The 57,671-nt window shown below is 69.7% G+C and carries 46 protein-coding genes, 1 tRNA gene and 1 rRNA gene (1 of these 48 running past the window's edge); 30 read left to right on the forward strand and 18 right to left on the reverse strand.

Annotated elements, in window-relative coordinates; all coding sequences use genetic code 11:
* The 3 genes from rrf to ACWGDB_RS36805 all read left to right on the forward strand — a co-directional run.
* Nucleotides 1–87: ribosomal RNA gene (rrf, locus tag ACWGDB_RS36795) — 5S ribosomal RNA — on the forward strand; the annotation flags it as partial.
* A gap of 114 nt (nt 88–201) precedes the next feature.
* Nucleotides 202–864 carry a DegT/DnrJ/EryC1/StrS family aminotransferase gene (locus ACWGDB_RS36800; RefSeq protein WP_453826486.1) on the forward strand — a complete coding sequence of 221 codons (663 nt, stop codon included), beginning with the start codon at nt 202–204 and terminating at the stop codon, nt 862–864.
* Between the two features lie 77 nt (nt 865–941).
* Nucleotides 942–1,017, forward strand: a tRNA-Thr gene (locus ACWGDB_RS36805).
* 64 nt (nt 1,018–1,081) lie between these two features.
* Here ACWGDB_RS36805 and ACWGDB_RS36810 read toward each other — a convergent pair.
* Nucleotides 1,082–3,832, reverse strand: a complete 2,751-nt coding sequence (locus tag ACWGDB_RS36810; protein ID WP_453826445.1) for a SpoIIE family protein phosphatase — start codon at nt 3,830–3,832, stop codon at nt 1,082–1,084.
* A 378-nt stretch (nt 3,833–4,210) separates the two neighbouring features.
* On the opposite strand from ACWGDB_RS36810, the gene ACWGDB_RS36815 reads away from it, so the two are divergent.
* From ACWGDB_RS36815 to ACWGDB_RS36855, 9 genes are all read left to right on the forward strand, one after another.
* A complete protein-coding gene (locus ACWGDB_RS36815; RefSeq protein WP_453826446.1) occupies nt 4,211–9,685 on the forward strand; it encodes a HAMP domain-containing protein in 5,475 nt (1,824 codons plus the stop codon).
* Nucleotides 9,686–9,929: 244 nt separating this feature from the next.
* On the forward strand, nt 9,930–10,610 hold the full coding sequence (locus ACWGDB_RS36820) for a response regulator (protein ID WP_453826447.1): 681 nt from the start codon (nt 9,930–9,932) through the stop codon (nt 10,608–10,610).
* Between the two features lie 161 nt (nt 10,611–10,771).
* On the forward strand, nt 10,772–13,510 hold the full coding sequence (locus ACWGDB_RS36825; RefSeq protein ID WP_453826448.1) for a DNA translocase FtsK: 2,739 nt from the start codon (nt 10,772–10,774) through the stop codon (nt 13,508–13,510).
* Between the two features lie 279 nt (nt 13,511–13,789).
* Nucleotides 13,790–14,620 (forward strand): helix-turn-helix domain-containing protein, encoded by an 831-nt coding sequence (locus ACWGDB_RS36830; protein WP_453826449.1) that lies wholly within the window; start codon nt 13,790–13,792, stop codon nt 14,618–14,620.
* Between the two features lie 94 nt (nt 14,621–14,714).
* Complete coding sequence (gene rimO, locus ACWGDB_RS36835) at nt 14,715–16,193, forward strand: 30S ribosomal protein S12 methylthiotransferase RimO (RefSeq protein WP_453826450.1); 1,479 nt, start codon at nt 14,715–14,717, stop codon at nt 16,191–16,193.
* Entirely contained in the window at nt 16,190–16,969 is a 780-nt protein-coding gene (gene pgsA, locus ACWGDB_RS36840) for a CDP-diacylglycerol--glycerol-3-phosphate 3-phosphatidyltransferase (protein WP_453826451.1), read from the forward strand. Before rimO ends, pgsA begins: the two co-directional genes overlap by 4 nt.
* Nucleotides 16,966–17,511, forward strand: a complete 546-nt coding sequence (locus tag ACWGDB_RS36845; RefSeq protein ID WP_453826452.1) for a CinA family protein — start codon at nt 16,966–16,968, stop codon at nt 17,509–17,511. Before pgsA ends, ACWGDB_RS36845 begins: the two co-directional genes overlap by 4 nt.
* Nucleotides 17,512–17,620: 109 nt before the next feature.
* A complete protein-coding gene (locus tag ACWGDB_RS36850) occupies nt 17,621–18,001 on the forward strand; it encodes a helix-turn-helix domain-containing protein (protein WP_062700236.1) in 381 nt (126 codons plus the stop codon).
* 317 nt (nt 18,002–18,318) lie between these two features.
* Entirely contained in the window at nt 18,319–18,597 is a 279-nt protein-coding gene (locus tag ACWGDB_RS36855; protein ID WP_453826453.1) for a hypothetical protein, read from the forward strand.
* Here the strand turns inward: ACWGDB_RS36855 and ACWGDB_RS36860 are convergent.
* From ACWGDB_RS36860 to ACWGDB_RS36870, 3 genes are all read right to left on the reverse strand, one after another.
* On the reverse strand, nt 18,545–19,309 hold the full coding sequence (locus tag ACWGDB_RS36860) for an SDR family NAD(P)-dependent oxidoreductase (protein ID WP_453826454.1): 765 nt from the start codon (nt 19,307–19,309) through the stop codon (nt 18,545–18,547). The genes ACWGDB_RS36855 and ACWGDB_RS36860 overlap by 53 nt on opposite strands.
* 32 nt (nt 19,310–19,341) lie before the next feature.
* A complete protein-coding gene (locus ACWGDB_RS36865) occupies nt 19,342–20,235 on the reverse strand; it encodes an Fpg/Nei family DNA glycosylase (RefSeq protein ID WP_453826455.1) in 894 nt (297 codons plus the stop codon).
* A 192-nt stretch (nt 20,236–20,427) separates the two neighbouring features.
* The gene (locus ACWGDB_RS36870; RefSeq protein WP_453826456.1) at nt 20,428–25,413 is read right to left on the reverse strand and encodes an ATP-dependent helicase; all 4,986 of its coding nucleotides are present in this window, start codon (nt 25,411–25,413) and stop codon (nt 20,428–20,430) included.
* Between the two features lie 344 nt (nt 25,414–25,757).
* Here ACWGDB_RS36870 and ACWGDB_RS36875 point away from each other — a divergent pair, with 344 nt between their 5' ends.
* From ACWGDB_RS36875 to ACWGDB_RS36885, 3 genes are read left to right on the forward strand one after another with little or no spacing between them, the layout of a single operon-like run.
* On the forward strand, nt 25,758–26,609 hold the full coding sequence (locus ACWGDB_RS36875) for an AraC family transcriptional regulator (protein ID WP_453826457.1): 852 nt from the start codon (nt 25,758–25,760) through the stop codon (nt 26,607–26,609).
* Nucleotides 26,610–26,619: 10 nt separating this feature from the next.
* Entirely contained in the window at nt 26,620–27,351 is a 732-nt protein-coding gene (locus ACWGDB_RS36880; protein WP_453826458.1) for an AzlC family ABC transporter permease, read from the forward strand.
* Nucleotides 27,348–27,656, forward strand: coding sequence for an AzlD domain-containing protein (locus tag ACWGDB_RS36885; protein ID WP_453826459.1), 309 nt, complete (start codon nt 27,348–27,350; stop codon nt 27,654–27,656). The genes ACWGDB_RS36880 and ACWGDB_RS36885 overlap by 4 nt, the downstream gene beginning before the upstream one ends.
* Before the next feature lie 6 nt (nt 27,657–27,662).
* Here the strand turns inward: ACWGDB_RS36885 and ACWGDB_RS36890 are convergent, their stop codons facing one another.
* Nucleotides 27,663–28,607: a hypothetical protein gene (locus tag ACWGDB_RS36890; RefSeq protein ID WP_453826460.1), complete on the reverse strand. Its 945-nt coding sequence runs from the start codon at nt 28,605–28,607 to the stop codon at nt 27,663–27,665.
* Nucleotides 28,608–28,687: 80 nt separating this feature from the next.
* On the opposite strand from ACWGDB_RS36890, the gene ACWGDB_RS36895 reads away from it, so the two are divergent.
* From ACWGDB_RS36895 to recX, 4 genes are all read left to right on the forward strand, one after another.
* Entirely contained in the window at nt 28,688–28,882 is a 195-nt protein-coding gene (locus tag ACWGDB_RS36895; protein ID WP_427839609.1) for a DUF3046 domain-containing protein, read from the forward strand.
* 60 nt (nt 28,883–28,942) lie between these two features.
* Entirely contained in the window at nt 28,943–30,220 is a 1,278-nt protein-coding gene (locus ACWGDB_RS36900; RefSeq protein ID WP_453826461.1) for an AI-2E family transporter, read from the forward strand.
* Nucleotides 30,221–30,583: 363 nt separating this feature from the next.
* Complete coding sequence (gene recA / locus ACWGDB_RS36905; protein WP_453826462.1) at nt 30,584–31,711, forward strand: recombinase RecA; 1,128 nt, start codon at nt 30,584–30,586, stop codon at nt 31,709–31,711.
* An 8-nt stretch (nt 31,712–31,719) separates the two neighbouring features.
* Complete coding sequence (gene recX / locus ACWGDB_RS36910) at nt 31,720–32,655, forward strand: recombination regulator RecX (protein ID WP_453826463.1); 936 nt, start codon at nt 31,720–31,722, stop codon at nt 32,653–32,655.
* A 110-nt stretch (nt 32,656–32,765) separates the two neighbouring features.
* Here recX and ACWGDB_RS36915 read toward each other — a convergent pair whose 3' ends face one another.
* The 8 genes from ACWGDB_RS36915 to ACWGDB_RS36950 all read right to left on the reverse strand — a co-directional run bounded on the left by ACWGDB_RS36915 (nt 32,766) and on the right by ACWGDB_RS36950 (nt 39,479).
* On the reverse strand, nt 32,766–33,191 hold the full coding sequence (locus ACWGDB_RS36915; protein WP_453826487.1) for a rhodanese-like domain-containing protein: 426 nt from the start codon (nt 33,189–33,191) through the stop codon (nt 32,766–32,768).
* A gap of 140 nt (nt 33,192–33,331) precedes the next feature.
* Nucleotides 33,332–33,904, reverse strand: coding sequence for a cysteine dioxygenase (locus ACWGDB_RS36920; protein ID WP_453826464.1), 573 nt, complete (start codon nt 33,902–33,904; stop codon nt 33,332–33,334).
* Between the two features lie 91 nt (nt 33,905–33,995).
* A complete protein-coding gene (locus ACWGDB_RS36925; protein ID WP_313960178.1) occupies nt 33,996–34,082 on the reverse strand; it encodes a putative leader peptide in 87 nt (28 codons plus the stop codon).
* Between the two features lie 138 nt (nt 34,083–34,220).
* The gene (locus tag ACWGDB_RS36930) at nt 34,221–35,885 is read right to left on the reverse strand and encodes an FAD-dependent monooxygenase (RefSeq protein WP_453826465.1); all 1,665 of its coding nucleotides are present in this window, start codon (nt 35,883–35,885) and stop codon (nt 34,221–34,223) included.
* 206 nt (nt 35,886–36,091) lie between these two features.
* On the reverse strand, nt 36,092–37,000 hold the full coding sequence (locus ACWGDB_RS36935; RefSeq protein ID WP_453826466.1) for an amino acid ABC transporter permease: 909 nt from the start codon (nt 36,998–37,000) through the stop codon (nt 36,092–36,094).
* Nucleotides 36,997–37,671 carry an amino acid ABC transporter permease gene (locus ACWGDB_RS36940; RefSeq protein WP_369273816.1) on the reverse strand — a complete coding sequence of 225 codons (675 nt, stop codon included), beginning with the start codon at nt 37,669–37,671 and terminating at the stop codon, nt 36,997–36,999. Before ACWGDB_RS36940 ends, ACWGDB_RS36935 begins: the two co-directional genes overlap by 4 nt.
* Nucleotides 37,672–37,767: 96 nt before the next feature.
* Nucleotides 37,768–38,610, reverse strand: a complete 843-nt coding sequence (locus ACWGDB_RS36945) for a glutamate ABC transporter substrate-binding protein (protein WP_453826467.1) — start codon at nt 38,608–38,610, stop codon at nt 37,768–37,770.
* 92 nt (nt 38,611–38,702) lie between these two features.
* Entirely contained in the window at nt 38,703–39,479 is a 777-nt protein-coding gene (locus ACWGDB_RS36950) for an amino acid ABC transporter ATP-binding protein (protein ID WP_328422621.1), read from the reverse strand.
* Nucleotides 39,480–39,767: 288 nt separating this feature from the next.
* Here ACWGDB_RS36950 and ACWGDB_RS36955 point away from each other — a divergent pair, with 288 nt between their 5' ends.
* Both ACWGDB_RS36955 and ACWGDB_RS36960 read left to right on the forward strand, forming a co-directional pair.
* Entirely contained in the window at nt 39,768–40,454 is a 687-nt protein-coding gene (locus ACWGDB_RS36955) for a response regulator transcription factor (protein WP_453826468.1), read from the forward strand.
* Between the two features lie 9 nt (nt 40,455–40,463).
* Nucleotides 40,464–41,858, forward strand: coding sequence for an ATP-binding protein (locus tag ACWGDB_RS36960; protein WP_453826469.1), 1,395 nt, complete (start codon nt 40,464–40,466; stop codon nt 41,856–41,858).
* Between the two features lie 94 nt (nt 41,859–41,952).
* On the opposite strand, the gene ACWGDB_RS36965 is transcribed toward ACWGDB_RS36960, so the two are convergent.
* Nucleotides 41,953–42,948: a TAXI family TRAP transporter solute-binding subunit gene (locus ACWGDB_RS36965; RefSeq protein WP_383604830.1), complete on the reverse strand. Its 996-nt coding sequence runs from the start codon at nt 42,946–42,948 to the stop codon at nt 41,953–41,955.
* Between the two features lie 212 nt (nt 42,949–43,160).
* Here ACWGDB_RS36965 and ACWGDB_RS36970 point away from each other — a divergent pair, with 212 nt between their 5' ends.
* From ACWGDB_RS36970 to ACWGDB_RS36980, 3 genes are all read left to right on the forward strand, one after another.
* On the forward strand, nt 43,161–43,565 hold the full coding sequence (locus ACWGDB_RS36970; RefSeq protein WP_453826470.1) for a pyrophosphohydrolase domain-containing protein: 405 nt from the start codon (nt 43,161–43,163) through the stop codon (nt 43,563–43,565).
* 86 nt (nt 43,566–43,651) lie between these two features.
* Entirely contained in the window at nt 43,652–45,169 is a 1,518-nt protein-coding gene (gene miaB / locus ACWGDB_RS36975; protein WP_453826471.1) for a tRNA (N6-isopentenyl adenosine(37)-C2)-methylthiotransferase MiaB, read from the forward strand.
* Nucleotides 45,170–45,249: 80 nt separating this feature from the next.
* A complete protein-coding gene (locus ACWGDB_RS36980; RefSeq protein ID WP_453826472.1) occupies nt 45,250–45,963 on the forward strand; it encodes a class III extradiol dioxygenase subunit B-like domain-containing protein in 714 nt (237 codons plus the stop codon).
* 120 nt (nt 45,964–46,083) lie between these two features.
* Here ACWGDB_RS36980 and ACWGDB_RS36985 read toward each other — a convergent pair whose 3' ends face one another.
* Complete coding sequence (locus ACWGDB_RS36985) at nt 46,084–46,353, reverse strand: antitoxin (protein ID WP_453826473.1); 270 nt, start codon at nt 46,351–46,353, stop codon at nt 46,084–46,086.
* Between the two features lie 24 nt (nt 46,354–46,377).
* Nucleotides 46,378–46,650: a hypothetical protein gene (locus ACWGDB_RS36990; RefSeq protein ID WP_453826474.1), complete on the reverse strand. Its 273-nt coding sequence runs from the start codon at nt 46,648–46,650 to the stop codon at nt 46,378–46,380.
* A gap of 182 nt (nt 46,651–46,832) precedes the next feature.
* On the opposite strand from ACWGDB_RS36990, the gene miaA reads away from it, so the two are divergent.
* From miaA to hflX, 6 genes are all read left to right on the forward strand, one after another.
* Nucleotides 46,833–47,771 (forward strand): tRNA (adenosine(37)-N6)-dimethylallyltransferase MiaA, encoded by a 939-nt coding sequence (gene miaA, locus ACWGDB_RS36995; RefSeq protein WP_453826475.1) that lies wholly within the window; start codon nt 46,833–46,835, stop codon nt 47,769–47,771.
* A 108-nt stretch (nt 47,772–47,879) separates the two neighbouring features.
* Entirely contained in the window at nt 47,880–48,383 is a 504-nt protein-coding gene (locus ACWGDB_RS37000) for a hypothetical protein (protein WP_383631376.1), read from the forward strand.
* 60 nt (nt 48,384–48,443) lie between these two features.
* Nucleotides 48,444–49,313: a diaminopimelate epimerase gene (dapF, locus tag ACWGDB_RS37005; protein WP_453826476.1), complete on the forward strand. Its 870-nt coding sequence runs from the start codon at nt 48,444–48,446 to the stop codon at nt 49,311–49,313.
* Between the two features lie 300 nt (nt 49,314–49,613).
* On the forward strand, nt 49,614–51,797 hold the full coding sequence (locus ACWGDB_RS37010; protein ID WP_453826477.1) for a RelA/SpoT family protein: 2,184 nt from the start codon (nt 49,614–49,616) through the stop codon (nt 51,795–51,797).
* 187 nt (nt 51,798–51,984) lie between these two features.
* Complete coding sequence (locus ACWGDB_RS37015; protein WP_453826478.1) at nt 51,985–53,589, forward strand: M1 family metallopeptidase; 1,605 nt, start codon at nt 51,985–51,987, stop codon at nt 53,587–53,589.
* Between the two features lie 195 nt (nt 53,590–53,784).
* On the forward strand, nt 53,785–55,278 hold the full coding sequence (hflX, locus tag ACWGDB_RS37020) for a GTPase HflX (RefSeq protein WP_453826479.1): 1,494 nt from the start codon (nt 53,785–53,787) through the stop codon (nt 55,276–55,278).
* A gap of 120 nt (nt 55,279–55,398) precedes the next feature.
* Here the strand turns inward: hflX and ACWGDB_RS37025 are convergent, their stop codons facing one another.
* Nucleotides 55,399–56,619: a trypsin-like serine peptidase gene (locus ACWGDB_RS37025; protein WP_453826480.1), complete on the reverse strand. Its 1,221-nt coding sequence runs from the start codon at nt 56,617–56,619 to the stop codon at nt 55,399–55,401.
* Between the two features lie 234 nt (nt 56,620–56,853).
* Nucleotides 56,854–57,671, reverse strand: partial view of a trypsin-like serine peptidase gene (locus tag ACWGDB_RS37030; protein ID WP_453826481.1) — the 3' portion only. It continues 403 nt past the right edge of the window; only the last 818 of its 1,221 coding nucleotides appear in the window; its start codon lies beyond the right edge, outside the window; its stop codon occupies nt 56,854–56,856.

A 57,671-nucleotide genomic window follows, 5' to 3' on the forward strand; every position in this document is an offset into this window, starting at 1 on the left:
GGTTACATTCCGAACCCGGAAGCTAAGCCTTACAGCGCCGATGGTACTGCAGGGGGGACCCTGTGGGAGAGTAGGACGCCGCCGAACTCCTTTTAATAGGGTTGGACCCGGAACTTCGGTTCCGGGTCCAACCCTTTTTTGTTGTGCGTCACCTGAAGTTCACGTTTCGCAACCAACATCCCAGACATGGGTACTGCTGCAATGCTCAGGGCCGCCGGCGTCGGAGTCGGTGACGAGGTTGTCGTACCGGCCTTCGGGAACGTCGAAGTCGCCGAGGCCGTGATCCTGGCCGGGGCGCTGCCGGTGTTCGCCGACATAGATCCGGTGACCTACTGCCTGGACGCCGACGCTGTCGAGGCGGTCGTCACCTCGCGGACAGCGGCTGTCGTCGCCGTACATCGTTTCGGACGGTGGGCCGACATCGCGCGGTTGCACGAGATCGGGCAGCGGCATGAGCTGTTGGTGCTGGAGCAGGGCGAGTCCGAGGCTCCGTACGACGAGATCGCTCAGCGTCGGCAGCGGGCCGCTTACCTGGACGCGAAGTTGAGGGGCGTACAGACGCCCGATGGTGGCGACGGGCACACCTATCAGCAGTACGTCGTGCGCGTGCCGGGGAACGGGCGGCCGGATCGCGACGCATTCGCTCGGGCCGTGCGGGCCAGGGGAGTTGAGTGCCGGGTGCCGGTGAAGACGCCCGTGCACAGGCTGCCCGAGTTCCGGCGGTGTGTGTCCCTGCCGCAGACCGAGCGGGCGGCTGATGAAACGTTGGCCCTGCCCGTCGACGCGGCTCTGACCAAGAAGGACATGCAGCGGATCGTGTCCGCCTGCAATGCGCTGGGGGGACTTCTCCAGCCCGCGTTCTGAGCGGGTTTGGGAGCACGGGTGTGTTCGGGGTATGATCTATTCCGTTGCCGCGAGGGAAACCTCGCAAAAGGTGACAGGCCCCTATAGCTCAGTCGGTAGAGCGTCTCCATGGTAAGGAGAAGGTCAACGGTTCGATTCCGTTTGGGGGCTCCAGACTGAAGGCCCCGCCCAATTGGGCGGGGCCTTTTGCATGTCTTCCCCCGTGTCGTCCTCGGCCCTAGTCCTTGTGAAGGCCAGGGACGCGCATGGCCAGGATGGCCATGTCGTCGGACGGGGCGTCCGAGGCGAAGCGTTCGACCGCGCGCATGATGCGGGCCGCCACTGCGCCCGCCGTCAGTCCCGTGCAGGTGGTGAGGACGTCGGTGAGGCCGTCGTCGCCCAGCATGCGGCTGCCCTCGCGGCGTTCGGTGACGCCGTCCGTGACACAGAGGAGGACGTCACCGGGGTCGAGGGTGACCGTCTGCTCGTAGAGCTCCAGGTCCTCCATGACACCGAGGAGCGGCTGGGGTTCGGCTGCCGGTTCGACCGTGCCGTCCTGGCGCAGGCGGAGGGGCAGGGGGTGGCCGGCGCAGACCACCTTCAGCTCGGCGCTGCCGTCCTCCTGAGGCCTCAACTCGCCGTAGAGGAGTGTCAGGAAGCGGCTGCGGGCGCCCTCGTCGAGGATCGCGGAGTTGAGGCGCTCCAGCACCGCCGGGCCGCTGAGCCCCTCACGCGCGAGGAGCCGGAGTGCGTGCCGGGCGAGGCCCGTGACCGCTGCCGCGTTCGGGCCCGTACCGCAGACGTCGCCGATGGCGAAGCCGTAGGCACCGTCGCTGATCGGGAAGAGGTCGTAGAAGTCACCGCCGACCTCGTTGCCCTCGCCGGCCGCGCGGTAGATGACCTCGACCTCGACGCCGTCGATCAGGGGCAGCTCGGGCGGCAGGAGGCTGCGCTGGAGGGACTGGCTGATGGCGGTGCGCTCGGAGTACAGGCGGGCGTTGTCCAGGGCCAGGGCGGCCCTTCGTGAGAGGTCCTCCGCCAGCTCCAGGATCTCCTGGCGGAAGTGTTCGTCCGTCGGCTTGCCGAGCGTCAGCATGCCGATGACGCGGTTGCGGGCCACCAGTGGCAGTACGACCGTCTCGCCGCCTACCGCGGACGCCGTGGCCAGGGTGGGGCCGATGCCGATGCCCGAGCTGACCCGGTGCGGGGGCTCGCCGAGGCCCAGGCTGCGCATGGATGTGCGCAGGGCCGCCTGATGGGCCGCCTGGGCCGGGGCCGACCAGACGCGGGCGCCGGGAGTGGGGACGGGGTCGGGAGGAGAGATCTTCGACAGCAAGGACTTAATGCCGTCGATGAGTTCCTCGTCCTCGTGCAGTACGTACGACAGGTACGGGTCCGAGGCCTGGTCGGCGATCGTGTAGACGGCGCACCAGGTGGCAAGGGTCGGGACCGTCATCTGGGCCATCAGGGCCAGGGTCTGGTCGCGGTCCAGGGTTCCGGCGAGCAGGTCGGAGGCCTCGACCAGGAAGCTGAGCGAGCCCCGGCGCAGGCGTTCCAGTTCGCCCAGGCGGGCCGACTCCACGGCCAGCGCGATGCGGTCGGCCGCGAACTGGAGGCGCAGCGCCTCCTCGTTGGAGTATCTCGCGGGGGCCTCGGCAGCGACGCCGAGGGAGCCGGTGAGGCGGCCCTCGACCTTCAGGGGGACGGTGACGACCGAGCGCATGCCGGTGCCCCTGAGAAGCGGGACGGCGCCGGGGACCATCGTGAGGTCCTCGTGGACCGCCGGCATCCGGGCCGACCCGTAGCGGCCGGGGCCCGCCTCGACGGGCACGCGCGCGAAGCGCTGGCGGGCGGAGGGCAGGCCGGTGGAGGCGCGGACCTCCAACTCCGTCTCGTCGTCGGTCGCCAGGAGCAGGAACGCCGAGTCGCCGTCGAGCATGTCGCGGGCGCGTTCCACCGTGCGCTGGAGGAGGCCGTCGAGGTCGTCCGGGGCGGGTGAGCCGATGAACACCTCGAACGGGTCCGTGCTCTGGGCCTCGTTGGTGGTGTCGGAGGCCGGGATGCGCAACGGGGTCTGCAGAACAGCCCGTTCGTGGTCCCGGACCAGGAGGCAGACCGTTGACGGTTCGCCGCCCGTGTCACGGACGCGGAGGTGGGAGGCGTACACCGGTGTGACGCGGCCGTTGGCGCCCCTTATGCCGTAGCTGCCTTCCCAGCGCGAGAGTTGGAGTGCCTCGGCGATTCCCGTGCTTGTGCCCGGGGTGTGCGGCCAGGCGGCGAGGTCGGTGAGGGGCTTGCCGGTGACCTGCTCGGCCGCATAGCCGAAGAGGTCCTCCGCGTCCTCGTTCCAGGACGAGATGGCGCCCGAACGGTCGATCTGGACGACCGCGACGCGGACGCGGCCGTCGGCGAGGGGGAGGAGGTCGGAAGGCAGGGACGGGCCCGCCGCGCGGGTGCCCACCGGGCGCTCGGGGAGGTCCAGTTGGAACCAGACCTGCTTGTGCGTGGGTGTGTACTCGACGCCCCAGCGGCCGGCCAGGGCCGCGCACAGCTGGAGGCCGCGGCCGCCCTCGCGGTCGGGGCTGCCCATGTTGACGGGCGAGCCCTGGAGGGGGATCTCGCGCTCCGGATACCGGTCGGCCACCTCGACGCGTACACCGTCGTCACTGCGCAGACACAGAACGTCCGCGGAGGTACCCGCGTGCACGACGGCGTTCGTCACCAATTCACTGGTGAGGACTACGGCGTCGTCGACGATGTCGGCGAAGCCCCAGCCCTGGAGTGTGTCGCGGACGAAGGAGCGGGCGCTCGCGACCGATCGCCCGACGGGGTCGAAGCTGGCTGCCGCGCGCGCGGTGATCACAGAACTCCTCGTCCGGTTGTCGACGTGCAAGGCCCCGTGGCCGGCCAGCTCGCGCCGCTGGTGCGGCATCTGCGCGCCAGTCGGCCGCTCCGGGGATTGTCCCCCCGGGATCAGTCCGGTGGTCATGTCCGGCTGCCCCTCCGATGCCCGCTCGTTGCTCCTCCTGCCACCGCCCAGGCCGGACGGACCGGCGCGGCTGGACAGCCGCATGCAAGGTTACTTACCTTCGCCGTCCATGCGGATGCCGGTCTGCAGTGTTTCCGTCCAGAGGGTGTGCGGACGATGTGCGAAGCTGCCGAACTGTTATGGCCGGGTTCGGCGGGGGTGAAACACTGGGCAAGCTTCTTGTGAAGGTCCGGGCAGGCCGAGTGTCGTTCGCGTATCGCGGGCAGCAGCACGTGGTGTGGCCTGGTATATCCGGCAGGAATACCCATCAGTAACGGGTACGCCGAACAGTAGAACCCGAGCACAGCAGTAACGGTCGACCCCTGCGGGAGGGACACAGTGGAGTCTGGCGCAGCGACGCGGGGCACTAAGACGCGCGCGAAAGGCGGACAGTCCCTGAGGAACGAGCGCAAAACGCGAGGCGGGACCACTGCGGTGGACACGGCTGCCCTGAACAGGCTGCTGACGGCCCTTGTGTCGATGCGCGACGGGAACTTCCGGAAGCGGCTCACGGTGTCCGGGGACGGCGTGATGTCGGAGATCGCGGCCGTCTTCAACGAGGTGGCCGACCGCAATCTTCATCTGACGGGTGAGTTGGCGCGGGTGCGGCGCATGGTCGGCCGCGAGGGCAAACTCACGGAACGGCTGGAGACAGGTGCCTGTGAGGGCTCCTGGGCGGCCGCCGTGGACAACTCCAACGCCCTGGTCGACGACCTCGTACGGCCCGTCTCCGAGGTCGGCCGGGTGCTGTCCGCGGTGGCCGACGGTGATCTGTCGCCGCGCATGGAGCTGCGGACGCAGGCCCAGGACGGGACCGGGCATCCCCTGCGGGGGGAGTTCCTCAAGGTCGGGCGGACTGTAAACAACCTTGTCGATCAGCTGTCGACGTTCACCGACGAGGTCACGCGCGTGGCCAGCGAGGTGGGCACCGAGGGCAAGCTCGGCGGGCAGGCACGCGTGCGTGGCATGTCGGGTTCGTGGAAGGACCTCACGGACTCCGTCAACACCATGGCGTACCGGCTGACGGCGCAGGTGAGGGACATCGCGCTGGTGACCACCGCGGTTGCCAAGGGTGATCTGTCCCGGAAGGTCACGGTTCACGTGGCCGGCGAGATGCTGGAGCTGAAGAACACCGTCAACACGATGGTGGACCAGCTGTCGTCCTTCTCCTCAGAGGTGACGCGAGTCGCGCGCGAGGTGGGCACCGAGGGCGAGCTCGGCGGTCAGGCGCAGGTGCCCGGTGTGGCCGGCGTGTGGAAGGACCTCACCGATTCGGTGAACCTCATGGCCGGCAACCTGACCGCGCAGGTGCGAGGAATCGCACAGGTGACGACCGCGGTCGCCAACGGTGACCTGTCGCAGAAGGTCACCGTGTCGGCACGCGGCGAGGTCGCTCAGCTCGCGGACACGATCAACCAGATGACCGAGACGCTGCGGATCTTCGCGGACGAGGTCACGCGCGTGGCCAACGAGGTCGGTGCCGAGGGCCGGCTGGGCGGCCAGGCGAACGTGCCGGGCGCGGCGGGCACGTGGAAGGACCTCACGGACTCCGTCAACACGGTGTTCCGGAATCTGACCATTCAGGTGAGGGACATCGCGGCGGTCACCACGGCCGTGGCCAACGGTGACCTGTCGCAGAAGGTCACGGTCGACGTGGCCGGCGAGATGCTCGAGCTGAAGAACACCGTCAACGGCATGGTCGACCAGCTGTCGTCGTTCGGTTCCGAGGTCACGCGTGTCGCGCGTGAGGTCGGTGTGGAGGGTGAGCTCGGCGGTCAGGCGCAGGTGCCGGGGGCCGCGGGGACCTGGAAGGACCTGACGGACTCCGTCAACACTGCGTTCCGCAACCTCACCGGCCAGGTGAGGAACATCGCTCAGGTGACCACGGCGGTGGCCAACGGCGACTTGTCGCAAAAGGTCACCGTGGACGTCTCCGGCGAGATGCTCCAGCTGAAGAACACCGTGAACACGATGGTGGACCAGCTGTCGTCGTTCGCCGACCAGGTCACGCGCATGGCCCGGGACGTGGGCACCGAGGGCCGGCTGGGCGGGCAGGCGGTCGTACCGGGTGTGGCCGGTACGTGGAAGGAACTCACCGACTCCGTCAACGGCATGGCGGGAAACCTGACCGCCCAGGTGCGCAACATCGCCCAGGTGACCACGGCCGTGGCCCGGGGTGACCTGTCGCAGAAGATCGACGTCGACGCGCGCGGCGAGATCCTGGAGCTGAAGAACACCATCAACACGATGGTCGACCAGCTGTCGTCCTTCGCCGACCAGGTGACCCTGGTCGCGCGTGAGGTGGGTACCGAGGGCCGCCTGGGCGGACAGGCGCAGGTGCCCGGCGTCGCCGGTGTGTGGCGTGACCTGACCGACTCCGTGAACGGCATGGCCTCCAACCTGACCGGCCAGGTGCGCAACATCGCCCAGGTCGCCACGGCGGTGGCCCGGGGTGACCTGTCCCAGAAGATCACCGTGGACGCGCGCGGGGAGATCCTGGAGCTGAAGAACACCCTGAACACGATGGTGGACCAGCTGTCGTCCTTCGCCGAAGAGGTCACGCGCGTGGCCCGTGAGGTGGGCACGGAGGGCATCCTCGGCGGGCAGGCCGAGGTGCAGGGTGTCTCCGGCACCTGGAAGGACCTCACGCAGTCCGTGAACTTCATGGCGAACAACCTGACGATCCAGGTGCGCAACATCGCCGAGGTCACGACGGCGGTCGCCAAGGGTGACCTGTCGAAGAAGATCACCGTCGACGCGAAGGGCGAGATCCTCGAGCTCGTCACCACCGTGAACACGATGGTGGACCAGCTGTCGTCCTTCGCCGAGCAGGTGACCCGGGTGGCCCGTGAGGTGGGCACGGACGGCATCCTCGGCGGCCAGGCGCACGTGCCGGGCGCCACCGGCATCTGGAAGGACCTCAGCAACAACGTCAACCTGATGGCCAACAACCTGACCGTCCAGGTGCGGAACATCTCCCAGGTCGCGGCGGCGGTCGCCAACGGCGATCTGACGCGGACGGTGACCATCGAGGCGCGCGGCGAGGTCGCCCAGCTCGCGGACACCTTCAACACCATGGTGAAGACGCTGAGTTCGTTCGCGGACCAGGTCACCAAGGTGGCCCGTGAGGTGGGCACGGACGGCATCCTCGGTGGTCAGGCGCATGTGCCGGGTGTGGCCGGTACGTGGAAGGACCTCACCGAGTCCGTGAACCAGATGGCGTCCAACCTGACCGGTCAGGTGCGCAACATCGCCATGGTCACGACCGCCATCGCCAAGGGTGACCTGACCAAGAAGATCGACATTGATGCCCGGGGCGAGATCCTCGAGCTCAAGACGACGATCAACACGATGGTCGATCAGCTGTCGTCCTTCGCGGAGGAGGTCACCCGAGTCGCCCGCGAGGTGGGCACCGAAGGACAGCTCGGCGGCCAGGCACGCGTGCGTGACGTCGACGGCACCTGGCGGGACCTCACCGAGTCCGTGAACGAGATGGCGGGGAACCTCACTCGGCAGGTGCGTGCCATCGCGCGCGTGGCGACCGCGGTGACCCGCGGTGACCTGAACCTGAAGATCGACGTCGACGCGTCCGGCGAGATTCAGGAACTCCAGGACTACATCAACAAGATGATCGCCAACCTGCGCGACACCACGATCGCCAACAAGGAGCAGGACTGGCTCAAGGGCAACCTCGCCCGGATCTCGGCACTCATGCAGGGCCGCCGCGATCTGGCGGACGTCGCGTCGCTGATCATGAGCGAGCTGACGCCGGTGGTGACCGCGCAGCACGGCGCGTTCTTCGTCGCCATGCCGCTGCTCGACGGCAAGGACCTGGCGGCCGAGAACGACGACCAGTACGAGCTGCGGATGCTCGGGTCGTACGGCTACTCGATGGGTTCGATGCCGACGTCCTTCCGGCCGGGGGAGGCGCTCATCGGGACGGCCGCCGAGGAGAAGCGCACGATCCTGGTGGAGAACGCGCCCAGCGGCTATCTGAAGATCTCCTCCGGGCTCGGCGAGGCGCCGCCCGCGCAGGTGATCGTCCTTCCGGTGCTGTTCGAGGGCAAGGTGCTCGGCGTGATCGAGCTGGCTTCCTTCACGCCGTTCACGCAGATCCAGAAGGACTTCCTCAACCAGATCGCCGAGATGATCGCGACCAGCGTCAACACCATCTCCGTCAACACCAAGACCGAGGTGCTGCTGAAGCAGTCGCAGGAGCTGACCGAGCAGCTCCGTGAGCGGTCCGAAGAGCTGGAGAACCGGCAGAAGGCCCTCCAGGCGTCCAACGCCGAACTGGAGGAGAAGGCCGAGCTGCTGGCCCAGCAGAACCGCGACATCGAGGTGAAGAACACCGAGATCGAGGAAGCGCGGCAGGTCCTGGAGGAGCGTGCCGAGCAGCTCGCGGTCTCCATGCGCTACAAGAGCGAGTTCCTCGCCAACATGTCGCACGAGCTGCGTACGCCGCTCAACTCGCTGCTGATCCTGGCCAAGCTGCTCGCCGACAACGCGGAGGGCAACCTCTCGCCCAAGCAGGTCGAGTTCGCCGAGACCATCCACGGCGCCGGCTCCGACCTGCTCCAGCTGATCAACGACATCCTCGACCTGTCGAAGGTCGAGGCGGGCAAGATGGACGTCTCCCCGACGCGTATCGCGCTCGTGCAGCTCGTCGACTACGTGGAGGCCACTTTCCGGCCGCTGACCGCGGAGAAGGGTCTGGACCTGTCCGTACGGGTCTCGCCGGAGCTGCCCGCCACCTTGCACACCGACGAACAGCGACTGCTGCAGGTGCTGCGCAATCTGCTGTCCAACGCGGTGAAGTTCACCGACTCCGGGTCGGTCGAGCTGGTCATCCGTCCCGCAGGGATGGACGTGCCGCAGAAGATCCGCGAGCAGCTGCTGGAAACCGGCTCGCTGACCGAGGCGGACGCACCGCTGATCGCGTTCTCCGTGACCGACACCGGCATCGGGATCGCGGCCAGCAAGATGCGGGTGATCTTCGAGGCGTTCAAGCAGGCGGACGGCACGACCAGCCGTAAGTACGGCGGTACGGGGCTGGGGCTGTCGATCTCGCGGGAGATCGCTCAGTTGCTCGGCGGTGAGATTTACGCGCAGAGCGAGCCGGGACGCGGCTCGACGTTCACGCTGTATTTGCCGCTGCACCCGAGCGAACTGCCTCCGCACGGCTACCAGCAGCAGTTGCCGTCCCTCGACGCGGGCGACCTGGTGGCCTCGGCGGCCGAGCTGGCGGAGCTGGCCGACGTGGAGATCGAGACGCCGGCCGAGGTGCGGTCGTACCGGGAGACGCAGAACGGTGCCGCCGCGCTCTTCAGGCGCCGCCGCAGGGCCGCCCACGAGCTGGAACAGCGACCGGCGCAGCAGGAGCAGTGGTCGGCGCCCGAGCAGACCAGGGCGCCGAAGTCGCTCCGGGGCATCCGCTTCGGTGGCGAGAAGGTGCTGATCGTGGACGACGACATCCGCAACGTCTTCGCGCTGACCAGTGTCCTGGAGCAGCATGGCCTGTCCGTGCTGTACGCGGAGAACGGCCGTGAGGGCATCGAGGTCCTGGAACAGCACGACGACGTGGCGGTCGTCCTGATGGACATCATGATGCCCGAGATGGACGGATACGCGACGACCACGGCGATCCGCAGGATGCCGCAGTTCGCCGGACTCCCGATCATCGCGCTGACCGCCAAGGCGATGAAGGGCGACCGGGAGAAGGCGATCGAGTCGGGCGCCTCCGACTACGTGACCAAGCCGGTCGACCCCGATCATCTGCTGGCGGTGATGGATCAGTGGATGACCGAGCAGTGACGGCAGCTGACAGTGTTCACGCGGAGTTGCTGACTCAGTGTGCTCGAAGCCGTGTAGAAGTGCGGGATTCGGGGAACCTTCTGGTCTCCCGCTACGTTTCTGCTACGTGCACAGTGACATCGCGGTGACAGGGTGTGGCGACAGGCGGGGTGCGGCTACCATGACCGGCACGAGGGCGGGCGGCGTAACGGAGTCGTCCCCTGGGGCGGAGCCCGGTGCACTGCCGGGGCGAGGAGGGCGGGCCATGGTGCAGAAGGCCAAGATCCTCCTGGTCGATGACCGGCCGGAGAATCTGCTGGCGCTGGAGGCGATCCTCTCTGCGCTCGATCAGACCCTGGTGCGGGCATCGTCCGGGGAGGAAGCGCTCAAAGCACTGCTGACGGACGACTTCGCGGTCATTCTGCTGGACGTCCAGATGCCGGGAATGGACGGTTTCGAAACCGCGGCGCACATCAAGCGGCGAGAACGGACCCGCGACATCCCGATCATCTTCCTCACGGCGATCAACCACGGCCCGCATCACACCTTCCGCGGCTACGCGGCGGGTGCGGTGGACTACATCTCCAAGCCGTTCGACCCGTGGGTGCTGCGGGCGAAGGTCTCGGTGTTCGTCGAGCTGTACATGAAGAACTGCCAGCTGCGTGAGCAGGCGGCGCTGCTGCGGCTCCAGTTGGAGGGCGGCGACAAGGCCTCGGGTGCCGACTCGAAGGAGCCGGCGGGGCTGCTGGCCGAGCTGTCTGCGCGGCTGGCCGCCGTCGAGGAGCAGGCCGAGGCGCTGTCCAAGCAGCTTGACGACGACTCGGCCGATGCGGCAGCGGTGGCCACGGCGGCTCATCTCGAACGCAAACTCACCGGATTGCGGCGGGCGCTCGACGCGTTGGAGCCGGGCACCGGAAGCACGTCGTCGGTTCCCTCGCAGAACTGACGTCGTGGTGGCGCGTGTTGACGCGCGCACATATCCGGGCCGTCCGACGCGTGAGCGGCCCGTGAACCGGCGTCAGTTCACCGCCCCCGCAAGGGCGACACGAACGGGTGAAGCAGTGGGCACACGTGTCCGCTGTCTTCTCCACCGGTAACCTCACACCCATGGCCTCACGTCCCTCCGCAGCCAAGAAGCCGCCCGCAAAGAAGGCGGCCGCTTCGGCGAAGGCTCCGGCGAAGAAGGCCGCCGCCAAGAAAGCCCCCGCGAAGAAGGCGCCGGCCAAGAAGGCCGCGGCGAAGAAAGCCGCGCCCGCGCCCAAGCCGGCGCCCAACCCCACCGGGGGCATCTACCGCCTCGTACGCGCCGTCTGGCTCGGGCTCGCACACGCGGTCGGCGCGGTCTTCCGCGGCATAGGGCAGGGCGCGAAGAACCTCGACCCCGCCCATCGCAAGGACGGCATCGCGCTGTTGCTCCTCGGGCTCGCGCTGATCGTCGCCGCCGGCACCTGGTCCAATCTGCGCGGTCCCGTCGGTGACCTCGTCGAGATCATCGTGACCGGCGCCTTCGGCCGGCTCGACCTGCTCGTGCCGATACTGCTCGCCGTCGTCGCCGTACGGTTCATCCGGCACCCCGAGCAGCCCGAGGCCAACGGCCGTATCGTCATCGGCCTGTCCGCGCTCGTCATCGGCGTGCTCGGCCAGGTCCACGTCGCCGTCGGCTCGCCCGCCCGCAGCGACGGCATGCAGGCCATAAGGGACGCCGGCGGGCTGATCGGCTGGGGCGCGGCCACTCCGCTGACGTACGCCATGGGCGAGGTCCTCGCCGTACCGCTGCTCGTGCTGCTCACGATCTTCGGCCTGCTGGTCGTCACGGCCACGCCGGTCAACGCCATCCCGCAGCGGCTGCGGCTGCTCGGTGTGAAGCTCGGGATCCTGCCCGACCCCGAAGAGGACGACGAGTACACCGACGACGAGCGCTACGACGACCAGTGGCGCGAGTCGCTGCCCGCGGCCCGTGGTCGCAAGCGCCGTACGGCCCCCGAGGCGTACGACCCCGACAGCGCCGAGCAGGAGGCCCTCTCGCGGCGTCGCGGCCGTCCGAGGCGCTCGGCGGTGCCGCAGCCCGAGATGGAACGTCCCATGGACGCCGTGGACGTCGCCGCGGCCGCCGCTGCCGCGCTCGACGGCGCCGTCCTGCACGGGATGCCGCCCTCGCCGATCGTCGCCGACCTCACCCAGGGCGTGAGCGTGGGCGACCGCGCGGAGACCACTCCGGTGCCGACGCCGGTCCCGGCCGCGCGGCCCAAGCAGGAGAAGGTCCCCAAGTCCGAGGGGACCAACCTCGGCAAGGCCGAGGTCCCGGACCTCACCAAGGCCGCGCCCGACCAGATGCGCGACCTGCCCGCGCGCGCCGAACAGCTCCAGCTGTCCGGTGACATCACGTACTCGCTCCCGTCGCTCGACCTCCTCGAGCGCGGCGGCCCCGGCAAGTCGCGCAGCGCCGCCAACGACGCCATCGTCGAGTCGCTCACCACCGTCTTCACCGAGTTCAAGGTCGACGCCCGCGTCACCGGCTTCACGCGCGGGCCGACGGTCACGCGCTACGAGGTCGAGCTCGGGCCGGCCGTGAAGGTCGAGCGGATCACCGCGCTGACGAAGAACATCGCGTACGCGGTCGCCAGCCCGGACGTGCGGATCATCAGCCCGATCCCCGGCAAGTCCGCGGTCGGCATCGAGATCCCCAACACCGACCGCGAGATGGTCAACCTCGGTGACGTGCTGCGCCTCGCGGCCGCCGCCGAGGACGACCACCCGATGCTGGTCGCGCTCGGCAAGGACGTCGAGGGCGGCTACGTGATGGCCAACATCGCGAAGATGCCGCATGTGCTGGTTGCCGGCGCCACCGGTTCCGGTAAGTCCTCCTGCATTAACTGCTTGATCACTTCGGTGATGATGCGGGCGACCCCCGAGGACGTCCGCATGGTCCTGGTCGACCCCAAGCGAGTCGAGCTGACCGCGTACGAGGGCATCCCGCACCTGATCACGCCGATCATCACCAACCCGAAGCGCGCCGCCGAGGCGCTCCAGTGGGTCGTACGGGAGATGGACCTTCGGTACGACGACCTGGCTGCGTACGGCTACCGGCACATCGACGACTTCAACGAAGCCGTTCGCAACGGCAAGGTGAAGTCGCCGGAGGGGAGTGAGCGCGAGCTCCAGCCGTACCCGTACCTGCTGGTCATCGTGGACGAGCTCGCCGACCTGATGATGGTCGCGCCGCGTGACGTCGAGGACGCGATCGTGCGCATCACGCAGCTCGCGCGCGCGGCCGGCATCCACCTGGTGCTCGCCACGCAGCGGCCGTCGGTCGACGTCGTCACCGGTCTCATCAAGGCGAACGTCCCCTCACGGCTCGCGTTCGCCACGTCCTCGCTCGCGGACTCGCGCGTCATCCTCGACCAGCCCGGCGCCGAGAAGCTGATCGGCAAGGGCGACGGGCTGTTCCTGCCGATGGGTGCCAACAAGCCCACGCGTATGCAGGGTGCGTTCGTGACCGAGGAGGAGGTCGCGGTCGTCGTCCAGCACTGCAAGGACCAGATGGCGCCGGTCTTCCGGGACGACGTCGTCGTGGGGACGAAGCAGAAGAAGGAGATCGACGAGGACATCGGCGACGACCTCGATCTGCTGTGCCAGGCGGCCGAGCTGGTGGTCTCCACGCAGTTCGGTTCGACGTCGATGCTCCAGCGCAAGCTGCGGGTCGGGTTCGCCAAGGCGGGGCGGCTGATGGACCTCATGGAGTCCCGCAACATCGTCGGACCGAGCGAGGGCTCGAAGGCTCGTGACGTTCTTGTGAAACCTGATGAGCTGGACGGAGTGCTCGCCCTGATCCGCGGGGAGGCTTAAAAGAGTCCGGGGCGGAAAAGCGACACAGTGATGGCCCCCGACGGGTGGGTGATGAGTCGATGTCCGATCGTGACTCACCCGTAAGGGATCATTGAGCAACCGTTCCCCTTCGGCGTACGTCAAGTTGAAGGAAGCGCGACAATCCCGTACTCCCACCATCGGCATGTCCGGCCATACCGATGGCGTACAAAGTCCCACCGCCCGGTTGCCCCACCCTTTCGTACCCCCCCTAGACTGAACCTGCAGCACAGGTGGCTTAAACGCTCGAAAGGCGCCCCCGTGTCCATCGGCAACTCCCCTGAAGACGAGCGTCCGTTCGAAGACGTGTCCGAGGAAGCCCGCCCCTCGATCGGCCGTGCCCTCCAGCAGGCCCGTATCGATGCCGGGCTGACTGTCGACGACGTCACCAACGCCACCCGGGTCCGGATCGCCATCGTGCATGCCATCGAGGCGGACGACTTCGCCCCCTGTGGCGGCGACGTGTACGCCCGTGGTCACATCCGGACCCTGGCCAGAGCCGTCCACCTCGATCCTGCCCCGCTCCTCGCCCAGTACGACGACTCGCACGGCGGACGACCGGCGCCGACCCCGGCCGCCCCTCTGTTCGAGGCGGAGCGCATCCGCCCCGAGCGGCGCGGGCCCAACTGGACCGCGGCGATGGTCGCCGCCATCGTCGCCGTGATCGGGTTCGTCGGGTTCACCGCGTTCAAGGGCGAGGACGAGGGCGGCAAGTCGGCGGTCGCCGAGGGCGGCTCCACGCCGACGGCCGACAAGACCACGCCCACGCCGAAGACCGACAAGCCCAAGGACCCCAAGCCGTCGGACAGCGCCATCGCCGCCGTCCCCCAGGACAAGGTGACCGTCCAGGTCAGCGCCGCCGACGGAAGGAGCTGGGTCGCCATCAAGGACCACAACGGCCGGCTCCTCTTCGACGGCCTCCTCAAGCAGGGCGACTCCAAGACCTTCCAGGACAGCGAGAAGATCAATCTCGTCCTGGGTGACGCCGGCGCGATCGACCTCTACGTCAACGGCAAGAAGATCGAGGACGACTGGCAGCCGGGCGCCGTGGAGCGCCTCACGTACACGAAGGGCGACCCGCAGGCCGGATAAGTCTGGCTCAAGGGATTGGTTGTGGACGGGGTTGGCCAAGATCGGCCAACCCCGTCGACGTGGGCTGTCAGTGAGACAAAGTAGTCTTGAGCCCATGCCTGAACGCCGTACCGTCGCACTCGTCACTCTTGGCTGCGCCCGTAACGAGGTGGACTCGGAGGAGCTCGCAGGCCGCTTGGAGGCGGACGGCTGGGACCTCGTGGAGGACGCCGGGGACGCGGACGTCGCCGTCGTCAACACGTGTGGCTTCGTCGACGCCGCCAAGAAGGACTCCGTCGACGCCCTCCTGGAGGCCAACGACCTCAAGGGGCATGGGAGAACCCAGGCCGTCGTGGCGGTGGGCTGTATGGCCGAGCGGTACGGCAAGGAGCTCGCCGAGGCCCTCCCCGAGGCCGACGGCGTGCTCGGCTTCGACGACTACTCCAACATCTCGGACCGCCTGCAGACCATCCTGAACGGCGGCATCCACGCCGCACACACCCCGCGCGACCGGCGCAAGCTGCTGCCGATCAGCCCGGCCGAGCGGCAGGAGTCCGCGGCCGAGGTCGCGCTGCCCGGGCACGCGCCCGTCGATCTTCCGGAAGGGCTCGCTCCGGCCTCCGGTCCGCGCTCGCCGCTGCGCCGCCGTCTCGACGGCGCCCCGGTCGCCTCGGTGAAGCTCGCCTCCGGCTGCGACCGGCGCTGCTCCTTCTGCGCCATCCCGTCCTTCCGTGGCTCCTTCATCTCGCGCCGGCCCAGCGACGTGCTGAACGAGACGCGGTGGCTTGCCGAACAGGGCGTGAAGGAGATCATGCTGGTCTCCGAGAACAACACCTCGTACGGCAAGGACCTGGGCGACATCCGGCTGCTGGAGTCCCTCCTGCCGGAGCTCGCCGAGGTCGACGGCATTGACCGTGTCCGCGTCAGCTACCTCCAGCCGGCCGAGATGCGGCCCGGCCTCATCGACGTGCTGACCTCGACGCCGAAGATCGCCCCGTACTTCGACCTGTCCTTCCAGCACTCCGCGCCCGACGTGCTGCGCTCGATGCGCCGCTTCGGGGACACCGACCGCTTCCTCGAGCTGCTCGACACCATCCGCGGCAAGGCACCGCAGGCCGGTGTGCGCTCCAACTTCATCGTCGGCTTCCCCGGCGAGACCGAGGCCGACCTCGCCGAGCTGGAGCGATTCCTGAACGGCGCGCGGCTGGACGCCATCGGCGTCTTCGGCTACTCCGACGAGGACGGCACGGAGGCCGCGACCTACGAGAACAAGCTCGACGAGGACGTCGTCGCCGAGCGGTTGGCACGTGTCTCCCGGCTTGCGGAGGAGCTCGTCTCGCAGCGGGCCGAGGAGCGCCTCGGGGAGACGCTGCACGTGCTCGTCGAGTCGGTGGACTCCGAAGACGGGGACGGCACGTACGGCCGTGCGGCCCACCAGGCACCGGAGACGGACGGCCAGGTGCTGCTCACGAGCGGCGAGGGACTGAGCATCGGTCGTATGGTCGAGGCGAAGGTGGTCGGCACGGAAGGTGTCGACCTGGTGGCCGAGCCGCTCCAGGGCACGCTCGCGTGTAGTGAGGAGGCTGGCAGATGACCGGAGTTCCGGCGTCCGCCGCGGGTGGCGCCTCCCAAGCGGGTGCGGCAGGCAAAGCGAGTGCCGTGAGTTCGTCCAAGGCCGGTGGCTCGAAGGCGGGCGGCTCGAAGACGGGCGGCGCCGAAGCGGGCGTCCCGGGCGGTGCGAAGCCCGCGCGCGGCAAGAAGATCGCGGCCGCGGCCGTCAACCAGGCCAGCGTCTGGAACATCGCCAACCTGCTGACCATGCTCCGGCTGGTCCTCGTGCCCGCGTTCGTGGCGCTGATGCTGGCCGACGGCGGATACGACCCGGCGTGGCGCTCGCTGGCCTGGGCCGCCTTCGCCGTCGCCATGATCACCGACCTCTTCGACGGTCATCTGGCGCGGGCGTACGACCTGGTCACCGACTTCGGGAAGATCGCCGACCCCATCGCCGACAAGGCGATCATGGGGGCGGCGCTGATCTGTCTGTCCGCGCTGGGCGATCTGCCGTGGTGGGTGACCGGCGTCATCCTCGGCCGGGAACTCGGGATCACGCTGCTTCGTTTCATCGTCATCCGGTACGGCGTGATCCCGGCGAGCCGCGGCGGCAAGCTGAAGACCCTCACGCAGGGCGTTGCCGTCGGGATGTACATCCTGGCGTTGACCGGCTGGCTGGCCACCCTGCGCTGGTGGGTGATGGCCGCGGCGGTCGTGCTGACCGTGGTGACCGGGCTCGACTATGTGAGACAAGCCATTGTGCTGCGCCGGCAAGGAATCGCAGAGCGCAAGGCCGCGTTGGAGGAGACGGAAGCGTGAGTTCTCCGGCCGCCGACGTGGTGCGACTACTCGTAGTGAACGGTGAGACGCTCGCTGTCGCCGAGTCGCTGACCGGCGGACTGGTGGCGGCGGAAATCACAGCCGCCCCTGGGGCATCCAAGGCCTTCCGGGGATCGGTGACCGCCTACGCCACCGAGCTGAAGCATGAGCTGCTCGGCGTCGACGCCGCCCTGCTGGCACAGCATGGAGCAGTGAATCCGCAGGTCGCGGCCCAAATGGCGGCCGGGGTGCGCAAGGCCCTGGGAGCCGACTGGGGCGTTGCCACGACCGGCGTAGCGGGGCCGGATAAGCAGGACGGACAGCCCGTGGGGACTGTGTTCGTGGCCGTGGACGGACCCGTCGGCCGCGGTTCCGGTTCCGCCGGTGGCGGAAAAGTGGAGGCCCTGCGGTTGAACGGCGACCGCGCGGAAATTCGTATGGAGAGTGTACGGAGCGTACTCGCGCTCCTCCTGAAGGAGCTTGCGAGCGAACACAGTGGGAATGAGCGGGCACAGGATACGGAACAGAACGGGGGGTTTTGATGTTTGCAGCCCTGAGTGAACACGACATCGCTCCCCGCACGGCCGCGGCGCAAGGCGGTACGGTGGGGCGTGAAGGATGCGGCTACGCGGTCCGAGGAGGGAGCCACCGATGATTCTGCTCCGTCGCCTGCTGGGTGACGTGCTGCGTCGGCAGCGCCAGCGCCAGGGCCGTACTCTGCGCGAAGTCTCCTCGTCCGCCCGAGTCTCGCTCGGCTATCTCTCCGAGGTGGAGCGGGGGCAGAAGGAGGCTTCCTCCGAGCTGCTTTCCGCGATCTGCGACGCGCTTGACGTACGGATGTCCGAGCTCATGCGGGAAGTGAGCGACGAGCTCGCCCTCGCCGAGCTGGCCCAGTCTGCTGCGGCCACTCCGAGCGAACCTGTACCCACGTCGGTCCGCCCGATGCTGGGTTCCGTGTCGGTGACCGGTGTGCCACCGGAACGGGTGACCATCAAGGCGCCTTCCGAGGCCGTCGACGTGGTCGCCGCCTGACGGTGACCATCGGGCGCGTGGACTGACCATGCGCTGAGATGTGTGTGGGGCCCCGGCCGGGCCTTCTCCAGGGAGCCCTGGGGGAGTGCGGTCGGGGTTTCGTGCTGTTCGGGGACTTCTGTGCTGTGTGCGGGCCCTGGCCCGGCCACGTGGCGCCTTGCGTCCGTTTGCCGGTGTGGGGCCCGGCGGTCATGGTGGAGGGTGTGATCGGCGCCTGACGCGCTGTGATGGCGTTGGCCCGCGCTGCATCCGTGTGCCGCCGGTGCGCCCTCCCGGCGGGTGAACGGGCGGCCTAGCCTCGGGCTGGAGGTGAGCGGATGGCACGGCCGATAGCGCGCTGGGGGGTGATCCTCGGGTTCGGGGCGCTGTGGTGGTGGGCCGTGCTGCGGCTCGCGCTGACGCCCGACGCGGGGGTGCTGGAGGGCGCCGTCGCCGCGGGAGGGTGGGGGCTGAGCCTGTTGCCGGTGCACTGCGTGCCGAAGGGGCGGGCCGCGGGAGCCGTCGACTCGCGGCGGTGGGCTCGGGCCTGGCAGGTGGGGCGGGCTACCACGGCATCGCCACACCGCCGTTCGGACGCAGGATCTGCCCCGTCGTGAAGGACGAGGCGTCGGACGCCAGATGCAGCACCGCGTGCGCGATGTCCGCCGCTTCGCCGACCCGGCCCAGCGGCGACATACGGGCCATGAGTGCCTCGGTGTGTGTCTGGGCCGCGCTGTCGTGGCGGTCGGTCATGGGCGTGCGGATCCAGCCCGGGGCGACCGCGTTGACGCGGATGCCGTGCGGGCCCATCTCCGTCGCCAGCGTCTTGGTGAGCTGCACGACGGCCGCCTTGGCCGCGCCGTAGCAGAGCAGGCCCGGGCCGCCGGTGTCCACGGCGCCGGAGGCCATGGTGACGATGCTGCCTCTGACGTGCTGGGCGAGCATCGCGCGGGCCGCCTCCTGGCAGGCGTACAGCACTCCCTTGAAGTTGACGTTCAGTACCCGGTCGAGGTCCTCGTCGCGGGTCTCCAGGACCGGGCTGCTGTGCATGATCCCGGCGACCGCGGCCATCACGTCGAGTCGTTCGCAGGATGCGACGGCTTGCTGGAGCTGCTCGCGGTCGGTCACGTCGAGGTGATGGGTGCGGGCGGTGCCGTCGCTCGATTTGATCAGGGTCGCCGTGTCGTGCAGGCCCTGCGCATCACGGTCGGCGCAGTGCACGGTTGCGCCGGCCTCGGCGAGGAGGACGGCCGAGGCACGGCCGATGCCGCTGGCGGCGCCGGTGACGAATGCAGTGCGTCCGGTGAGGTCGTACGCCTTGACGGCCATGAAGGGACGGTACGAGCAATTCTGACGGATCGTCAATTAGTGGTACGGGGTGGAGTGCTGGGATTGTCCGGCGAGGAGGTCCCGTGGGCGGTGCGGGGAGTCCTGCGCGCGGCGGCGGTGCTCGGGGCCGGGCCCGCCTGGCAGTTCGGGCACCAGTAGGTGGGACGCTCGCGGGAGCCGTCGCCCTGGTCGGCCGCGCGGATGGGGGTGCCACAGCGCAGACAGGGGCGCTTGGCACGGCCGTACACGAAGAGGTCCTGCCCCCGGCGGCCCGTCGTACTGCGGATCGGGCGGTCGCGGTTGGCTTCCAGGAGCTTCTTGGCGAGTACGGGCAGTTGGGCTGCGTGCTCGGTCGGGAGTGCGCTGACGGGGAGCCAGGGGGTCACCCGGAGCAGGAAGCACAGCTCGCTCTTGTAGACATTGCCGATACCGGCGAGGTTGCGCTGGTCCAGCAGGGCCTCGCCGAGGGCGCGCGCGGGGTCGGCCAGGAGGTTGGCGAGGGCGCGGTCAGGCGCCCAGTCCGGGCCCAGGAGGTCGGGGCCGAGGTGGCCCACTGCTCGGTCTTCCTCGGTGGTACGCAGGAGGTCCAGGACGGGGAGGCGGTAGCCGACGGCCGTGCGGCCGGGACGGGCGTCTTCGGCGGCGAGGATCACACGGATCTGGTAGGAGGGGCCGCCCGTCCAGCGCTCCTGGTCGGCGAACACCTTCCAGGAACCTTCCATCCCGAGGTGCGTGTGGACCGTCAGGCCGCCCTCGACGCGGGCGAGGAGGTGTTTGCCGCGCGGGGTGACGTCCAGGACGGTACGGCCCGTGAGGTCGACCGTGGCGTACTTCGGGACCCGGAAGTCGCTGACGGTCAGCATCTCGCCCGCGAGGGCTGTGTGCAGCCGCTTCGCTGTCTGCCAGACCGTGTCTCCTTCGGGCATGGGTCAAGGGTGGCATGGGGCGGGGGGTATGGGGTGAGGGTGTGCGGTGGGGCGGATCGCGCGCGGCCGAGGGAGCCGGGGCTGGTGGGGGATAGGGCTGGTGCTGGTGCTTCGGGCCAGGGCTCGGGCCAGTGGCTCGGCCTCGGGTTGGGCGGTGCCGGTGGTCGGCCACGGGTCATTCGGCGGCTCGGATCAGGCGCGTAGGCGTAGGCCTCGGGGTGTTGCGATGAAGCCCGCTCCTTCCAGGAGGGTGCCTAGGGGGGAGGTCAGGGCCGCGGTGCCGTTCACGCGCTCCACTGTGACGGTGCCGAGGGAGCCCGCGCGGGCGGCTGCGGCGAGGGCCTCTGCTGCCGTGTGCAGGCGAGGGTCGTCGGTGGGCTCGATGTCCGGGGCCGAGGGCCAGGCCAGGAGGGTCTTGCCGCCGCGCTCCATGTAGAGGGTCAGCTCGCCGTCGACCAGTACGACGAGGGAGCCCGCCTTGCGGCCCGGCTTGTGCCCGGCGCCGGTCGGGGGCTCGGGCCAGGCGAGGGCGGCGCCGTACGCGTTCGCCGGGTCGGCGGCGGCGAGGACGGCGGCTCGGGTGTCGGCGGCGGGGCGGCGATGGCGGGCGGTGGAGCCGGGGCGGCCGGGGCCGGGGCCGAATGGGGCGCCGCCGTTGTGCCACGCGGGGCCTTGTGGGGTGCGGCGGTTGCCCTGGGAGGCGAGATCGCGCGGCGAGACGTAGTCGCCCGGACCGAGGTGGGCGTCCAGGAATTCGTGGTCGAGGTCGGGGATCTCGTACGCGGGCGTGCCGTCGGGGTTGTCCCATTCGGGGGTGTTGCCCTGGTCGGTGCCAGGGGCGCCGAAGTCGTCGAAGGCGCCGTGCACCTCAGGTCCGCCGTAGCCACCGGGGGCGCCGTCGGTGTCGGGGGTGCTGGGGCCGGGCAGGGCCTCGCCGCGCTCGCGGGCGTTGGCGACCGCGCGCAGGCGGTCCACCGCGCCGTCCATGGCGAACTGCGCGGCTCCGAGTCCCTCGACCACGTAACCGCGCCGCGCCTGGCCGCTGTCCTCGAAGGCGGACAGGATGCGGTACGTCGCCGAGAAGCCGCCCTCCACGCCCTCGGCGGCGACCGCTCCCCGGGTCACCACGCCGTGACGGTCGAGGAGTGCGCGGGCCAGTGCGTGGGCCCGCACTGTGGGGTCCGGTTCGTGGGCCGGGAGCACGGACCAGCGGCCGGCGACGGTCGGTGGGCCGGTTCGGGACGCGGGGCGGGCGGCGGACGTCAGAGAGCCGTAGCGTCCGCGTGGGACAGTGCGCTTGGCGCGGTGAGCCGTGGAGCCCGCGGTGCGGCCCGAGCCGAGCAGGGAGCGCATGGGTGCGAGTGTGTCGTTCGTCAGGCGGCCCGACCAGGCCAGGTCCCAGAGGGCGTCGGCGAGTTGGGGGTCGGTGGCGTCCGGGTGCGTGGTGGCGCGGACATGGTCGGTGATCTGGCGGAAGAACAGGCCGTAGCCGCCGGACAGGGCGTCCAGGACGGACTGGTGCAGTGCCGTCAGCTCCAGGGGGTGCGGCTGCGGCAGGAGCAAGGGGGCCGCGTCCGCCATGTAGAGGGACACCCAGCCGTCCTTGCCGGGGAGTGAGCCCGCTCCGGCCCAGACGATCTCTCCGGCGGCGGTGAGTTCGTCGAGCATCGCGGGGGCGTAGTTCGCGACGCGGGACGGCAGGACGAGCTTCTCCAGGGCGGACGCAGGCACGGACGCGCCCTGCAACTGCTCGATGGCGCGGACCAGTCCGTCGATGCCGCGCAGCCCGTGGCCCTTGCCGATGTGCTGCCACTGCGGCAGGAACTGCGCGAGCGCGGCCGGTGGCACCGGCTCCAGCTCATGGCGCAGGGCAGCGAGGGAGCGGCGGCGCAGGCGGCGCAGGACTGTCGCGTCGCACCACTCCTGGCCGATGCCTGCCGGGTGGAACTCGCCCTGGACGACTCGTCCACCCGCCGCCAGCCGCTGGAGGGCGCCGTCGGTGATCGCCGCACCCAGGCCGAATCGGGCCGCCGCTGTGGCCGACGTGAACGGGCCGTGGGTGCGGGCGTAGCGGGCGAGGAGGTCGCCGAGCGGGTCCTTGACCGGCTCGGTGAAGGCCTCGGGGACGCCGACGGGCAGTGCCGTGCCGAGCGCGTCGCGCAGGCGGCCCGAGTCCTCGATCGCCGCCCAGTGGTCCGTGCCGGCGATGCGGACCTTGATGGCGCGGCGGGCGCCGGCCAGCTCCTGGGCCCAGTGCGGCTCGGCGCCGCGCTCGACCAGTTCGGCGTCCGTGAGCGGGCCGAGGAGGCGAAGGACGTCCGCGACGCCTTCGACGTCCTTGACGCGGCGGTCCTCGGTGAGCCACTGGAGCTCTTGCTCCAGCTCGGACAGCACCTCGGCGTCGAGCAGTTCGCGCAGCTCCGCCTGGCCGAGCAGCTCGGCGAGCAGACGCGAGTCCAGCGACAGGGCGGCGGCGCGGCGCTCGGCGAGCGGGGAGTCTCCCTCGTACAGGAACTGGGCGACGTACCCGAAGAGGAGGGAGCGCGCGAACGGGGACGGCTCGGGGGTGGTGACCTCGACGAGGCGAACCTTGCGGGCTTCGAGGTCGCCCATGAGCTCGGTGAGGCCGGGGACGTCGAAGACGTCCTGGAGGCATTCGCGGACCGCTTCCAGCACGATCGGGAACGAGCCGAACTCGCTGGCGACCTCGAGGAGTTGGGCGGCGCGCTGGCGCTGTTGCCACAGCGGAGTGCGCTTGCCGGGGTTGCGGCGCGGCAGCAGCAGCGCGCGGGCGGCGCACTCGCGGAAGCGGGACGCGAACAGCGCCGAGCCGCCGACCTGGTCGGTGACCATCTGGTCGACATCGCCCTTGTCGAAAACGACGTCCGCCGCCCCGACGGGCGCCTGGTCGGCGTCGTACTCGGTGCCGGCCTTCCTCGGCTCCTGGTCCAGCAGGTCCAGGCCCATGAGGTCGGCGTCGGGCAGGCGCAGCACGATGCCGTCGTCGGCGTGCATGACCTGCGCGTCCATGCCGTACCGCTCGGAGAGCTTCGCGCCCAGGGCGAGGGCCCAGGGGGCGTGGACCTGCGCGCCGAAGGGGGAGTGCACGACGACCCGCCAGTCGCCGAGTTCGTCGCGGAAGCGCTCGACGACGATCGTGCGGTCGTCCGGGATGTGGCCGCAGGCCTCGCGCTGCTCGTCCAGGTAGGACAGGACGTTGTCGGCCGCCCAGACGTCCAGGCCTGCGGTGAGGAGGCGCAGGCGGGCGTCCTCCTTGGGCAGCGAGCCGACCTCGCGCAGGAACGCGCCCACCGCGCGGCCCAGTTCGAGGGGTCGGCCCAGTTGGTCGCCCTTCCAGAAGGGGAGTCGGCCCGGTACGCCCGGCGCGGGGGAGACCAGGACGCGGTCGCGGGTGATGTCCTCGATGCGCCAGGAGCTCGTGCCGAGCGTGAAGACGTCCCCCACGCGGGACTCGTAGACCATCTCCTCGTCCAGCTCGCCGACCCGGCCGCCGCCCTTCTTCGGGTCCGCTCCGGCGAGGAAGACACCGAACAGGCCGCGGTCCGGGATGGTGCCTCCGGAGGTGACCGCGAGGCGCTGTGCGCCGGGGCGGCCGGTGATCGTGCCGGCGACGCGGTCCCAGACCACGCGCGGGCGGAGCTCGGCGAAGGCGTCGGACGGGTAGCGGCCGGCGAGCATGTCGAGGACGGCGGTGAAAGCGGATTCGGGGAGGGACGCGAAGGGGGCGGCTCGGCGGACCATGGCGAGGAGGTCGTCCACCTGCCAGGTGTCCATCGCCGTCATGGCGACGATTTGCTGGGCGAGGACGTCCAGGGGGTTGGCCGGGACCTTCAGGGACTCGATGGACCCGGTGCGCATCCGTTCGGTGACCACGGCTGCCTGGACGAGGTCTCCGCGGTACTTCGGGAACACCACGCCGGTGGAGACGGCGCCGACCTGGTGTCCCGCGCGGCCCACGCGCTGGAGGCCGGAAGCCACGGAGGGCGGTGACTCGACCTGGACGACGAGGTCGACGGCGCCCATGTCGATGCCCAACTCGAGGCTGGACGTGGCCACGACTGCGGGGAGGCGGCCTGCCTTGAGGTCCTCCTCGACCAGGGCGCGCTGTTCCTTGGAGACCGAGCCGTGGTGGGCGCGGGCGATGACCTGCGGTGCGCCCTGGGCCGCGCCCGAGCCGCCCATGAGCTCGGCCGGGGCGTGGTGCTCGTCGAGTGGTTCGCCGGTGGCCCGCTCGTAGGCGATCTCGTTGAGGCGGTTGCACAGGCGTTCCGCCAGGCGGCGGGAGTTGGCGAAGACGATGGTGGAGCGGTGGGCCTGGACCAGGTCGGCGATCCGCTCCTCCACGTGGGGCCAGATCGAGGGCCGTTCCGCGCCTTCGGAGCCCTCGGCGACCGGGGAGCCGCCCAGCTCGCCCAGGTCCTCGACGGGGACCACGACGGAGAGGTCGAACTCCTTGCCCGACTTCGGCTGCACGATCTCCACCTTGCGGCGGGGGGAGAGGTAGCGGGCGATCTCGTCGACCGGGCGGACGGTCGCGGAGAGTCCGATGCGGCGGGCCGGTTTAGGGAGTAGCTCGTCCAGGCGCTCCAGGGTGAGGGAGAGGTGGGCGCCGCGCTTGGTGCCCGCCACCGCGTGCACCTCGTCCAGGATCACCGTCTCGATGCCGGTCAGAGCGTCGCGTGTCGCTGACGTCAGCATCAGGAAGAGGGACTCGGGGGTGGTGATGAGGATGTCCGGGGGACGGGTCGACAGGGCTCGGCGCTCTGCTGCGGGGGTGTCGCCGGAGCGGATGCCGACCTTCACCTCGGGCTCGGGGAGACCCAGGCGGATGGATTCCTGGCGGATGCCGGTCAGGGGGCTGCGGAGGTTGCGCTCGACGTCGACGGCGAGGGCTTTGAGGGGGGAGACGTAGAGGACTCGACAGCGCTTCTTGGGGTCGGCCGGTGGGGGTGTGGCGGCCAGCTGGTCCAGGGCGGCGAGGAAGGCAGCCAGGGTTTTGCCGGAGCCGGTGGGGGCCACGACCAGCACGTCCGAGCCCTCGTGGATGGCCTGCCACGCACCTGCCTGGGCTGCGGTGGGCGCGGAGAATGCGCCCGTGAACCAGCCTCGGGTGGCGGGGGAGAAGCCGGCTAGGGCTTGGTGCGGGTTGCTGACCATGCGTCCATCCTGCACCCGGGGACTGACAATGCGGCTGAGCTGGGGAAATGTGTGCGGGGGTGGTTGTGCGTCTTGCCTCCGGCGGTTGGGCGGGGGTGCCTGCGGCGGCCCGCTTCGGGTGAGTGGTGGTGTGCGTAGCGCCTGCGGGTTCGTTGTGGGTCGGGGCCGTGCCGGGGGGTGTCCGTCCTCGGTCGGGCGGTTGCCCTACCTCAAGAGGCGCCGTTTCTTGACGCCCGCCGCTGCGGGCGGACACCCCCCGGCACGGCCCCTTGCCGGCGTACGCGGGTGCCGGTCCGCGGGGGTGCCCCGCTGGGTGGTTCGTCGGCGTCGCGGAGAATGGGGGTATGGCAGGTTCGGGTGAGCGGGCGCGGCATTGGCAATACGCCGACTTGCCCGGTGTTGATCTGCTGCGGGCCCGGTATGTGCGGAAGACGTTTGTGCGGCATACCCATGAGAACTTCGTGATCGCCGCCATCGCCGATGGTGTGGAGGTCTTTCACTGTCGGGGTGCTGATCAGTACGCGGGGGCCGGTGCGCTTGCGTTGGTCAATCCGGATACGCCGCATACCGGGCGGGCGGGGGTTCCTGAGGGGTGGCAGTACGGGGCCGTCTATCCGTCGGCCGAGCTGGTGGCCGAGATAGCGGGGGAGACCACTGCTCTTCGGGGGACGCCGGGGTTTGTGAGGCCGGTGCTCGATGATGCGTATGCCGTGGGGTTGGTGCATCAGGTGTTGCGGGCTGCGGATGAGGGGAACGCGCTGGCCGCCGATACGTTGCTTCGGGTGGCAGTCACCCGGCTGCTGCGGTTGAACGGTGGGGCTCTTCCGCAGCGCGAGGTGCGGACTGCCGGGGCTCGGGTCGCTGTACGCGCGCGTGAGGTGCTGGAGGGGCGGTTGGCTGAGCCGCCCAGTCTGGAGAGGCTGGCTGTCGATCTCGGTACCGGTCCGTTTGCCTTGCTGCGGGCGTTTCGGGATCTGTACGGGATGCCACCGCATACGTGGCTGACCGATGCTCGGGTAAGGCGGGCTCGGCGGCTGTTGGACGAAGGGGTTTCGCCGGCTGAGGCGGCCCTTGCCGTGGGCTTCACCGATCAGCCGCATCTGAATCGGCACTTCAGCCGGATCGTCGGCGTTCCGCCGGGGGCCTATCAGCGGGAGCGCAAGAACGTACAAGACGTGTGGCAGGGGCTGTCCTAGCGTCACGGGTGTGGCAGAACAGAAAGCTCTCGAAGACCTTCGTGTCGACGAAGGCAAGCCCGACGGGGCTGTTGTACGGGACGCCCTGGGCGTTGGAGTAGCCGTCGGGTTGTCCGGGTTCGCCTTCGGGGTGACCTCGGCTGGTAGTGGGCTCACGCTCTTGCAGACCTGTGCGCTCAGCCTGCTGGTGTTCACGGGAGCCTCGCAGTTCGCGCTGGTAGGGGCGCTTGCTGCCGGGGGTGGTCCGTGGACCGCGGCCGCGGGTGCGTTCTTTCTCGGCGTGCGTAATGCCTTTTACGGGCTGCGGTTGTCGCAGTTGCTGAGCCTCACGCGCGCGGTGCGGCCGTTCGCCGCGCAGTGGGTGATCGACGAGACGGCGGCAGTCGCGCTGGCGCAGCCGAATCGGCGCAGTGCGCGGATCGGGTTCGTGGTGACGGGGCTCAGCCTGTACGTGCTGTGGAACCTCACCACGTTGCTCGGTGCGCTCGGGGCGGAGGCCATGGGGGACACCGATGCCTGGGGGCTGGATGCGGCCGGGCCTGCCGTCTTTCTGGCTTTGCTCGCGCCGATGCTGAAGTCGGCGACCGAGCGAGCTGTCGCCGGACTGGCTGTGGTGCTGGGGCTCGGGTTGTTGCCTGTTCTGCCCGCAGGCGTGCCTGTGCTGGTTGCCGCCCTCGCGGCGCCGGTCGTGGTGTGGGCGCAGGGGCGGCGTCGGGGAGACGTGCGGGAGGGGGAGCTGTGAACACCTGGATCGCGATCGGCGTCACCGCCTTTGGCTGCTACGGCGTCAAGCTCGTCGGGCTGCTCGTGCCCGTGGGTGCTCTGGAGAGGCCTCTCGTACGGCGGCTGGCCGCCCTCTTGCCCGTCGCCCTCCTTGCCGCCCTCACGGCTCAGCAGACGTTCGGTGACGGGCAGGCGCTGGTACTGGACGCGAGGGTGGCCGGGGTCGCTGCGGCTGCCGTGGCGCTCGTCCTGCGTGCTCCGTTCCTGCTTGTCGTCGCTGCGGCCGTGCTGGTGACGGCAGGGGTGCGCGCGATGGGTGGGTGAGGCTCGTCAGCCGATGTGGCGGCCGTACGCCCTGAGCGTGCGCAGTGCCTCCATCGTCACCATCGGACGGGCCTCGGATGCAATGCTCGGCGCCCACTGACGCCAACGGATCGGCCAGCCGCCGTCCTCTTGCTGCTCGTCGGCGAGGTGGTCGAGGGAGCGGCTCATCTCGTCGTCCGTGAACCACGCGCGCGCGAAGGAGCGCGGTGTCCGCGCATAGTCGTGCGGGAAATGGTGCTCGCCGGGGGCGTAGTCGACGGAGGGCGGGTAGGCGTCGAGGTTGTCCGGCTCCAGTGCCGCAAGGCGCTGTTCGCGCACGAGGCGGCCCAGGCGGTCGGCGGCCGCCTCCGCGCGCGGGCGGTCGGGAACGGAGTCCAGGAAGGCCACGGCGGCCTCGATCTCGTACGGGTGGGACTTCTCCAGGGACTCGACGGCCTGCCAGCAGAAGTCCGTGGCCCGGAACAGCCAGGCGTGCCACACCTCATTGCGGTGCAGCAGTCCGACGACCGGTCCGGTGGCCAGGAGCGAGCTGGGAGCGTCGTCCACGATCGGCATGAAGGGTGCGGCGGGGTAGCCGCGCTGGCTGGAATGGATCGCCGGGAGGGCGCCGTCCGGCGTGGAGACCGAGGTGAGGTAGCGGCAGACGCGATCCACGCGCTGTCCGCCGCAGCGCTCGATGGCATCCAGGATGTGCAAGGCGTGACCGGTGTGCAGCGGCTGGCTGACCGGGCCGCGCAGATCGGGCTCCAGCGCGTGGCCGTACCCGCCGTCCTCGTTGCGGTAGGCGCCCAGCGCGGTCTCCACCGGGTCGGCGGCACCGTTCAGGAAGTGGTACGCGAAGAGACGCTGCTCGAGCACGCGCGCGCTGAGCCAGACGAACTGCTCGGCGCGGAAGAGCGGGGAGCGCGTCGAGGGCGTCGGGGGGAGTGCGGAAGCTCCTGTTTCGGGCATGCGTCAGACCGTAGGACGGAAAGCGGTCTCGGCAAGGGGTCCCGGCGCAGGCCCACTCTCAGGGGCGGGATACTGGACGCATGCGGTTGACGGTCTTCTGGGAGCGGATGGCGGATCACTTCGGTTCGGGCTACGCCGACACCTTCGCGCGCGACCACGTGATGACGGAACTCGGCGGGCGGACGGTGCACGAGGCGCTGAACGCCGGCTGGGAGGCGAAGGATGTGTGGCGTGTGGTGTGTGCCGTCATGAACGTTCCGGGTGAGAAGCGCTGACCAGTCACGAAGATCGCAGGACCGAAGCCGTTTGTCGGTGGTGTGGGCGACACTTGCTCCGTGGCACGCACTGACGAGACCGGGCAGCTCGCCCGGCACGGATCCCCGTTCGGCACGACGCCGCCCACCCCACCACCTGGGGAGAGCGACGCCGGGGCCAACGCCCGCATGCCTCGTTGGCTCCCGCGCGCCATGGTGCTCGCGCTGGCGCTCGTCGGCGCGTTCCAGCTGGGCAGCTGGGCCTTTCACCAGCTCACCGGGCTGTTGATCAACGTCCTCATCGCGTTCTTCCTGGCTCTCGCCATCGAGCCCGCGGTGAGCTGGATGGCCGCGCGCGGCATGCGCCGCGGACTGGCCACCGGCATCGTCTTCCTCGCCGTGATCATCGCGTCCGCCGGGTTCGTGACACTGCTGGGGTCCATGCTCGCGGGCCAGATCATCAAGATCGTCGAGGATTTCCCGAACTACCTCGACTCCGTCATCAACTGGATCAATGCGCACTTCAACACCGAGCTGCGCCGCGTGGACGTCCAGGAGGGCCTGCTCCGCTCCGACTGGCTGCGCAACTACGTGCAGAACAGCGCCACCGGGGTCCTGGCCGTGTCCGCCCAGGTCCTCGGCGGCCTCTTCCAACTGCTGACGATCACGCTGTTCTCGTTCTACTTCGCCGCGGACGGCCCGCGACTGCGCCGCGCGCTGTGCTCCGTACTGCCGCCCGCCAAGCAGGCCGAGGTACTGCGCGCGTGGGAGATCGCCGTCACCAAGACCGGCGGTTACCTGTACTCGCGCGGCCTTATGGCGCTCATCTCCGGCGTAGCCCACTACATCCTGCTGGCGAGCCTGGACGTGCCATACGCGCCCGTGCTCGCGGTGTGGGTCGGCCTTGTCTCGCAGTTCATTCCCACCATCGGCACCTATCTCGCGGGTGCCCTGCCCATGCTGATCGCCTTCACGGTCGATCCCTGGTACGCGCTGTGGGTGCTGATCTTCGTGGTGGTCTACCAGCAGTTCGAGAACTATGTGCTGCAGCCCAAGCTGACCTCGAAGACCGTCGACATCCACCCCGCGGTCGCCTTCGGTTCGGTCGTCGCCGGCACCGCCCTCCTCGGCGCGGTAGGCGCCCTGATCGCCATCCCTGCGATCGCCACGCTGCAGGCGTTCCTGGGGGCGTACGTGAAGCGGTACGACGTCACCGACGACCCCCGGGTCCACGGGCACCACTGGGGGCGGGGTGCGGGGCGAGGTCTGGTCGCCCGCGCGCGTGCGCTGTGGGCCCCGCGGCCGGGAGCGGCTGAGCCACCGCCGAAGGCGGAGGATCCGGGCGACAACTCCTCCTGAGGAGCAGCCGGCGCCAGCCGGCGCCAGCAGCCGACGCCAGACGCAGGCAGGAGCAGGGGGCCGTGTCGCCGGGACGGCGGGCGGGTAATCCGCCACGAGGGGCGGGCTGTCGGCCGGGAATCCGGGGCGGTGTCAGGCCGCGGACGTAGTCTCGTAGGTGCCGTGTGGTGCGCTTGACACGAAAATCGAACATCCATTCTGATGGAGACGGCGGAGGGGCGCTCGGCGGGCATTTCGCCACGGTTTCGATGGATAAGTGGCCGAGTTATCCACAGGCCGGACGGGCGTCGGGGCCCATTGTCAGTGGCAGGCGTTAGCGTCTTTGACGTGAAGCGATCGACTCAAGCAAATCGGGTGGAACCCATGGCAGGAACCGACCGCGAGAAGGCCCTGGACGCCGCGCTCGCACAGATTGAACGGCAGTTCGGCAAGGGTGCGGTCATGCGCCTGGGCGAGCGGCCGAACGAGCCCATCGAGGTCATCCCCACCGGGTCGACCGCGCTCGACGTCGCCCTCGGCGTCGGTGGCCTGCCGCGCGGCCGCGTGGTGGAGGTGTACGGACCGGAGTCCTCCGGTAAGACCACGCTGACCCTGCACGCAGTGGCCAACGCGCAGAAGGCCGGCGGTCAGGTCGCCTTCGTGGACGCGGAGCACGCCCTCGACCCCGAGTACGCGAAGAAGCTCGGCGTCGACATCGACAACCTGATCCTCTCTCAGCCCGACAACGGCGAGCAGGCTCTGGAGATCGTGGACATGCTGGTCCGCTCCGGCGCCCTCGACCTCATCGTCATCGACTCCGTCGCCGCGCTCGTCCCGCGTGCGGAGATCGAGGGCGAGATGGGCGACAGCCACGTCGGTCTGCAGGCCCGACTGATGAGCCAGGCCCTGCGGAAGATCACCAGCGCGCTCAACCAGTCGAAGACCACCGCGATCTTCATCAACCAGCTCCGCGAGAAGATCGGCGTGATGTTCGGCTCCCCGGAGACCACGACCGGTGGCCGGGCGCTGAAGTTCTACGCCTCGGTGCGTATCGACATCCGCCGCATCGAGACCCTGAAGGACGGCACGGACGCGGTCGGCAACCGCACCCGCTGCAAGGTCGTCAAGAACAAGGTCGCGCCGCCCTTCAAGCAGGCCGAGTTCGACATCCTCTACGGCCAGGGCATCAGCCGCGAGGGCGGCCTGATCGACATGGGCGTGGAGCACGGCTTCGTCCGCAAGGCCGGCGCCTGGTACACGTACGAGGGCGACCAGCTCGGCCAGGGCAAGGAGAACGCTCGTAACTTCCTGAAGGACAACCCCGACCTGGCCAACGAGATCGAGAAGAAGATCAAGGAGAAGCTGGGCGTCGGCGTGCGGCCCGAGGAGCCGGCTGCCGAGCCGGGCGCGGACGCCGCGGTTGCCGCCGCCCCGGACGACGCTGCGAAGACGGTGCCCGCTCCGGCGGCGGCCAAGACGGCCAAGACCAAGGCCGCAGCAGCCAAGAGCTGATCCGTACGGTGCCTGATTCAGAAGCGTGGCGAACCGACTGGGCCGAGTCCGCCCACCCCGACGCTCGGCGTGAGCGGGGGAGGGGCGGCGACGGCCACGGGGGAGACGTGGACCGGGGTAGCTACGACGGAGAAACCGCTCGGGGCGGTTACGGGGGGAACGGCAGTGCGGCGTCGTACGGCACGGAGAGGTCGTACGACGACGGGCCGGGCAAGGGCATCCCGGGCGTTGGTGACTGGCCGGGCGAAGGCATCCAGGGCAGCGGCAAGCGGCCGCAGGCGGGCTCGGCGGCCAGCGGCGGCTCGCGCCGGGGTGGCCGCAGGATGCGTGGTGAGGGCGGCTCAGCCGGGGGGCGGGGGCGCCGTCGGCGCGGCTTCGGGGAGTCGCCCGGTGAAGACGGAGACGCCCCCTCCTTGTCGAGGGCCGAGAAGGGGGACCTCCCGGCGGACCCGGTGGAGCAGGCTCGGGCGATCTGCCTGCGCCTGCTCACCGGGACCCCGCGGACGCGGAAGCAACTTGCGGACGCCCTGCGCAAGCGGGAGATCCCGGACGATGCCGCCGAGGAGGTGCTGTCGCGGTTCGAGGAGGTCGGCCTCATCAACGACAGTGCGTTCGCGGATGCCTGGGTGGAGTCCCGACACCACGGCCGGGGTCTCGCCAGACGCGCGCTCGCGCAGGAACTGCGTACCAAGGGCGTCGACTCGACACTGATCGACGCGGCCGTTTCCCAGCTCGACTCCGAGCAGGAAGAGACGACCGCACGCGAACTCGTAGCCCGCAAGCTGCGCTCCACACGCGGCCTCGACCGCGACAAACGCCTGCGCCGCCTCGCGGGCATGCTCGCCCGCAAGGGCTATCCCGAGGGCATGGCCCTACGGGTGGTCCGGCAGGCGCTGGAGGAGGAGGGCGAGGACACGGAGTTCCTCGAGGGCGAGGGGTTCTGATCCCGGTAGGGGACCCGGAAGTGGGCGAAGGCTCGCGACCACGGGATTCCGGCGCCGGACACGGTGGACGCGCGGGGGCGCCCATCGCGTTCGGGCCGGGATCAACCGGCCTAGGCGTCCGCACCCACCCCCGACGTCACCGGAAGCCCAGCAGTTCGCCATGCCTGGAACCCGCCGACCAGGTCGGTGGCTCGGCTCAGCCCCAGTCGCCGTAGCGATTCCGCCGCCAGGCTGGATGCGTAGCCCTCGTTGCAGATCACCACGACCCGCAGGTCGTGACCGGTGGCCTCGGGGGCCCGGTGGCTGCCCTGCGGATCGAGCCGCCACTCCAGTTCGTTGCGCTCGACGACGAGGGCGCCGGGGATCAGACCGTCCCGCTCCCGCAGGGCCGCGTACCGGATGTCCACCAGCAGAGCCTCGCTTCCCTGAGCGGCCTCGTACGCATCCCGAGGCTCGATCCGCTCGTAGCCCGCGCGCACCCGCTCCAGCAACTCGTCGATGCCGACGGGCCGTTCGTCCACACCGCGTCCAACCACGTCACCCACGCCTGTCTCCCACTCGCCCGCCCCGGCGGGCGCCTCGCTCACGCCGCCCGCAGCACCCGCCTTCAACTCACCGCTACCAACCCGTCGTTCGCTCGAACCGTGCAGCACAGGCTCGCCTCCGGCCGCCCCGCTCACTGCCAGTCCTCCGGGCGCTCCACCTGCTCCAGGCGCAAAATCGGCCCACTGCGGCTGAAGCGGCGGATCTGAGGCAGGGGTGGGTAGTAGGCGTGAACGGAGATCGCGTGACGGTCGGGGGACTCGTTGAGCACCTCGTGTACATGGTGGTGGCCGAAGGAGCGGCCCTTTCCGGCGGGGAGCCGCCGTTCCCGGTCCACGTCGTCCGCCAATTCCAGCGTCTTCCAGCCGTCGGCAGGCAGCCGGACGGCGAGCGAGTTCTCCTTGAGCTCACCGGCCGCCGTCACGAAGGCGCCGGCCGAGTCGGCGTGGTCGTGCCAGCCGGTGCCCGTCCCGGGCGGCCAGCCGATCAACCAGGCCTCGCTGCCGCCGGGACCCTTGAGCCGTACCCAGGTACGGCCCTCGGGGTCGAGGGGGAGCGAGGCGACCAGCTCTGTGTCGGCGGCCGCACGCCGTACGAAGTCGAGTAGATCCGCCTGCGTCGGCGCGGAGACCGGCGCGGGATTCGACTTGGCGCCGGATTTGGACGCGGCAACGGAGGAAAGGGAGGCGGCAGAGGGTACGGACACGGGCACCGTCCTGAAGAGAGTTCGCGAAGAGCGCGCGACAGCACAGGCGACAGAGTCAGCAGTGGCGCGCGCAGGAAGGGGGGATGCGAGTTCAGCAGGACGGGCGACACACGCAGCCTGCATAGCGGACGAGGTCCATATGGACCCTCCGCCACAGGCGCACACAGGTGTCGGTCACGATCCGGAGTACACCACGCCGGTGCGGGCCGGTCAACTCACTGTCACTATGCGGACCGCACAGTGACAGTGAGTGCTGCTCTCTGGTCCGGTGACGGTCGGTTCCCTACGACAGAGGCAGCGCGAGTTCCCTTCGATGTCAGCGCGAGCCGGCCGCAGCCCCCGCCTCCGCCGCTGCCCCTGCCTTTGCCTCCGCCGCGTCGGCCTGAACCTTGCCCGGTCCCCCCAGGGCGGCCGCGGCTGCCGCGTACAGATCGGTCGGCCGTACTCCACTCAAGGCCGTCACCAGATGGCCGTCGGGCCGCACCAGCAGCACCGAGTGCGCGGCCGCCCCCGGATAGGCCTCCGCGACCAGCAACTCGGCTCGGTACGGCAGTGCCGTCACCGCGGCCGCCAGCCGAGGCATGATCCCGGCAGTCGCCCAGTGCTTGCGCTCCCAGACGCCCGTGCCCGGCGCGATCAGCAGCACCAGCAGCGCGCCGCGCCCGAGCCGGTCGCGCAACTGTACGAAAGAGCCGTCCTCCGCTGTGACCCGCACGTCCACGACCGGCGCACCACGCGGCGTGTCCACCGGGACCTCGCCCTCCAGGGGCCCGGGTGCGAGCGGCGACTCGGCGTACGTCCCCAGCGCACCGATCGCGCCGTGCCCCAGGTGGCCGTCCATCAGCAGCGCGTCATGACCCCGGGCGGAGCCGGGGACGTAGGCGCGCAGCCCACCGCCGCCGCGCAGCAGCGGCAGCGCCTGGTCGGCGGCGCGCAGCCGGGCGGCGACGACGGCGCGCCGTTCCGTCTGGTAGCTGTCGAGCAGCGCCTCGTGCGGCCCGTGGTGCCAGGCCGGTGCCAGCTTCCAGGCGAGGTTGTCGGCGTCCCGCAGCCCCTCGTCGAGCCCATGCGTGCCGAGCGTGCCGAGGCAGTGCGCCGCGTCCCCGGCGAGAAAGACGCGGCCCGCGCGCCAGCGGCGGGCCAGACGGTGGTGGACCGTGTGAACCCCGGTGTCGAGGAGCTCGTACGGCGGTGTCGGCCCACCGGTCCAGCCGGCGAGCGTCTCCCGGATGCGAGCCACCAGCAGCTCGGGTGTGACCAGGTCCTTGCCCGGCGGCAGCAGCCAGTCCAGGCGCCACACCCCGTCCGCGAGCGGTCGTCCGGTGACCTCCCCGGCCGAAGGTCCGGACATCCGCCACGGCGGCATCCGATGGAGCAACGCCTGACCGTCCCAGGGAAGTTCCGCGCGCAGCGCTGCCACGGCGTGTCGCTCCACCGCCGTACGGCCGGGAAAGCGGATGTCCTGGAGTTTGCGCACGGTCGAGCGCGGGCCGTCGCAGCCGACCAGATAACTGCCCCGCCACCAGGTGCCCTTGGGTCCACGGGTGTGGGCGGTGACACCCGATGGCTCCTGCTCGATGGCGTCCAGGCGGCTGTCCACGGCGATCTTGACGAGCGGTTCGCCTTCGAGGGCCGCGCGCAGGGCGCCGGTGAGCACGTGCTGGGCGATGTGCAGGGGGGCGGGGTTCGTGACGCCCTCGGGCTCGGCCGCCGCGTCGTCGAACGTGACCTCGCGCATCACCTGCTTGCGCCGCATTGCCCGCCATCCGGCCCAGCGGGCTCCGGCCTCGGCGACAGGCGCACCCGTCAGGCGCTCCATGAGGGCGGTGGTGTCCTCGCGCAGGACGACGGTGCGCGCGAGGCGGGGTTCGTCCTTGCCGGGCCCCTCGTCGAGGACGACGGACGGCACCTCCTGACGGGCCAGCGCCAGGGCGAGCGTAAGCCCCACGGGCCCCGCTCCGACGATGATCACCGGGTCCACGGCGCGGCGCCCCCTGCCCGCAGCGGTGTCCCGAGGGACGCAAGTGAACAGAAAGTTGGAGCAGGGTGCACGATCACAGAACGTATGCAACCCATTGCCGGTGCTTGCGTCAAGTGACGGAGGGCAGTGGCGATCATGCCACTGCCCTCCGCGTCGTTCATGCCACTTGACTGCTCATCAGATGACAGCGGCTCCTGGACTGATCATCAGATGGAGCCGCCTGCGCCGGCGCCGTAGGTGCCACCCGTCGCCGCCGGGTTGAGCTCCTCCATGTCCTCGGCGCTGAGGACCGCACCCGTGCCCTTTTTGCTGCGCCGCAGCCTCTTCTCCAGCCAGCTCGCGAAGCTGGTGAGGATGAAGTTGAGGACGATGTAGATGATCGCCACCACGATGAAGCTGGGGATGACGTTGGCATAGAAGGCCGCCAGTGTCTGGCGCGCGTTGAGGAGCTCGGTGAACCCGATCATCACGCCGCCCAGCGCGGTGTCCTTCACGATGACCACGAGCTGGCTGACGATGGCCGGCAGCATGGCCGTGACAGCCTGTGGCAGCAGGATGCTCCTCATCGTCTGGCTCTTGCGCAGACCGACCGCCATGGCGGCTTCCGACTGGCCCTTGGGCAGCGAGAGGATGCCGGCGCGTACCACCTCGGCCAGGACGGACGCGTTGTAGAGCACCAGGCCGGTGACGACCGCGTACAGAGGCCGCTGCTCACTGCTGACGTCCGTCCAACGGTTGTAGAACTCGTTGGCGAACAGCATCAGCAGCAGGACAGGGATCGCCCGGAAGAACTCGACCACCCAGGCGGCCGGAAGCCGCACCCACCGGTGGTCGGACATGCGCGCGATACCGAAGAACGCGCCCAGCGGAAGGGCGATCACCATGGCCAGTGCCGCGGCCTTCAGTGTGTCGACGAGACCCGGCAGCAGATAGGTCGTCCAGGCCGGCGACTCGGTGAACGGTTTCCACAGGGCCCATTCCAGCTGGCCCTTTTCGTCCATCGTGTCCCAGACGAACCACGCGAGCAGCGCGAGCAGCGCGAAGAAGACCACCGAGATGAGCACATTGCGCCGCTTGGCGCGGGGGCCCGGAGCGTCGTAGAGAACGGAGCTCATCGCTTCACCGCCAGTCGCTTGCTCAGCCAACCGAGGAAGAGGCCGGTGGGCAGGGTCAGTACCACGAAACCGAAGGCGAAGACCGCGCCGATCAGCACCGTCTCAGCCTCGTTCTCGATCATTTCCTTCATCAGGTAGGCGGCTTCTGCCACGCCGATCGCGGCCGCCACGGTGGTGTTCTTGGTCAGGGCGATCAACACGTTGGCGAGCGGGCCGATGACCGAGCGGAGGGCCTGCGGCAGGATGATCAGCCGGAGGGTCTGGCTGAAGGTCAGTCCGATGGCACGGGCCGCCTCGGCCTGGCCGAGCGGCACGGTGTTGATGCCGGAACGAATCGCCTCGCAGACGAAGGCCGCGGTGTAGGCGACGAAGCCGAGGATCGCCAGGCGGAAGCCCCGGACGCCGAAGTCGGAAGCGCCCATCGTCACACCGAAGATGTCGGCGAGGCCGAGCGAGGTGAAGATGATGATGACCGTCAGGGGGATGTTCCGGACGATGTTCACATAGGCCGTGCCGAACCCGCGCATGAGCGGAACCGGGCTGACCCGCATAGCGGCCAGGAGAGTGCCGAGGATCATGGAACCGATGGCGGAGAAGAACGTGAGCTTCACCGTCATCCAGAAGGCACCCAACAGGGTCGGGTCGTTGTAGTCAGAAAGAAAATCGAACACGATCTCCCGCGCTTCCGGGTGGGTGGCGAACGTGGATAGCGCGGCGCGCCGCCGCCCTGATCGCGGTGGACGGCGGCGCGCCGGTGGACCATTGCGCTACTGGACGATGACGCCGATCTTCGGCGCGGGCTCGTTCTTGTAAGAGGCCGGACCGAAGTTCTCCTGGACCGCCTTGTCCCAGGACTTGTCCTGGACCATCTTCTCCAAGGCGGCGTTGACCTTGTTGACGGTCTCGGTGTCGCCCTTCTTCACACCGATGCCGTAGTTCTCGTTGCTCAGCTTCAGACCGGCAAGCTTGAACTTGCCCTTGTACTGCTCCTGCGCGGCGTAGCCGGCGAGGATCGAGTCATCCGTGGTCAGGGCGTCCACGGAACCGCTCTGCAGACCGGCGATGCACTCCGAGTAGCCGCCGGTCTCCTTCAGGTTGGCCTTCGGGGCGAAGTCCTTCTTGACGTTCTGCGCAGAGGTGGAACCGGTGACCGAGCACAGGTTCTTGCCGTTGAGGTCGGTGGCCTCGGAGATGTCCGAGTCGGTCTTGACCAGCAGGTCCTGGTGGGCCAGCAGGTACGGGCCGGCGAAGTCGACCTTCTCCTTGCGCTCGTCGGTGATCGAGTACGTCGCCGCGATGAGCTTCACGTCGCCACGGGCGAGCGCGTTCTCACGGTCGGCGCTCTTCGTCTCGACGAACTCGATCTGGTCGGGCTCGTAGCCGAGCTCCTTCGCCACGTACGTGGCGACGTCGACGTCGAAGCCGGAGAAGGTGCCGTCGGGCTCCTTCAGGCCCAGACCGGGCTGGTCGTACTTGATGCCGATCTTGATCTTGTCGCCGCCACCGGAGCCCGACCCGCTGTCGCTGTCGCCGTCACCACCACAGGCGGTGGCGGTGAGAGCGAGGACGACGGCAGCGGCGGCCGCGGCGGAGACCTTGCGGAGCTTCATGGTGAACATCCTTTGTGTGGAGAAGAGATGCGTGCCGTCAGGAGCGGCGGTTGACGCAGGTCGTCGGCTGCGAGTAGCAGGCCGTCAGTCCGTCAGTGGTGCAGGATCTTGGACAGGAAGTCCTTGGCGCGGTCGCTGCGCGGGTTGCTGAAGAACTGATCCGGCACAGCTTCTTCGACGATCTTGCCGTCTGCCATGAACACCACTCGATTGGCGGCCGAACGGGCGAAGCCCATCTCATGGGTGACGACGATCATGGTCATGCCGTCCCGGGCGAGCTGCTGCATGACCTCCAGGACCTCGTTGATCATCTCCGGGTCGAGAGCCGACGTCGGCTCGTCGAAGAGCATGACCTTGGGGTCCATGGCCAACGCTCGGGCGATGGCCACACGCTGTTGCTGGCCGCCGGAGAGCTGGGCAGGGTACTTGTCCGCCTGGCTGGCCACACCCACTCGGTCGAGCAGGGCGCGGGCCTTGTCCTCGGCGGCCTTCTTGTCCGTCTTGCGGACCTTGATCTGTCCCAGCATCACGTTCTCGAGCACGGTCTTGTGCGCGAAAAGGTTGAAGGACTGGAAGACCATTCCGACATCGGCACGCAGCTTGGCAAGCGCCTTGCCCTCAGCGGGCAGCGGCTTGCCGTCGATGGCGATCGCGCCGGAGTCGATCGTCTCGAGGCGGTTGATGGTGCGGCACAGGGTGGACTTCCCGGACCCGGAGGGTCCGATGACCACGACGACCTCACCGCGGGCGATCGTCAGGTCGATGTCCTGGAGCACGTGCAACGCGCCGAAGTGCTTGTTCACGTTCTTCAGGACGACCAGGTCGCCGGTCGCGGCCGCATCTTCCTTGGCCACCGATACTTCGGTCATCGCTCTCAGGCTCCGTCCTCCTCGGTTTCGGAGGACAGTAGTAACCGTATCCGACCTGCGTCATTAGTTCTGAGGGGAATCTGAGCATCACGATCCGATAGCAATCGGACACGTGTCGTAGCACTTGCGACCTGGGCGCGTACCGGCTGGATAACGGAAGCCGCGCGCAACCGGAACCCACTTGACGGCGTCATCGTCCATCAGCGTGACTTCCTTGGTGCACTCGCGCGCGTGCACGCACTGTGTACCTGTCCGAATCGTACGTCCGATGAACCGAAGGAGGCCGGGATGAGACTGCTCCTCGTCGAGGACGACAACCACGTCGCCGCCGCGCTGTCCGCGGTCCTGGCGCGTCACGGTTTCGACGTCACTCACGCGCGTAGCGGCGAGGAGGCCCTCCAGGCGCTCGTCCCCGAGGGCAACGGCTTCGGCGTCGTCCTCCTCGACCTCGGCCTGCCCGACCAGGACGGTTACGAGGTATGCGGCAAGATCCGCAAGCGCACCAGCACCCCGGTGATCATGGTCACCGCGCGTTCGGACGTCCGTTCGCGTATTCATGGCCTCAACCTCGGTGCCGACGACTATGTAGTGAAGCCGTACGACACCGGAGAGCTGCTCGCCCGGATCCACGCCGTCAGCCGGCGCAACGTCCAGGAGGACACAGGGACGGGTGGTGACGGCGTGCTGCGCCTGGGCGCCGTACACATCGAACTGCACACGCGCCAGGTGAGCGTCGACGGTTCGGTAATCCAACTGACCCGCAAGGAGTTCGATCTTCTCGCGCTGCTGGCCCAGCGCCCCGGCGTGGTCTTCCGGCGGGAGCAGATCATCAGCGAGGTGTGGCGTACGAGTTGGGAGGGGACCGGGCGCACTCTTGAGGTGCATGTGGCGTCCCTGCGCGCAAAGCTGCGCATGCCGGCGCTGATCGAGACCGTACGCGGCGTCGGCTACCGACTCGTCGCCCCGGCCTCGTAGCGGGCAAGGGTGCGTACTCGTCTTCTCCCGCTGCTCATCGTGCTGATGGCGGCCGTCCTGCTTGCCCTCGGCGTACCGCTCGCGGTCAGCCTGGCCGCGGCCCAGCAGCAGAAGGTCGTCGTCGACCGCATCGACGACACCGCGTACTTCGCGGCCATCGCACGGCCCGCCGCCGACACGGCCACCTCCGGATCCCGCGACGAGCTGCGCATCCTCAGCCGGGAACTCGAGAGCTACTACGAGGTCTATGGCATCCGGGCCGGCGTCTTCCTGCCCAACGACACGCCTCTGGCCAACGGGCCGACCACATGGTTCCTGCCCGAGACCGGGGAGGAGCGCGACGCCTTCGAGGAGTCGCTGCTGAGCCGGCGCAGCCACGACCCCAAGCAGGTGTGGCCCTGGCAGCGCAACCGGCTCGTCATCGCCTCACCGGTCATCCGGGACGGTGACGTCGTCGCGGTCGTGGTCACCGACTCGCCCACCGGACAGATGCGTTCGCGGATCCTGCACGGCTGGCTGATCATCGGCGCGGGCCTCACGGCCGCGATGCTGGTGGCCGTCGGGGCAGCCCTCAGGCTGACCGGCTGGGTGCTCAAGCCGGTGCGCGTGCTGGACGTGACCACGCACGAGATCGCGAGCGGCCGCCTGAAGTCACGTGTCGCGGTCGCTAGCGGTCCGCCGGAACTTCGGCGGCTGGCCCGGTCGTTCAACGAGATGGCGGACAACGTCGAGGACGTGCTGGAGCAGCAGCGTGCCTTCGTCGCCGACGCCTCGCACCAGCTGCGCAACCCCCTCGCGGCGCTGCTGCTGCGCATCGAACTGCTCGCTTTCGAACTACCGGAGGGCAATGAGGAGATCGCCTCGGTGCAGGCCGAGGGAAAGCGCCTGGCGCAGGTCCTGGACGACCTGCTCGACCTGGCCCTCGCCGAGCACACCGCCGCCGACCTCCGGCTGACCGACGTCGGTGCGCTGACCGCCGAGCGCGTCGCGGCCTGGGCGCCGACCGCCGATGCCAAGGGCGTCCGGCTGGTGGGGACCTGCCCGCCCACCACCGCCTGGGCCGACCCGGTGGCGCTGTCCAGCGCGCTGGACGCGGTGATCGACAACGCGGTCAAGTTCACGCCCAAGGACGAGCGCGTCGAGGTGACCGTCACGTCCAACGGCAATACGTCCACCATCGAGGTCACCGACAACGGCCCCGGCCTCACCGACGAGGAACTCGCCCGCATCGGCGACCGCTTCTGGCGCAGCGGACGGCACCAGAACATCAAGGGCTCGGGCCTCGGCCTGTCGATCTCACGGGCGCTGCTCGCGGCGGGCGGCGGCTCGATCTCGTACGGCCCTCATGAGCCGCACGGACTGCGGGTGACGGTGGCGGTACCCAGGTCGGGGCCGACGCCTTAGTGGGGGCTGACCGGGGCCTTAGCGGGGCCGACGCCTTAGCGGGCCGACCGGGTCCGGTCCGGCTCTTCGACCGTTCCTGCGCCTCGGCAGAGCCCTACGGCTTCACCGAGCGGTAGTAGTTCCGAGCCCCGGCGTGCAGAGTCAGGGGATTGGTGTAGATCGCCGTGCGCACGTCGACGAGTTGCGCGGAGTGGACGTGGGCGCCGATGCCGTCCCGACTCTTGATCACCGTCCGGGTCAGCCATTCGGTGAGCCGGGGATCCATGTCCTTGCGGGTGATCAACAGGTTGGAGACGGCGATCGTGGGCACCGTGTCGCCGTTCTGGATGGTCGGGTAGGCCGACTCCGGCATGTTGGTCGCCCGGTAGAAGTGGGCCGCGTCGCCCTGTGCGTGCACCTTTGCGACGAGGTCGGCGTCGATCGGCACGAAGCGGAACGCGGAGGTCTCGGCGATCTGCTCCAGCCCGCCCGTGGGCACCCCGCCGGACCAGAAGAACGCGTCGAGCTCGTGCCCCAGCCGCTTGGGCCCGGTGTCGATGCCGTCCGACCTGGGCGTGATGTCCTTCGCCGGGTCGATGCCGGCGGCCTCCAGCACACGCGTGGCGATCAGTCGCACGCCGGAGTTCGGCAGCCCTATGGCCACCCGCTTGCCCTTGAGATCGGCGACGGAGCGGATGTCCGAGTCCGGCGGGACGACGAGCTGTACGTAGTCGTCGTACAGGCGGGCTACGCCGCGCAGCCGGTCCATGACGGGCTTCCCGTCGATCCGGTACGTGTCCACCGCGTCGGCGGCGGCGATCGTGAAGTCGGCCTTGCCGGTCGCCACACGCTCGACGTTCTCCTGGGAACCGGCGCTGGTCAGCAGCCGCACCTGGAGCTGCGGCATGTCCTTGGCCAGCTCCTCGCGCAGCAGCTCGCCGTACTCCTGGTAAACTCCCGCGCGCGTGCCCGTACTGAAAGTGATCGTCCCGCTCGGCGACTCCTCGCCGAGGGGCAGCAGCCACCACAGCAGCAACCCGAGGGTCACGAGCCCGGCCGCCGCGCCCTGCAGGGCCCGGCGCCTGCTGATGCGGGTGAGTGCCTTGGACATGTCCGCGATCCTGCCAGCAGGAACGCGGTGCTGACCAGGGCAGGGGTCACAGGCCGACGGTCCGCAGGGGGCTGCGACGGCAGGCGACCGGTAGCGATCGCCCTCCGCCACCGGCCCGCACCGGCCCCGTCAGCGGCGGTCGCATCCGCGGCCGGGACGGTCCGGCCCGGCCGTCGTACCCGACTGTCAGACCCCGCCGATAAAGTCGCCGCATGAGCTCCTCTCCCGCCAACCTGGTCCGTGAATTCCACCTCGCCTTCGGTCTCGACGCCCGCAGTACACCGACCGAGGTCTCCCCGGAACTCGCCGCCCACCGTGGGGAACTGCTCGCCGAGGAGGCCGCGGAGGTCGCCGAGGTGGCCGTCGCAGGTCCGCTCGACAAGCTTGCCCACGAGCTGGCCGACGTGGTCTACGTCGCGTACGGCACGGCCCTGGTCCACGGCATCGACCTCGACGCCGTCCTGGCCGAGATCCACCGGTCCAACATGACCAAGCTGGGCCCCGACGGCCGGGTCGCCCGCCGGGCCGACGGGAAGGTACTCAAGGGCGAGCACTACGAGGTACCGGACGTGTCGAGCGTGCTGCGCCGCCAGGGGTGGGGCGGCGACGGGGCCTGACCGGCCCGGCGAGGGACGGCCGGGCGCTCGGGGGCGGCCGTCTCGGACCGGGGCAACGGGCTTTCACGACCGCATACCCTTGTCCCATGAGCAGCAGCGACCGGAGCCAGGCAGTGGACGTGAAGACATACGAGGTGCGTACCTACGGGTGCCAGATGAACGTCCACGATTCCGAGCGATTGTCCGGGCTGCTCGAAGACGCCGGTTACGTACGCGCGCCCGAGGGCTCGGACGGCGACGCCGATGTCGTCGTCTTCAACACCTGCGCGGTCCGCGAGAACGCCGACAACAAGCTCTACGGCAACCTCGGTCACCTCGCCCCGATGAAGACCAAGCGGCCCGGGATGCAGATCGCGGTCGGCGGCTGCCTCGCGCAGAAGGACCGCGACACCATCGTGAAGCGGGCGCCCTGGGTGGACGTCGTCTTCGGCACGCACAACATCGGCAAGCTGCCCGTCCTGCTGGAACGCGCGCGCGTGCAGGAGGAGGCGCAGGTCGAGATCGCCGAGTCGCTGGAGGCGTTCCCGTCGACGCTGCCGACGCGGCGCGAGAGCGCCTACGCGGCCTGGGTGTCGATCTCCGTCGGCTGCAACAACACCTGCACCTTCTGTATCGTCCCGGCCCTGCGCGGCAAGGAGAAGGACCGCCGTCCCGGCGACATCCTCGCCGAGGTCGAGGCCCTGGTCGCCGAGGGCGTCAGCGAGATCACGCTGCTCGGCCAGAACGTCAACGCGTACGGCTCCGACATCGGCGACCGCGAGGCGTTCAGCAAGCTGCTGCGGGCCTGCGGGAACATCGACGGCCTGGAGCGCGTCCGCTTCACGTCGCCGCACCCGCGCGACTTCACCGACGACGTCATCGCCGCCATGGCCGAGACGCCGAACGTGATGCCGCAGCTGCACATGCCGCTCCAGTCCGGCTCGGACACGGTCCTGAAGGCGATGCGCCGCTCCTACCGTCAGGAGCGCTACCTGGGGATCATCGAGAAGGTCCGCGCCGCCATCCCGCACGCCGCGATCACGACCGACATCATCGTGGGCTTCCCCGGCGAGACGGAGGAGGACTTCAAGCAGACGCTGCACGTGGTCCGCGAGGCCCGTTTCGCGCAGGCGTTCACCTTCCAGTACTCCAAGCGCCCCGGCACCCCCGCGGCCACCATGGAGAACCAGATCCCCAAGGAGGTCGTCCAGGCGCGCTACGAGCGTCTCGTGGCCCTCCAGGAGGAGATCTCCTGGGAGGAGAACAAGAGGCAGGTCGGCCGCACCGTCGAGCTGATGGTCGCCGAGGGTGAGGGCCGCAAGGACGGCGCCACCCACCGCCTTTCCGGGCGCGCCCCCGACAACCGCCTGGTCCACTTCACCAAGCCGGAGCAGGAGGTCCGCCCCGGCGACGTGGTGACCGTCGAGATCACGTACGCCGCTCCGCACCACCTCCTGGCCGAGGGAGCCGTCCTGGGCGTGCGCCGCACGCGCGCGGGTGACGCCTGGGAGAAGCGCAACGCCGCCGAGGCCGCCAAGCCCGCGGGCGTGATGCTCGGTCTCCCGAAGATCGGTGTCCCGGCACCGCTGCCGGTGGCGACGGGCAGCGGCTGCGGCTGCGACTGAGGCGCTCACGGACCTCGGCCCGGCCGGCGTGCTCATCGAGGAGTGACACCCGGCCGACCCGCGGGGTTACCCTGCCGATCATGCTTGTCGCTGCCGCAGTCTGCCCCAGCCCGCCTCTCCTCGTCCCGCAGGTCGCCGCGGGCGCCGCACCCGAGCTGGACGCCGCGCGAGCGGCGTGCACGGACGCGCTCGGTGTCCTCGCAGCTGCCCGGCCCGATCTTCTCGTGGTCGTCGGACCCGCCGAGGAGAGCGGGCACGGGACGTACGCGGAAGGTACGCCGGGTTCGTTCCGGGGCTTCGGCGTGGACGTCGACGTACGACTGGGGGCGCAGGCTGCGGAGGAGCCGCGGCGTGCGCTGCCGACCTCGCTCGCTGTCGCGGCGTGGCTGCTGGAGCGGACCACCTGGTCGGACGCCCCGATCGAAGGTCTCGGTGTGGGGGAACCTCTCGAGGCCGAGCGGTGTATTGATATCGGAAGGGACATCGCCGCTCGAGCCGACCGGGTGGCGCTGCTGGTGATGGGCGACGCCAGTGCCTGCCGCACGCTCAAGGCTCCCGGCTACCTCGATGAGCGGGCGGCCCCGTTCGACGCGTCCGTCGCGCGTGCCCTCGGCGAGGCGGACGTGGCCGCACTCAAGGAGCTGGACGCCGAGCTTGCGCGCGAGCTGAAGGCCTCCGGCCGAGCCTCCTGGCAGGTCCTCGCGGGCGCTGCCGAGGAGGCGGGGCTTGGGGGCGCTTTGCTGTACGAGGACGCGCCGTATGGCGTCGGGTACTTGGTCGCGACCTGGTCGTAGCCGACGCCCACCTGGTCGTAGCGCACGTCGGCGCCACTCGCCAGGAACACACCGGCGCCGTCCTGAAACGGCGGACGGCCGGGAGCGGTCAAGCTCCGCGGCCGTCCGGCGATGTGCCGTTCAGGTGGTCGGCGGGGGCGCGTCCGGCGGCGGTGTGCTGCTGCCGGTCGCCGTGTCGTCGTCCTTGTGCGCGAGTCGGCCCATGGCACCCTTGGCCTTGCCCGTGCCCGTGTGGATCTTGTCGCTGTACTTGCCCTTGGTCCGATGGTCGACGGCCCTAGCGGCCTTGTCGAGGCCGTGATGGACCTGCTCCTCGTGCCGCTGTGCGAAGTCGGAGACCTTGTCCTTGGCCGGGGCGAGTTTGGCTTTCAAATTGTGCATCAGACCCATGCTTCACCTTCCCGCGCGGGGCAGTTACGTGCGGGCGCCCTCGCCGGCCTCACTGTCGGCCGCCTCGTCGGCGGACTGCTGCTTCGGGATCTCGACGCCGTCGTCGGTGTCGGCATCGGCCTCGGCGGCCTCCGCCGCCGTCGAGGCCGCGTCCTCGGCCTTGGTTTCGGCCGGCTCCTTCGCCTCCGCCGCCTCTTCCACCGTCGGCTCGGCCGTTGGTGTGTCGGCCTGAGCCTCGGCGGTTGACGCCTCGTCCGTGGCCTTCGACCTCCGGAAAAGTCGTGCGAAAACGCCCATATCCACTCCATACGTTACTCGTGCGGGCGAAATCCCGCGTCGTCCGGTGCGTCCGTTTGCGCCCCCGGGTCGCCGCCTCCTCGAAACCGGCGGCGAAAACCTCGCAACAGGCAACGACCCCGCGCGTGTGCCGTCACGTAACTCGTTCGAGGCCACCCCGTGGGGTTTGCGAGACTGGGGCGGTGAGTAGCGCACCCCTCGCCCCCCGTGTCATCGCCGTAGTCGGACCCACCGCGGCCGGAAAGTCCGATCTGGGCGTCTTTCTCGCCCAGCAGCTCGGGGGTGAGGTCGTCAACGCCGACTCCATGCAGCTCTACCGAGGGATGGACATCGGCACCGCCAAGCTGACGCCCGAGGAGCGCGCGGGCGTGCCGCACCACCTCCTGGACATCTGGGACGTCACCGTCACGGCGTCCGTCGCCGAGTACCAGCGGCTCGCGCGGGAGCGGATCGACGCACTGCTCGCCGAGGGGCGCTGGCCGATCCTGGTCGGCGGCTCGGGGCTGTACGTCCGTGGTGCCGTCGACAACCTGGAGTTCCCCGGCACCGACCCCGAGGTCAGGGCCCGGCTCGAGGAGGAGCTCGCGCTGCGCGGATCCGGCGCACTGCACGCCCGCCTCGCCGCCGCCGACCCCGAGGCCGCGCAGGCGATCCTGCCCAGCAACGGCCGCCGTATCGTCCGGGCTCTCGAGGTGATCGAGATCACCGGCCAGCCCTTCACGGCCAACCTCCCCGGCCATGACTCGATCTACGACACGGTCCAGATCGGCGTCGACGTGGCCCGCCCCGAGCTGGACGAGCGCATCGCGCGCCGGGTCGACCGGATGTGGGACGCCGGGCTCGTGGACGAGGTCCGCGAGCTGGAGGCGCAGGGGTTGCGCGAGGGGCGTACGGCTTCGCGCGCGCTCGGCTACCAGCAGGTCCTCGCGGCGCTCGCCGGGGAGTGCACGCTGGAAGAAGCGCGGAACGAGACCGTACGTGCCACCAAGCGCTTCGCGCGCCGCCAGGATTCATGGTTCAGACGCGACCCGCGGGTGCACTGGCTGAGTGGGGCTGCGGCAGATCTCACAGAACTTCCGCATCTCGCACTGGCGTTGGTCGAACGACCGGTTACAGCCTGATCACGTGATTGCATCGGGACGCTCCGGCCGTCATCCCGGCCTCCGGCGCCGTGCCATCATCGAGCTTCGATCGACCAAGTGAAGTCCGAGTTGGGAGGGCGCGTGGCGATGGAGGCCGGCCCTCGCGACACCGCACAAGGCACCGAGAACGTCACCGCCGACCGGGACGAACCGGAGCGGGACGGCGACCGCCTGAGCCCGGACCTGGACGACGAGCCCGAGGGCGGCGTCACCGACGACGGCCCCGAGCCCGAGGAGATGTACGCCGGCGGCCCGGAGGTCGAGGTCGAGCTGCGCCCGCAGCGCCGACTGCGGATCTGGCAGCTCGCGCCCATCGTGTCCCTGGCCGCGGTCGGCTCCCTGATGTTCGCGTTCCCGCTGGCCTTCGACTTCGGCGACAGCGGGGCCGTGATCGCCATGCTGGGGCTCCTGATCTGCTCCTGCGCGGCCGGCTGGGGCATGATGGCCGCCCGCCGCGTCGGCTACACCTGGCCGGGGCTGCCGCAGCGGGGCTCCGGGCGCAGACCTGACTGGCGGTTCGTGATCGCGTATGCCCTGGTCGTCGCCGCGATCGTCGTTCTGGCCGTGTGGCGAGTGGCTCGCCTGCGCTGACTCGGTCGCCGGACAGGCTCGCTTTTCGGCTCTGTCATAGCGGCACCGTACGATCGAGGAATGAGCACGCGGATCGCCTTCCTCAAGGGTCACGGCACCGAGAACGACTTCGTGATCGTCCCGGACCCCGAGAACGCCGTCGACCTGCCCCCGACCGCCGTCGCCGCCCTGTGCGACCGCCGCGCGGGCATCGGTGGTGACGGACTGCTGCACGTCGTGCGGTCCGCGGCGCACCCCGAGGCCAAGGACATGGCGGCCGAGGCCGAGTGGTTCATGGACTACCGCAACGGCGACGGCTCGATCGCGGAGATGTGCGGCAACGGCGTGCGCGTCTTCGCGCGCTACCTCCAGCGCGCGGGACACGTCACCGAGGGGGATCTCGCCGTCGCCACCCGCGGGGGCGTGAAGACCGTGCACATCGCCAAGGACGGTGACGTGACGGTCGGTATGGGCAAGGCGCTGCTCCCCGAAGGGGACGTCACGGTCAGCGTCGGTGAGCGCAGCTGGCCCGCGCGGAACGTGAACATGGGCAACCCGCACGCGGTCGCTTTCGTGGACGACCTCGCGCACGCCGGCGACCTGTTCTCCCCGCCGCCGTTCAGCCCGGCCTCGGCCTACCCGGACGGCGTCAACGTCGAGTTCGTCGTCGACCGGGCGCCCCGGCACGTCGCGCTGCGCGTGCACGAGCGCGGTGCCGGCGAGACCCGATCGTGCGGCACGGGCGCGTGCGCCGTCGCCGTGGCCGCCGCGCGGCGGGACGGAGCCGACCCGGCGGTCACCGGCGCCCCCGTGACGTACACCGTCGATGTGCCCGGCGGCACCCTGGTGATCACCGAGCGAACCGATGGCGAGATCGAGATGACCGGCCCCGCGGTGATCGTGGCCGAAGGTGAGATCGACGCGGAGTGGCTGGAAACATTCGCTCGTTGAGCGGCTCCCTGACTCGACATCAGGGCCGCAAAGGCCGGCCGTGGCCCGAGTTTATGGGCGAGGGGATCCCGGGTGTGTTCGAGATCACGAACGATTGCTGGCCGTATGGCGCAAAAACGTAAACCCATCAACCCTCGCTCGAATGGGTGATCCGTTTCACGCTCGGCGAGAGGCGGTCAGTCGCACGTGATGGGCTCGGTAGCATCAAGCACCGGCCCGGACGGGGGAGATGTTGTCGTCCCCTGAGCCGTGTCCGCCATGGGGCACCCCGTTCGCCGGTCCACGCAGCCGGAGGTGCCCATGAGTGCGGAGGCCACGAATCCCGCGACGCCAGGCCCGGTAGCAGGCGCTGTGACGCCTGCCGTGCCACGCAGGAAGGCCCGCGCACGCATCGACCTGCGCCGCCTCGGCCGGGCTGCGCTGCTCGGCCCCGCCTCACGCGGCCGGCTGCCCGACGCGATCGGCCATGTCGTCGACGCCCACCGGGCCCACCACCCCGACGCCGACCTCGAACACCTGCGCCGCGCCTATGTGCTGGCGGAGTCCTCGCACCGCGGCCAGATGCGCAAGAGCGGCGAGCCGTACATCACGCACCCGCTCGCGGTGACCCTGATCCTTGCCGAACTCGGCGCCGAGACCACGACCTTGACGGCGTCGCTGCTCCACGACACCGTCGAGGACACCGACGTGACGCTCGATCAGGTCGGCGAGCAGTTCGGCGCGGAGGTCCGCTTCCTCGTCGACGGCGTGACCAAGCTGGAGAAGGTCGACTACGGCGCCGCCGCCGAGCCCGAGACCTTTCGCAAGATGCTCGTCGCGACCGGCAACGACGTCCGCGTGATGTCGATCAAACTCGCCGACCGGCTGCACAACATGCGCACCCTCGGAGTGATGCGCCCCGAGAAACAGGCCCGCATCGCCAAGGTGACCCGAGACGTCCTCATCCCGCTCGCCGAGCGGCTCGGCGTCCAGGCACTCAAGACGGAACTGGAAGACCTGGTCTTCGCGATCCTGCACCCCGAGGAGTACGAGCACACACGGGAGTTGATCGTCGGCAATGTCGCGCGCGCCGACGATCCGCTCGCGGAGATGGCCGACGAGATGCGCAGGGTTCTGCGTGAGGCCGACATCCAGGCGGAAGTCCTCATCAGGCCACGGCACTTCGTCTCCGTGCATCGGGTGTCCCGCAAGCGCGGCCGGCTGCGCGGCTCAGACTTCGGGCGGCTGCTGGTCCTGGTGAACGAGGACGCGGACTGTTACGGCGTCCTGGGTGAGCTGCACACCTGTATGACGCCGGTCGTCTCGGAGTTCAAGGACTTCATCGCCGTCCCCAAGTTCAACCTGTACCAGTCGCTGCACACGGCCGTCGCCCGCGCGGACGGCCAGGTCGCCGAAGTCCTCATCCGGACCCACCAGATGCACAAGGTCGCCGAGGCCGGTGTCGTGGCGCTAGGCAATCCCTACGCTCACCCTTCGGAGGAGCAGGCCGCGTCGAGTGACGGCGAGCGCGCCGACCCCACGCGCCCCGGCTGGCTGTCCCGCCTCCTCGACTGGCAGGAGGCCGCCCCGGACCCGGACACCTTCTGGTCCACGCTGCGCGAGGACCTCGCCCAGGACCGTGAGATCACCGTTTTCCGGCCCGACGGCGGCACCCTCGGTCTGCCCGAGGGCGCGACCTGTGTGGACGCCGCGTACGCCCAGTACGGCGAGGACGCGCACGCGTGCATCGGCGCCCGCGTCAACGGCCGTCTGGCGACCCTCAGCACGGTGCTGCGGGACGGCGACACCGTCCAGCTCCTCATGGGCCAGGATCCGGCCTCGGAGCCCTCCAGGGAGTGGCTGGAGCACGCACACACGGCCGCCGCGCGGATCGCCATCCAGCGGTGGCTGGCCACCCATCCCCAGCAGAGTGAGGCCGCCGAGGAGCCTGTGACGCAGTTCCGGTCCGCGGTCGAGGAATCGGGGAGCCCGTCGGCCGACGCGGACGGTCCAGCCGTACGTTTGGCCGCCGAGGGGCCGCTCGGGCGACCCGCCGCCAGTGTCCTCGTCGACCGGCCCGGCGCGACCGTACGCCTCGCCGGTTGCTGCACGCCCGTACCGCCCGACGAGGTCACCGGGTTCTCCGTGCGCGGGGGAGTGGTGACGGTTCATCGCGTCGAGTGCGCCGCGGTGGCACGCATGAAGAGCGCCGGGCGCGCGGAGGTCGACGTGCGCTGGGGCGACACCACCGAGTGCCGGGTCACCCTGGTCGCCGAATCGTTCGTTCGCCCGCACCTCCTGGCGGACCTCACCGAAGCCATGGCCCTGGAGGGCGCGGAGATCGTCTCGGCGACTGTCGAACCCCCGACCCAGCAGCGCGTACGCCACACGTACACGGTCCAACTGCCGGACGCGGCGCTGCTGCCGGGACTCATGCGGGCGATGCGGAACGTGGCGGGCGTGTACGACGTGACGAGGGCGCAGCCGCAGACGCAGGGGGCGTAAGGGGCGCGCGGGGGTGCGCCAGGGGGCGGTGGATGTCAGGTTTCACCCCGGGGCGTCCCTCCGGCAGTCGTTCACCGGCCGTTCCCGTGGCAATCCCCAAAGGCTTGCACCCGCTTGACATACCCGTTCGAGTGGGCCGGTCGCGCGGCGTCAACGCCGCGCACGCGCGCGCTGATAGCCGTGGTGCATGCTGCTCACCCCCCGCACCGAGGCTCAGCGACCACTTCCTGGCGCTCCTCGCACCCGTCCCGGATCCCCGAGGCGACGCAAGGCGCTCGCGCTGTTCGCCGCAACCGCCTCCTTCGGTCTCCTCGCCGCCAGCGCCCCCGTCACCCCCCTTGGCATCGGCGACCGCCTCTTCCCGAACCTGGGCAACCCCGGCTACGACGTGGCGTCGTACGACCTGTCCTTCCGCTACTCCGGCTCCAACGACAAGCCCCTCCAGGCCGTCACCACGATCGATGCGTGGACGACCAAGGACCTGGACCGCGTCAACCTGGACTTCGCCCACGGAAAGGTCGAGTCCGTCGAGGTCGACGGGGAGCCGGCGACGTTCCGCAGCGCCGGAGAGGATCTCGTCGTCACGCCCGAGGAGCCGTTGTCCGACGGCAGCTGGACGCAGATCACCGTGCGGCACACCAGCGATCCCGTGTATGGGAAGGGCCGGGACGGCGGGTGGGTGCAGACCTCGGACGGCCTCGCGATGGCCAACCAGGCCGATGCCGCCCACGTCGTGTTCCCGTGCAACGACCACCCGTCCGACAAGGCCATGTTCACCATCCGGGTCACCGCACCCAAGGGCTACACGGCCGTCGCCAACGGCCTGCCGACCGGCGTGGACAGCGCGGGCAGCGCGACGACCTGGACGTACCGCACCCGGCACCCCATGGCCACCGAGCTCGCCCAGGTGTCCATCGGCCGCTCCACGGTGGTGCACCGCACCGGCCCGCACGGGCTGCCCCTACGGGACGTCGTGCCCACCAAGGACCGCAAGCAGCTCGAACCGTGGCTGAAGAAGACCCCCGGCCAGATCTCCTGGATGGAGAGCAAGATCGGGCGGTACCCCCTCGAGACGTACGGCCTGCTCATGGCCGACGCCGCCACCGGCTTCGAACTCGAGACCCAGACGCTCTCCCTCTTCGAGCGAGACCTCTTCACCCAGTCCGCCTACCCGAAGTGGTACATCGAGTCGATCATGGTGCACGAGCTGGCGCACCAGTGGTTCGGCGACAGCGTCAGCCCGCGCACCTGGTCCGACCTGTGGCTCAGCGAAGGGCACGCCACTTGGTACGAGGCCCTGTACGCGGCGGAGAAGGCAGGCAGGCCGATGGAGGCACGTATGAAGGCCGCCTACGCCGCGTCCGACCGCTGGCGCACGGCCGGCGGACCGCCCGCGGCACCCAAGGCGGCAGCCGCCGGCAAGAAGAACGGCATCTTCAGGCCGAACGTCTATGACGGCGCGGCCCTGGTCCTGTACGCCCTTCGTCAGGAGATCGGCGCCCCGGCCTTCGAGCGCCTGGAGCGCGCGTGGGTGAAGCGTCACAAGGACCGTTCCGCTTCCACCGCGGACTTCGTCGCGCTCGCGGAGGACATCTCCGGACACCAGCTCGACGGCTTCATGCACTCCTGGCTGTACGGCAAGAAGACCCCGCCGATGCCCGGGCAGCCGGAGTGGAAGTCCGCGGACCCCGAGCAGGCGGCGAAGAAGGCGGCCTCCGGGAAGGCGGCCGAGAAATCCGGCGCCGGGAATGCGGCCAAGAAGGCAGGCCCCAAGAAGGCGGCCGATAAATAAGGCGGTGACGAGACGTGCCGTGCCGTGCGACCATTTTCCGGTCGGCACGGCATGACACGGCACACGGGAATCTCCCGAGGCGCTCGTGCGTTGTGAGCAGTGACGGACAGTTTTCGGGTGTCACGGACTCGGTCCGGGAAGCCACTGTCACTGCCACCGTCGCCGCATGCGGATTCCCATCGACGTAAGGACCCAATGACCTCCTCTTCTTCCCCTTCCCAGGACACGCAGCGCGCCGCGCACACTTATCCCGAAGGTCTTCGGGCCGATGCCCTGATGGAAGAGGACGTCGCCTGGAGCCACGAGATCGACGGAGAGCGGGACGGCGAACAGTTCGACCGCTCCGACCGCGCGGCTCTACGCCGTGTGGCGGGCCTCTCCACCGAGCTCGAGGACGTCACCGAGGTCGAGTACCGCCAGCTCCGTCTGGAGCGGGTCGTGCTCGTCGGTGTCTGGACCTCGGGGACCGTGCAGGACGCGGACAACTCCCTCGCGGAGCTCGCCGCCCTCGCGGAGACCGCGGGCGCGCTGGTGCTCGACGGCGTGATCCAGCGCCGTGACAAGCCCGACGCGGCCACCTACATCGGCTCCGGCAAGGCCGAGGAGCTGCGGGACATCGTGCTGGAAACCGGCGCCGACACCGTCATCTGCGACGGTGAGCTCAGCCCGGGCCAGCTCATCCACCTCGAAGACGTCGTCAAGGTCAAGGTCATCGACCGTACGGCCCTGATCCTCGACATCTTCGCCCAGCACGCCAAGTCCCGAGAGGGCAAGGCGCAGGTCGCGCTCGCGCAGATGCAGTACATGCTGCCGAGGCTGCGCGGCTGGGGTCAGTCGCTGTCCCGTCAGATGGGCGGCGGCAAGGGCGGCGGACTCGCCACCCGTGGTCCCGGTGAGACCAAGATCGAGACGGACCGGCGACGGATCCGCGAGAAGATGGCGAAGATGCGCCGTGAGATCGCGGAGATGAAGACCGGCCGCGACATCCAGCGCCAGGTACGCCGGCGCAACAAGGTGCCGTCGGTCGCCATCGCGGGCTACACCAACGCGGGCAAGTCCTCGCTGCTCAACCGCCTCACGGGCGCGGGCGTGCTGGTCGAGAACGCCCTGTTCGCGACCCTCGACCCGACCGTGCGCCGGGCCGAGACCCCGGGCGGACGGCTCTACACGCTGGCCGACACCGTCGGCTTCGTACGACACCTGCCGCACCACCTGGTCGAGGCGTTCCGCTCCACGATGGAGGAGGTCGGCGATTCCGACCTGATCCTGCATGTGGTGGACGGTTCGCACCCGAACCCGGAGGAGCAGCTGGCCGCCGTGCGCGAGGTGATCAGGGACGTCGGCGCCACCGGCGTACCGGAGATCGTCGTGATCAACAAGGCGGACGCGGCCGACCCGCTGACGCTGCAGCGGCTGCTGCGGATCGAGACGCGTTCGATCGCGGTCTCGGCTCGCACCGGCCAGGGCATCGACGAGCTGCTCGCGCTGATCGACAACGAGCTGCCCCGCCCGTCCGTCGAGATCGAGGCACTCGTGCCGTACACGCACGGCAAGCTGATCGCCCGCGCCCACACCGAGGGCGAGGTGATCTCCGAGGAGCACACCCCGGAGGGCACGCTGCTCAAGGCGCGGGTGCACGAGGAGCTGGCGGCGGATCTCGCGCCGTACGTTCCGGCGCCGACCGCCTGAGCCGTCGTAAGCCGACCGCCACAGCCGCTGTGGAGCAGCGGCTCTGGTCAACCTGGCAACGCCGAAGGCCCGCCCCCTGTTGCAGGGGAGCGGGCCTTCGGTCGTGTCCGTACGTGCGCGTCACCGACCGCCGTACGTCCTGCTCATGTGCTGGTACACCGCCTCGGCGCCGGCGCCCAGCTGCGGGCCCGCGAGCCAGGTGTTGTCCTCAGGGCCGATCGAGGTGTTGGACACCAGCTTGGTCTCGCCGTTCACGACACGGATCCAGCCGCCGCCCGACGAACCGCCGGTCATGGTGCAGCCGATGCGGTACATCGTCGGCAGCGCCGGGCTGAGCGAGAACCGGCCGGGCTGGTCGAGGCACTTGAACATCTGCAGACCGTTGTACGGAGGCGCCGCCGGGTAGCCCCAGGCGCCCATCGTGCCGGCCTCCGTCGCCGCCGGGGCCGAGAAGTCCACGTCGAGTGCGGCGCCGACCGTCTCCTCGAGCGACTTGGAGCCCTGCTCCGGCTTCACATGCAGCACCGAGTAGTCGTACGCGGCACCCGCGCCGCCCGTCTCCGATCCACCCTGGATCCACTCGTTCGAGGTTGAGACCCAGTCGGCCCACCAGTTGCCGTACGGGGCGACCTCCGCAGGCGTGGCATTGCCAAGCTGCGCCTCGGACTTGCCGAGGTCGTTGTAGGACGGGACGAAGACGAGGTTGCGGTACCAGCCGCCGTTGCCACCGGCGTGCACGCAGTGACCGGCCGTCCAGACCAGGTTGGACTTGCCGGGGTGGTTGACGTCCTTGACGACCGTGCCGGAGCAGACGGCAGGGCCGTCGGGGGAGTCGAAGAAGACCTTGCCGACCGGGGCCGCGTTGTCGTGGTACGGCGTCTTCTCGGCCGTGGCCTGGACGGGCGCCGGCTCCGGGTCGCTCACGCCCTGGTCGGCCGAGGCGTCCTGCGTGGTGACCGTCTTGTTGGCCTCCCTCGCGGACTGCATCCGCTCAGGCTTCCAGAGGCCCTCGATCACCGGGTTGACGAAGTCCTTGGCCTCGCTGAGCCACTTGTCCTTGTCCCAGTCCTTCCAGCCGCCGCTGGTCCACTTGTCGACATCGATACCGTGCTTCTCGAGCTTGTCCGCGATGTCGGCCGGGATCTGGATCTTGCCGTCGCTGTCGCCGTCGCCGAGACCGGCGGCCTGGGACGCGGCAGCATCGGCCTGATCGCTCGCCGCGTCCTCCGCCGAGCCGTCACAGGCGGTCGCAGTGAGCGCCAGGACGGCCACGAAGCCGGTGGCGGCCAGGACGGAGCGCCGTCCTCTGCGTGGAGCTGCGGACGTATGTGTGGAACGCATGGTTCGGTAACCCCCGTTGGAACGTGCTGTGTCGTGATGCCTGACGACAGGTACGGGTCACGAGGGTCCGTGCACGCTCTCGTGCGAACCCTCGGACGCGACACCCCACTATGCCCGTGGAGTTGAGGGCGAACGGCGGTGAGGCGGTGAAGGTTTCTTCCCGCCGCCCCGCCGCCCCGCCGCCCCGCCGCCGTCGGTGCCTACGGTGCCGTCACTCCCGACCTCTGGCCGACATCACTGACCGGTGAACTTGTCGCTCACCCTGTCGAAGATGCCCTTGGCCTCCTTGCCCAGCCGCGGACCCGCCAGCCAGCCCGAATCCACCGGGCCGATGGAGGTGTTGGACACGAGCGCCGGCTTGCCGTCCGAGCCCGTCGCGACCCAACCGCCACCGGACGAACCGCCGGTCATGGTGCAGCCGATGCGGTACATCGTCGGGTCCGACGCACGGAGCGACAGCCGGCCCGGCTTGTCCTGGCACTGGTACAGCTTCTCGCCGTCGAACGGCGCAGCGGCCGGATAGCCGATCGCCTTGATGCTGTCCACCTTGGGGACGGCCGGAGCGTTGAAGTCCACCGGCAGGGCCGAACCGACCATCTCCTCCAGAGATTTGCCGTTGCTGCCCTCCTCCGGCTTCACATGCAGCACCGCGAAGTCGTACGAGGCGCCGTCCCCGCCCGTCGCACCGCCCTGCGCGATCCACTGGTCCGAGGTCTGTGCCCAGTCGGCCCACCAGACGCCGAACGGAGCGACCTGCTCCCGCGTTGCGCCCTTGCGCTCCGTGGCCGACATGTCGTCGTTGTTGTACGACGGCACGAACGCGATGTTGCGGTACCAGCCGCCGCTCTTGCCCGCGTGCACGCAGTGGCCGGCCGTCCACACCATATTGGACTTGCCGGGGTTGGCGGGGTCCTGCACGACTGTCGCCGAGCAGACCATCGTGCCCTCGGGGGAGTCGAAGAACACCTTGCCCGCTTCGGGCGCGTTGGCGTGGTATGCGGGCGGCACGGCCTGAGCGTCCACGGGCTCCGGCGTCGGGTCGGTCACACCCT

The organism is Streptomyces sp. NPDC055013, assembly GCF_053608645.1.

What these genes read in the sequence shown, in the direction of transcription:
- ACWGDB_RS36980 (WP_453826472.1), top strand. Translation starts at nt 45,250, where the DNA reads ATGCTTGTCGCTGCCGCAGTCTGCCCCAGCCCGCCTCTCCTCGTCCCG.
- ACWGDB_RS36990 (WP_453826474.1), bottom strand. Translation starts at nt 46,650, where the DNA reads ATGGGCGTTTTCGCACGACTTTTCCGGAGGTCGAAGGCCACGGACGAG.
- ACWGDB_RS36850 (WP_062700236.1), top strand. Translation starts at nt 17,621, where the DNA reads ATGATTCTGCTCCGTCGCCTGCTGGGTGACGTGCTGCGTCGGCAGCGC.
- ACWGDB_RS36890 (WP_453826460.1), bottom strand. Translation starts at nt 28,607, where the DNA reads ATGCCCGAAACAGGAGCTTCCGCACTCCCCCCGACGCCCTCGACGCGC.
- ACWGDB_RS36860 (WP_453826454.1), bottom strand. Translation starts at nt 19,309, where the DNA reads ATGGCCGTCAAGGCGTACGACCTCACCGGACGCACTGCATTCGTCACC.
- ACWGDB_RS36825 (WP_453826448.1), top strand. Translation starts at nt 10,772, where the DNA reads ATGGCCTCACGTCCCTCCGCAGCCAAGAAGCCGCCCGCAAAGAAGGCG.
- dapF (WP_453826476.1), top strand. Translation starts at nt 48,444, where the DNA reads ATGAGCACGCGGATCGCCTTCCTCAAGGGTCACGGCACCGAGAACGAC.
- ACWGDB_RS37025 (WP_453826480.1), bottom strand. Translation starts at nt 56,619, where the DNA reads ATGCGTTCCACACATACGTCCGCAGCTCCACGCAGAGGACGGCGCTCC.
- miaB (WP_453826471.1), top strand. Translation starts at nt 43,652, where the DNA reads ATGAGCAGCAGCGACCGGAGCCAGGCAGTGGACGTGAAGACATACGAG.
- ACWGDB_RS36870 (WP_453826456.1), bottom strand. Translation starts at nt 25,413, where the DNA reads ATGGTCAGCAACCCGCACCAAGCCCTAGCCGGCTTCTCCCCCGCCACC.
- ACWGDB_RS36820 (WP_453826447.1), top strand. Translation starts at nt 9,930, where the DNA reads ATGGTGCAGAAGGCCAAGATCCTCCTGGTCGATGACCGGCCGGAGAAT.
- recA (WP_453826462.1), top strand. Translation starts at nt 30,584, where the DNA reads ATGGCAGGAACCGACCGCGAGAAGGCCCTGGACGCCGCGCTCGCACAG.
- rimO (WP_453826450.1), top strand. Translation starts at nt 14,715, where the DNA reads ATGCCTGAACGCCGTACCGTCGCACTCGTCACTCTTGGCTGCGCCCGT.
- ACWGDB_RS36950 (WP_328422621.1), bottom strand. Translation starts at nt 39,479, where the DNA reads ATGACCGAAGTATCGGTGGCCAAGGAAGATGCGGCCGCGACCGGCGAC.
- ACWGDB_RS37010 (WP_453826477.1), top strand. Translation starts at nt 49,614, where the DNA reads ATGAGTGCGGAGGCCACGAATCCCGCGACGCCAGGCCCGGTAGCAGGC.
- pgsA (WP_453826451.1), top strand. Translation starts at nt 16,190, where the DNA reads ATGACCGGAGTTCCGGCGTCCGCCGCGGGTGGCGCCTCCCAAGCGGGT.
- hflX (WP_453826479.1), top strand. Translation starts at nt 53,785, where the DNA reads ATGACCTCCTCTTCTTCCCCTTCCCAGGACACGCAGCGCGCCGCGCAC.
- ACWGDB_RS36810 (WP_453826445.1), bottom strand. Translation starts at nt 3,832, where the DNA reads ATGACCACCGGACTGATCCCGGGGGGACAATCCCCGGAGCGGCCGACT.
- ACWGDB_RS36855 (WP_453826453.1), top strand. Translation starts at nt 18,319, where the DNA reads ATGGCACGGCCGATAGCGCGCTGGGGGGTGATCCTCGGGTTCGGGGCG.
- ACWGDB_RS36800 (WP_453826486.1), top strand. Translation starts at nt 202, where the DNA reads ATGCTCAGGGCCGCCGGCGTCGGAGTCGGTGACGAGGTTGTCGTACCG.
- ACWGDB_RS36965 (WP_383604830.1), bottom strand. Translation starts at nt 42,948, where the DNA reads ATGTCCAAGGCACTCACCCGCATCAGCAGGCGCCGGGCCCTGCAGGGC.
- ACWGDB_RS36935 (WP_453826466.1), bottom strand. Translation starts at nt 37,000, where the DNA reads ATGAGCTCCGTTCTCTACGACGCTCCGGGCCCCCGCGCCAAGCGGCGC.
- ACWGDB_RS36895 (WP_427839609.1), top strand. Translation starts at nt 28,688, where the DNA reads ATGCGGTTGACGGTCTTCTGGGAGCGGATGGCGGATCACTTCGGTTCG.
- ACWGDB_RS37000 (WP_383631376.1), top strand. Translation starts at nt 47,880, where the DNA reads ATGGAGGCCGGCCCTCGCGACACCGCACAAGGCACCGAGAACGTCACC.
- ACWGDB_RS36865 (WP_453826455.1), bottom strand. Translation starts at nt 20,235, where the DNA reads ATGCCCGAAGGAGACACGGTCTGGCAGACAGCGAAGCGGCTGCACACA.
- ACWGDB_RS36875 (WP_453826457.1), top strand. Translation starts at nt 25,758, where the DNA reads ATGGCAGGTTCGGGTGAGCGGGCGCGGCATTGGCAATACGCCGACTTG.
- ACWGDB_RS36955 (WP_453826468.1), top strand. Translation starts at nt 39,768, where the DNA reads ATGAGACTGCTCCTCGTCGAGGACGACAACCACGTCGCCGCCGCGCTG.
- ACWGDB_RS36945 (WP_453826467.1), bottom strand. Translation starts at nt 38,610, where the DNA reads ATGAAGCTCCGCAAGGTCTCCGCCGCGGCCGCCGCTGCCGTCGTCCTC.
- ACWGDB_RS36985 (WP_453826473.1), bottom strand. Translation starts at nt 46,353, where the DNA reads ATGGGTCTGATGCACAATTTGAAAGCCAAACTCGCCCCGGCCAAGGAC.
- ACWGDB_RS36970 (WP_453826470.1), top strand. Translation starts at nt 43,161, where the DNA reads ATGAGCTCCTCTCCCGCCAACCTGGTCCGTGAATTCCACCTCGCCTTC.
- ACWGDB_RS37015 (WP_453826478.1), top strand. Translation starts at nt 51,985, where the DNA reads ATGCTGCTCACCCCCCGCACCGAGGCTCAGCGACCACTTCCTGGCGCT.